46 protein-coding genes (2 of these 46 cut by a window edge) are annotated in these 57,671 nt (G+C 40.7%); 24 read left to right on the top strand and 22 right to left on the bottom strand.

Features of this window, described 5'->3' with window-relative positions:
- The 3 genes from HPE63_RS04520 to HPE63_RS04510 form a co-directional block, all read left to right on the top strand.
- Positions 1 to 23, top strand: the 3' portion of a protein-coding gene (locus HPE63_RS04520; protein WP_188313022.1) for a rhomboid family intramembrane serine protease. It extends 721 nt beyond the left edge of the window; 23 of the gene's 744 nt are visible here — the last part of the coding sequence; its start codon lies beyond the left edge, outside the window; its stop codon occupies positions 21 to 23.
- Position 24: 1 nt separating this feature from the next.
- On the top strand, positions 25 to 900 hold the full coding sequence (locus HPE63_RS04515) for a rhomboid family protein (protein WP_188313021.1): 876 nt from the start codon (positions 25 to 27) through the stop codon (positions 898 to 900).
- 259 nt (positions 901 to 1,159) lie between these two features.
- Positions 1,160 to 1,921, top strand: a complete 762-nt coding sequence (locus HPE63_RS04510; RefSeq protein ID WP_188313020.1) for an endonuclease/exonuclease/phosphatase family protein — start codon at positions 1,160 to 1,162, stop codon at positions 1,919 to 1,921.
- Here HPE63_RS04510 and HPE63_RS04505 read toward each other — a convergent pair.
- From HPE63_RS04505 to udk, 10 genes are all read right to left on the bottom strand, one after another.
- On the bottom strand, positions 1,901 to 2,224 hold the full coding sequence (locus tag HPE63_RS04505; RefSeq protein ID WP_188313019.1) for a DUF6122 family protein: 324 nt from the start codon (positions 2,222 to 2,224) through the stop codon (positions 1,901 to 1,903). The two genes, HPE63_RS04510 and HPE63_RS04505, sit on opposite strands and share 21 nt — an antisense overlap.
- The gene (locus HPE63_RS04500) at positions 2,217 to 2,852 is read right to left on the bottom strand and encodes a WbqC family protein (RefSeq protein ID WP_188313018.1); all 636 of its coding nucleotides are present in this window, start codon (positions 2,850 to 2,852) and stop codon (positions 2,217 to 2,219) included. Before HPE63_RS04500 ends, HPE63_RS04505 begins: the two co-directional genes overlap by 8 nt.
- Before the next feature lie 26 nt (positions 2,853 to 2,878).
- Positions 2,879 to 3,241: a four helix bundle protein gene (locus tag HPE63_RS04495; protein ID WP_188313017.1), complete on the bottom strand. Its 363-nt coding sequence runs from the start codon at positions 3,239 to 3,241 to the stop codon at positions 2,879 to 2,881.
- A 96-nt stretch (positions 3,242 to 3,337) separates the two neighbouring features.
- Positions 3,338 to 5,080, bottom strand: coding sequence for a signal peptidase I (gene lepB, locus HPE63_RS04490; protein ID WP_188313016.1), 1,743 nt, complete (start codon positions 5,078 to 5,080; stop codon positions 3,338 to 3,340).
- A 27-nt stretch (positions 5,081 to 5,107) separates the two neighbouring features.
- Positions 5,108 to 5,809 carry a 4-hydroxy-tetrahydrodipicolinate reductase gene (dapB, locus tag HPE63_RS04485; RefSeq protein WP_188313015.1) on the bottom strand — a complete coding sequence of 234 codons (702 nt, stop codon included), beginning with the start codon at positions 5,807 to 5,809 and terminating at the stop codon, positions 5,108 to 5,110.
- Between the two features lie 4 nt (positions 5,810 to 5,813).
- Positions 5,814 to 6,452, bottom strand: a complete 639-nt coding sequence (locus HPE63_RS04480; protein ID WP_317172898.1) for a DUF5683 domain-containing protein — start codon at positions 6,450 to 6,452, stop codon at positions 5,814 to 5,816.
- Positions 6,445 to 7,347, bottom strand: coding sequence for a ParB/RepB/Spo0J family partition protein (locus HPE63_RS04475; protein ID WP_188313014.1), 903 nt, complete (start codon positions 7,345 to 7,347; stop codon positions 6,445 to 6,447). Before HPE63_RS04475 ends, HPE63_RS04480 begins: the two co-directional genes overlap by 8 nt.
- Positions 7,348 to 8,121 carry a ParA family protein gene (locus HPE63_RS04470; RefSeq protein ID WP_188313013.1) on the bottom strand — a complete coding sequence of 258 codons (774 nt, stop codon included), beginning with the start codon at positions 8,119 to 8,121 and terminating at the stop codon, positions 7,348 to 7,350. It lies immediately after the preceding gene.
- 381 nt (positions 8,122 to 8,502) lie between these two features.
- Positions 8,503 to 8,844, bottom strand: a complete 342-nt coding sequence (locus tag HPE63_RS04465) for an FtsB family cell division protein (RefSeq protein ID WP_188313012.1) — start codon at positions 8,842 to 8,844, stop codon at positions 8,503 to 8,505.
- A gap of 6 nt (positions 8,845 to 8,850) precedes the next feature.
- Positions 8,851 to 9,459 carry a uridine kinase gene (udk, locus tag HPE63_RS04460; RefSeq protein ID WP_188313011.1) on the bottom strand — a complete coding sequence of 203 codons (609 nt, stop codon included), beginning with the start codon at positions 9,457 to 9,459 and terminating at the stop codon, positions 8,851 to 8,853.
- A 372-nt stretch (positions 9,460 to 9,831) separates the two neighbouring features.
- Between udk and mce the strand changes: the two genes are divergently transcribed.
- The 8 genes from mce (at position 9,832) to scpA (ending at position 19,424) form a co-directional block, all read left to right on the top strand.
- A complete protein-coding gene (gene mce / locus HPE63_RS04455; protein WP_188313010.1) occupies positions 9,832 to 10,236 on the top strand; it encodes a methylmalonyl-CoA epimerase in 405 nt (134 codons plus the stop codon).
- A 51-nt stretch (positions 10,237 to 10,287) separates the two neighbouring features.
- Complete coding sequence (locus tag HPE63_RS04450) at positions 10,288 to 11,847, top strand: acyl-CoA carboxylase subunit beta (RefSeq protein WP_188313009.1); 1,560 nt, start codon at positions 10,288 to 10,290, stop codon at positions 11,845 to 11,847.
- Complete coding sequence (locus tag HPE63_RS04445) at positions 11,844 to 12,212, top strand: OadG family protein (RefSeq protein WP_188313008.1); 369 nt, start codon at positions 11,844 to 11,846, stop codon at positions 12,210 to 12,212. The genes HPE63_RS04450 and HPE63_RS04445 overlap by 4 nt, the downstream gene beginning before the upstream one ends.
- 62 nt (positions 12,213 to 12,274) lie before the next feature.
- On the top strand, positions 12,275 to 12,694 hold the full coding sequence (locus HPE63_RS04440; protein ID WP_188313007.1) for a biotin/lipoyl-containing protein: 420 nt from the start codon (positions 12,275 to 12,277) through the stop codon (positions 12,692 to 12,694).
- Between the two features lie 75 nt (positions 12,695 to 12,769).
- On the top strand, positions 12,770 to 14,092 hold the full coding sequence (locus HPE63_RS04435) for a sodium ion-translocating decarboxylase subunit beta (protein WP_223198041.1): 1,323 nt from the start codon (positions 12,770 to 12,772) through the stop codon (positions 14,090 to 14,092).
- 43 nt (positions 14,093 to 14,135) lie between these two features.
- Complete coding sequence (locus tag HPE63_RS04430; protein ID WP_188313006.1) at positions 14,136 to 15,425, top strand: acetyl-CoA hydrolase/transferase family protein; 1,290 nt, start codon at positions 14,136 to 14,138, stop codon at positions 15,423 to 15,425.
- Between the two features lie 52 nt (positions 15,426 to 15,477).
- Entirely contained in the window at positions 15,478 to 17,295 is a 1,818-nt protein-coding gene (locus tag HPE63_RS04425) for a methylmalonyl-CoA mutase family protein (RefSeq protein WP_188313005.1), read from the top strand.
- Positions 17,292 to 19,424 carry a methylmalonyl-CoA mutase gene (gene scpA, locus HPE63_RS04420; RefSeq protein ID WP_188313004.1) on the top strand — a complete coding sequence of 711 codons (2,133 nt, stop codon included), beginning with the start codon at positions 17,292 to 17,294 and terminating at the stop codon, positions 19,422 to 19,424. Before HPE63_RS04425 ends, scpA begins: the two co-directional genes overlap by 4 nt.
- A 67-nt stretch (positions 19,425 to 19,491) precedes the next feature.
- Here the strand turns inward: scpA and HPE63_RS04415 are convergent, their stop codons facing one another.
- Positions 19,492 to 20,622 (bottom strand): glycoside hydrolase family 76 protein, encoded by a 1,131-nt coding sequence (locus HPE63_RS04415; protein ID WP_188313003.1) that lies wholly within the window; start codon positions 20,620 to 20,622, stop codon positions 19,492 to 19,494.
- Entirely contained in the window at positions 20,623 to 21,627 is a 1,005-nt protein-coding gene (gene meaB, locus HPE63_RS04410) for a methylmalonyl Co-A mutase-associated GTPase MeaB (protein WP_188313002.1), read from the bottom strand.
- A 350-nt stretch (positions 21,628 to 21,977) separates the two neighbouring features.
- On the opposite strand from meaB, the gene HPE63_RS04405 reads away from it, so the two are divergent.
- From HPE63_RS04405 to HPE63_RS04390, 4 genes are all read left to right on the top strand, one after another.
- Positions 21,978 to 22,463 carry an acetyl-CoA carboxylase biotin carboxyl carrier protein subunit gene (locus tag HPE63_RS04405; protein WP_188313001.1) on the top strand — a complete coding sequence of 162 codons (486 nt, stop codon included), beginning with the start codon at positions 21,978 to 21,980 and terminating at the stop codon, positions 22,461 to 22,463.
- Between the two features lie 35 nt (positions 22,464 to 22,498).
- Complete coding sequence (accC, locus tag HPE63_RS04400; RefSeq protein WP_188313000.1) at positions 22,499 to 23,941, top strand: acetyl-CoA carboxylase biotin carboxylase subunit; 1,443 nt, start codon at positions 22,499 to 22,501, stop codon at positions 23,939 to 23,941.
- Between the two features lie 3 nt (positions 23,942 to 23,944).
- Positions 23,945 to 25,486: an acyl-CoA carboxylase subunit beta gene (locus tag HPE63_RS04395; RefSeq protein WP_188312999.1), complete on the top strand. Its 1,542-nt coding sequence runs from the start codon at positions 23,945 to 23,947 to the stop codon at positions 25,484 to 25,486.
- A 116-nt stretch (positions 25,487 to 25,602) separates the two neighbouring features.
- A complete protein-coding gene (locus HPE63_RS04390; RefSeq protein WP_188312998.1) occupies positions 25,603 to 26,820 on the top strand; it encodes a multidrug effflux MFS transporter in 1,218 nt (405 codons plus the stop codon).
- Between the two features lie 66 nt (positions 26,821 to 26,886).
- On the opposite strand, the gene acs is transcribed toward HPE63_RS04390, so the two are convergent.
- From acs to HPE63_RS04375, 3 genes are all read right to left on the bottom strand, one after another.
- On the bottom strand, positions 26,887 to 28,794 hold the full coding sequence (gene acs / locus HPE63_RS04385) for an acetate--CoA ligase (protein ID WP_188312997.1): 1,908 nt from the start codon (positions 28,792 to 28,794) through the stop codon (positions 26,887 to 26,889).
- Positions 28,795 to 28,868: 74 nt separating this feature from the next.
- Positions 28,869 to 30,581 (bottom strand): sodium:solute symporter family protein, encoded by a 1,713-nt coding sequence (locus HPE63_RS04380; RefSeq protein ID WP_188312996.1) that lies wholly within the window; start codon positions 30,579 to 30,581, stop codon positions 28,869 to 28,871.
- A 23-nt stretch (positions 30,582 to 30,604) separates the two neighbouring features.
- Positions 30,605 to 30,865, bottom strand: coding sequence for a DUF4212 domain-containing protein (locus HPE63_RS04375; protein ID WP_188312995.1), 261 nt, complete (start codon positions 30,863 to 30,865; stop codon positions 30,605 to 30,607).
- Positions 30,866 to 31,072: 207 nt separating this feature from the next.
- Between HPE63_RS04375 and HPE63_RS04370 the strand changes: the two genes are divergently transcribed.
- Both HPE63_RS04370 and HPE63_RS04365 read left to right on the top strand, forming a co-directional pair.
- Positions 31,073 to 32,983, top strand: a complete 1,911-nt coding sequence (locus HPE63_RS04370) for a DUF294 nucleotidyltransferase-like domain-containing protein (protein ID WP_188312994.1) — start codon at positions 31,073 to 31,075, stop codon at positions 32,981 to 32,983.
- Position 32,984: 1 nt separating this feature from the next.
- Positions 32,985 to 33,653: a 3'-5' exonuclease gene (locus HPE63_RS04365; RefSeq protein WP_188312993.1), complete on the top strand. Its 669-nt coding sequence runs from the start codon at positions 32,985 to 32,987 to the stop codon at positions 33,651 to 33,653.
- Positions 33,654 to 33,664: 11 nt separating this feature from the next.
- Here the strand turns inward: HPE63_RS04365 and HPE63_RS04360 are convergent, their stop codons facing one another.
- Entirely contained in the window at positions 33,665 to 34,741 is a 1,077-nt protein-coding gene (locus tag HPE63_RS04360; protein ID WP_188312992.1) for an anhydro-N-acetylmuramic acid kinase, read from the bottom strand.
- Between the two features lie 381 nt (positions 34,742 to 35,122).
- Between HPE63_RS04360 and HPE63_RS04355 the strand changes: the two genes are divergently transcribed.
- Both HPE63_RS04355 and HPE63_RS04350 read left to right on the top strand, forming a co-directional pair.
- Positions 35,123 to 36,634 carry a Gfo/Idh/MocA family protein gene (locus HPE63_RS04355; protein ID WP_188312991.1) on the top strand — a complete coding sequence of 504 codons (1,512 nt, stop codon included), beginning with the start codon at positions 35,123 to 35,125 and terminating at the stop codon, positions 36,632 to 36,634.
- Positions 36,635 to 36,727: 93 nt separating this feature from the next.
- Entirely contained in the window at positions 36,728 to 37,534 is an 807-nt protein-coding gene (locus tag HPE63_RS04350) for a 3-keto-disaccharide hydrolase (RefSeq protein WP_188312990.1), read from the top strand.
- A gap of 67 nt (positions 37,535 to 37,601) precedes the next feature.
- Here HPE63_RS04350 and HPE63_RS04345 read toward each other — a convergent pair whose 3' ends face one another.
- From HPE63_RS04345 to nagB, 4 genes are all read right to left on the bottom strand, one after another.
- Entirely contained in the window at positions 37,602 to 39,194 is a 1,593-nt protein-coding gene (locus HPE63_RS04345; RefSeq protein WP_188312989.1) for a glycoside hydrolase family 3 protein, read from the bottom strand.
- Positions 39,187 to 40,461: an MFS transporter gene (locus HPE63_RS04340; RefSeq protein ID WP_188312988.1), complete on the bottom strand. Its 1,275-nt coding sequence runs from the start codon at positions 40,459 to 40,461 to the stop codon at positions 39,187 to 39,189. The genes HPE63_RS04345 and HPE63_RS04340 overlap by 8 nt, the downstream gene beginning before the upstream one ends.
- A gap of 9 nt (positions 40,462 to 40,470) precedes the next feature.
- Positions 40,471 to 41,979, bottom strand: coding sequence for a glycoside hydrolase family 10 protein (locus HPE63_RS04335; RefSeq protein ID WP_188312987.1), 1,509 nt, complete (start codon positions 41,977 to 41,979; stop codon positions 40,471 to 40,473).
- Positions 41,980 to 42,044: 65 nt separating this feature from the next.
- The gene (nagB, locus tag HPE63_RS04330) at positions 42,045 to 43,973 is read right to left on the bottom strand and encodes a glucosamine-6-phosphate deaminase (RefSeq protein ID WP_188312986.1); all 1,929 of its coding nucleotides are present in this window, start codon (positions 43,971 to 43,973) and stop codon (positions 42,045 to 42,047) included.
- A 183-nt stretch (positions 43,974 to 44,156) separates the two neighbouring features.
- Between nagB and HPE63_RS04325 the strand changes: the two genes are divergently transcribed.
- The gene (locus tag HPE63_RS04325) at positions 44,157 to 44,906 is read left to right on the top strand and encodes a DeoR/GlpR family DNA-binding transcription regulator (protein WP_188312985.1); all 750 of its coding nucleotides are present in this window, start codon (positions 44,157 to 44,159) and stop codon (positions 44,904 to 44,906) included.
- An 11-nt stretch (positions 44,907 to 44,917) separates the two neighbouring features.
- Positions 44,918 to 45,730 carry an N-acetylmuramic acid 6-phosphate etherase gene (murQ, locus tag HPE63_RS04320; protein WP_188312984.1) on the top strand — a complete coding sequence of 271 codons (813 nt, stop codon included), beginning with the start codon at positions 44,918 to 44,920 and terminating at the stop codon, positions 45,728 to 45,730.
- A gap of 4 nt (positions 45,731 to 45,734) precedes the next feature.
- Here the strand turns inward: murQ and HPE63_RS04315 are convergent, their stop codons facing one another.
- The gene (locus HPE63_RS04315) at positions 45,735 to 46,136 is read right to left on the bottom strand and encodes a c-type cytochrome (RefSeq protein WP_188312983.1); all 402 of its coding nucleotides are present in this window, start codon (positions 46,134 to 46,136) and stop codon (positions 45,735 to 45,737) included.
- A 7-nt stretch (positions 46,137 to 46,143) separates the two neighbouring features.
- Entirely contained in the window at positions 46,144 to 47,265 is a 1,122-nt protein-coding gene (locus HPE63_RS04310; RefSeq protein WP_188312982.1) for a PQQ-dependent sugar dehydrogenase, read from the bottom strand.
- 138 nt (positions 47,266 to 47,403) lie between these two features.
- Between HPE63_RS04310 and HPE63_RS04305 the strand changes: the two genes are divergently transcribed.
- The 3 genes from HPE63_RS04305 to HPE63_RS04295 form a co-directional block, all read left to right on the top strand.
- Positions 47,404 to 55,938 (top strand): T9SS type B sorting domain-containing protein, encoded by an 8,535-nt coding sequence (locus HPE63_RS04305; RefSeq protein ID WP_188312981.1) that lies wholly within the window; start codon positions 47,404 to 47,406, stop codon positions 55,936 to 55,938.
- Positions 55,939 to 56,061: 123 nt separating this feature from the next.
- Positions 56,062 to 56,781 carry a carboxylesterase family protein gene (locus HPE63_RS04300; protein ID WP_188312980.1) on the top strand — a complete coding sequence of 240 codons (720 nt, stop codon included), beginning with the start codon at positions 56,062 to 56,064 and terminating at the stop codon, positions 56,779 to 56,781.
- A 32-nt stretch (positions 56,782 to 56,813) separates the two neighbouring features.
- Positions 56,814 to 57,671, top strand: partial view of a sulfatase family protein gene (locus tag HPE63_RS04295; RefSeq protein ID WP_188312979.1) — the 5' portion only. The gene runs 651 nt beyond the window's last position; the window shows 858 of its 1,509 coding nt (coding positions 1-858); it begins with the start codon at positions 56,814 to 56,816; its stop codon lies beyond the right edge, outside the window.

The raw sequence follows: 57,671 nt of genomic DNA, 5'->3' as shown, positions 1-57,671 counted from the left end.
TCAATAAAAACCGTTGGAATTAAAATGGACAAAGGAAACTTAAAATATCAAATTGCACGGTTGTCGATAGCTGACAAGCTTATCGCCATTAATGTCCTGGTTTTCATAGTTAACGGAATGATTACACTTTTGTTCCGTATGGATCCCGACATCCTGGTTCGATGGTTTCAGTTGCCAAAAGACTTTTTTGATTTCTTGATGCAACCATGGTCTCTTGTCACCTATTCGTTTTTTCACGGAGGCCTGGGCCATATCTTTTGGAACATGTTGGTGCTTTACTATGTCGGTCGTATTTTTCTGAATCTGTTCAATGGAAGGCGTTTTTTGAATGTCTATTTTCTTGGGGTCATTCTGGGAGGACTGTTCTTTATGGTGAGTTATAATGTCTTTCCGGCATTCTTCGAGGTCAATGCCGCCTTGATCGGGGCATCGGCCGGGGTAAGGGCCGTATTGATCTTTATCTGTGCCTATATCCCCAACCAAGAGGTTAGATTGATTTTTTTCAATATTAAATTGTGGTATTTGGGTGCGTTTATCGTTGTTTTGGATTTAGTACAACTTTCGATGGGTGTCAACCCTGGTGGAAATTTTGCCCATTTGGGAGGTGCTTTGTTGGGGTACATTTATGCGCGACAATTGTTGAACGGAAAGGATATCGGTGAAGGTTTTTCAAGAATGGTGGACAGTATAGCAAATCTCTTTAAAAAAACGGAGAAAAAAGCGCCTATGAAAACGGTCTATCGTAAAAAGAAGCGTACGACAACAACCAATATGGATTACAAGAAGGAAAGCCGACAACGAAAAATAGATACCATTCTGGACAAAATCAGTAAATCGGGTTATGAAAGCCTTTCCAAAGAAGAAAAGGATTTTTTGTTCAATGCCGGTAAAGAAGATTGATTTGGGGAAACGGCCGGGTACATTCAATAAATTGGTATTTCTACTTAATGTGCTTTTTGCATTTTTGCTTCTACTTACTTGTATTAGCCCTTATATTAAGTGGCCCATAATTTCGTTTTGGTCACCTATAAGTTTAATAGGGCCATATTTGGTGTTGGCGAATTCAGTGTTCGTTTTGTTTTGGATATTCAAAAGGAAGAAACACGTGTTGTTGTCCCTTTCAGTTCTAATACTAGCATATTTCACACAGGGTAAATTATTGAAATTCAACTATTCTGATAATCCAATTGCCGATGGGGAAATTAGTATAATGACCTATAATTCACATAGTGCTAGGGGAGTTAGATGGTCGAGAAATCCTACTTATAGCGATGAAATAACGGGTTTTATAGCTTTGGAAAACCCTGATATTGTTTGTATTCAAGAATATAGTATAACCATGGATGATGAACTGGGACATTATCCGTATAAATACCAAACTCCATTTTATAGCGGTAAAAGCAGGCAAGCCATATTTTCCAATTATAAAATAGTCGAAACAGGATCTTTGAATTTTCCAAATAGTGGCAACAATGCATTATATGCAGATATTATAATAAAAAGAGATACGATTAGAATTTATAATCTTCATTTACAATCACTAGTAGTCAGGGCAGGTTCTTTTAAAAGAGAACAACCGCAAAATTTGTTTAGACGATTAGGTAAAACGATTCAAAAACAACAGCAGCAGGCGAATTTGGTGAAAGACCATGCCAACAAGGTATCCTATAGTAAAATTATCTGTGGGGATTTTAACAACACCCAATTTTCCAGTGTATACCATACCATAAAAGGTGATATGAAGGACTCTTTCCAAGAAAAGGGTTTTGGTTTAGGGAGTACGTACGATTTTAAGTTTTTACCTTTTCGTATCGATTATATTTTGGCAGATCCGGAGTTAGAAATAATGTCCCATAAAAATTTCAATGTGCGTATGTCCGACCACAGGCCCGTGATGGCTTCATTCCGATTGAAGGAGTAGCATTAGGCAATCTACCGTATCGGCGAATATATGAATCATCAGCGCTAGGCCTAAGATCCGGGTTTTACTAAAGAACAGGAATAGGGTGTATAACAGAATTGCCCAGTAGCTATGTAAAGGATGAAACCCTATACTACATCTGTTGGGATCAAAAATAGGATTGGCCCAAATGTGGTCAATATCGATCAAGATACCCAATAAGAGTAACACAGCTATTTTAAACCCTTGTCCTTTGAAGAAGTAGAAGGCAATAAAAATGGGCACCAAAAAATGAATGCCATAGTGTAGTAAAAACCTAAGCATTCAGAAAGTTGAGGTTAAAATTGTTTAAATACGATAACGCATTGGTTCCTTCGTTGAACAAGAGATCCAAAATACTTGTGTTATTTATGAATCCATGCCTATCGCCAAACACTTGCACATATTCTTCCTGAACAAATTCCTGTTCGTTTTTGCACCGGACTAAAAATCGAGCATCCAACATGGCTTTGGGCACCTCCTTCCGATAAAGGGTGGTCCTTGTTTTTGGTAGTTCTATTTGTAGACATTCACTGATCACCCGTAAAGTCTCAAAATTAAAATCCATTAATAAATCATATGGTTGCTTATATAAAATGGCAATATCATCTTCGTAGTACTCGAAAAATGGCGATGTACGATAGGCCGTTTGCAAAGTTCTCCAATGTTGTCGTTGCCATGGGTAATCGTTATCCAGCTTTACCTCCTTATATTTCTGCCTTCCCTGATCGCCCCCTACATGTTTGATGGGGATACTTAGAAAATGTCGACCGGTATCCGTACATATAACACAGCGATTTCTATAGGTCTGTTTCTGGTAATTATCCTCGACTTCCCATATCACATCTTTTTGTACCATTAGGGCAGTTGTTACTATATTTGGGAAGTATGTTGGATGCAGAAGGGTTTTCACTATGTATTGAGAATTCGTTGAATCGGTTATTTGTTGATTTGGTAGTTTCGTAACGCATTTAGTTTATTGGTGATACTTTCAATTTGGAGTCTACATTTGTCATAGTCTTCACCATTTAAAAATTGTAAGTCTTTGCATATGATGAGTTGATTTAATACTTCTACTGCTGAACTAAAAGCAATTGTTGTAAAGAATGCCTTGTCCTTATCTGTTTTTCTAGCTGATCCTTCAGCAATATTCGAACATATGGAAACAGATGCCCTTCTAATTTGAGAAGTCAGCCCAAACTTTTCGTTATCGGGGAATTTGGAAGTTAATAGGTATACTGTTTTTGTAAATTCTTTGGCTTCGTTCCAAACCTCCAATTTTTCAAAAGAATAAGTGTACATATATATCTGTTCCTTTACTTGTTGCTTGGGTAATTTGTTAATTTGTTTTCAATATATAAATTCCAAATGTTTATCAACAAATCCACAAAACACGAATCAACCTTTAGCCTTCTTTCTACGTTTTCTGATAAAATCAAAAATAAACCAACCCGCAAGGGTCATCAAAAAATATTTGAAATAGGAAACCGGTTCGCCTGAGCCATTGACCGTGGTAAAAAAACGTTCCCAGCGAAAGCTCCAGTTGCGCCAACCATTTGTGAAATTTTCGATGCTCATCCATATAAATATTGGTGTGCCCACGACATGATCTTCGGGTACATAACCCCATGTTCTGCTATCTTCGGAATGATCACGGTTATCACCCATCATCCAATAATAGTCTTGCTTGAATGTATAGGTGTCGGTGACTTGGTCATTGATTCGTATTTGGCTACCGTTCACAGATAGGGAATTACCTTCATAATCCTTTATAATCTTTTTATAAAGGGGTAACACATCAATATCCAACGCTACGGTCTTACCTTTTTCAGGAAGATAAATAGGACCGAAATTATCGTTGTTCCATGCATATCTATTATCCTGGGGAAAGATATTATAACCCGGTTTGCCCTTGGGTTCCAAAATTTTAATGATGGAATCGATTCCGGTGCGGTTTTTTAATTTGGCAGCTAAATTCTCTGTAATGGTCAATAAACGCTGACGATCTGTTTGTTCCTTCAGCGATAATCCCGCACTTCGAATTACTTTGGTAGGTATTCCCAAATGATTGGTAATAAGCTCAATATTGCCAGATTCTCCCCGTCTGCTCCCTAATAAATAGGGCATTATCATGTTCAACTGGCTTTGGTTGAGCTGGGAAGTGATAAAAATACGGTTGAAATCGGTGACCCCTAGCTCTTTCAATAGTTTAGACGAAACTCCTTGTTGTGAATAAGCCATATAATCATATTGGGGTTTTGCCCTATCCGGTAAAACCGTCTGCTTCCCATTTATATAAACATAACCATCGATTACGGCCAATGAATCACCAGGAATTCCAACACAGCGCTTCACATAATTCGATTTTTTATCAATAGGTTTTTTTACCCCTCTTTCTTTTTTGAAAAACCGGTATACGGTATCTGCAGGCCAACTAAAGACCACAATGTCGTTTCGATCTATCTTGGTGACTCCGGGCAATCTCATATACGGCAGGTGCGTTTTATTCAGCAGTGAAGTCTTATAGGTACTGGGATCTACATCGGCTACATAGGAACGTGTTCCCAATCCAGGTAAGGTATCATGCACCATAGGGGCAGCAATGGTCGTTATCGGGACCCGTGCCCCATAATGAAATTTGCTTACAAACAAAAAATCACCGACCCGAAGGGTTTTTTCCAGAGATCCGGTTGGAATGACATAGGGTTGAATAAAATACGTATGCACCAAGGTGGCCGCAACCACAGCAAATACAATGGAACTTACCCATTCCCCTAAAGCCGTAGTAGGGTGTAAACTTCGATCTTCGATATATTCGACATCCAAGGAATAGTTAACATAATAGATATAAAAACCAAGGGTGAGTACGACCAACCAAGATTCCATAAGACTCTTCCTTCCAAAACTTCGAATGGTCTCTACCCAAACAACCGGGAACATCATTAGGTTGATAATAGGAATAAAAAGCAGTATAACCCACCATTTGGGTCGTTTTATGATCTGCATCAAAACGATGCCATTATAAATTGGAATAGCAGCCTCCCAAGCTTTTCTACCTGCTTTTACATATAATTTCCAAGTTCCTAGGAAATGTATGACCTGAATGATCAAGATGAAAATAATCCACTGGGTACCGTTCATATTCGTTGTTTACTTTTATTTTTTTAATTAACCAAGGTTTAACACGTCGCGCATCGTGAATACCCCCGTTTTGCCAATGATCCACTCAGCGGCAATTACAGCACCTAGTGCAAATCCCTCACGATTGTGTGCGGTATGTTTAATCTCAATACTGTCTACTGCACAATTATATTCAACAATATGTGTTCCTGGCACATCATCGATCCTTTTGGAAGTAATGACAATTTCATCTTTTTCTCCTGTATCAAGACTCCAATTCTTATACTTCGAGTTTGCCAGTATTCCTTCCGCCAGGGTAATGGCAGTACCACTGGGTGCATCGAGTTTTTGCGTATGGTGTATTTCTTCCAATCGGATTTTATATTGATCTAAATGTTGCATCATTTTGGCCAAATAGGCATTCATTTCAAAAAAGATATTCACCCCCAAACTATAATTGGAGGCATAGATGAAAGCTCCTTTTTTTTCGTTACACAGCGTTACGGCATTGTCATAATCCTTTAACCAGCCCGTGGTGCCCGAAATAATCGGAACATTATGGGTTATACATTGTTTAATATTGCCGTAAGCAGCACTGGGCATACTGAAATCTATGGCAACATCCATTTCGGTAAAATCTATTTCAGTAGTACCCACATCGATTTTTGCTATAATCTGGTGCCCTCTTTGTACGGCAATTTGTTCGATCATCTTGCCCATTTTCCCATATCCGAATAAAGCTACCTTCATGATTTTAGAATTTTATGATAAATGCGAACCCATAATTGGGATTATTGGTAATAGGATCTAAATCTAAATAAGGGCGTGCATCCAAACTTAAATCCTCATTGATATTAAACTGTTTCAAATGTGAATCGACATTGGCATCAATAATATTAAGTACATACATAGCTATTGTAAGGACCAATGCGAGATCCCGATCTCGTTGAAATCGCTCCTGTTGATTCTCTAATTTGTCAAGCTCAAAATGGGGTGTGGGTAAATTATTATCAGGGTCATAAAACTCGTCATTGGTGAACCCCGCCTTTCTGCTTTTGAAAGCCGTCCTAAAACGATCATAAAGGTCATCATTATAGGTGTATGTGTAGACTCCTGTCCCGATGACGGCATATACAATAGGCACTTTCCAATAGCGTTTGTTATAGACTTGACCCAATCCAGGTAAAACAGCTGAATAAAATGCGGCCTTGCTCGGTGCCAGCGGATTAATGGACTTTTCATTCTTTGCCACGACCTCTTGTACCACAATACCATTCTCCTTTAAATCCATGGCTAAAGAATCCTTTGGCATTGGTATGGAATCATTTTCCTGGGCTGAGGATGGCAGGATCGTAAATATTAAGAATAATAAAGTGATGAGGAAGTTATTCACCTACGATTAATTTTTTAATACGTTGGAATTCTTCTTCTGAATGAAATGGAATCGTAATCTTTCCTTTACCACTTTCCGCAGCACTTATAGTCACTTTTGCACCCAAGTGGTCACCAAGCTCACCTGAAGCTTTTTTTGTGAACACCGTTGGGGATTCACTTTTTACAATTCCTTTAGTGGAGTCACGTTCTTTATGATAGTTCCTTACGGCTAGCTCTGTGTCGCGAACTGATAAATTTTTCCCGATTACTCTTTCATAGAGTGCAATTTGATCGGCCTTTTTTTCGATATTGACCAATGCCCTACCGTGACCCATAGTCATAAATCCATCACGAATACCGGTTTGAATAATGGGGTCTAGTCGCAAAAGACGCATATAATTGGTAATTGTTGACCTTTTTTTACCCACACGTTCACTTAATTTTTCTTGAGTCAATTGAATTTCGTCTATCAATCGTTGATACGACAAGGCAATCTCAATGGGATCTAAATCCTGTCTTTGAATATTTTCGACCAAGGCCATTTCTAGGGATTCCTGATCATTGGCAATACGTATGTATGAGGGTATGGTCTCGAGTCCGATCAACTTAGATGCCCTATACCGCCTTTCTCCGGAGACCAATTGATACTTGTTGAAATCAAGTTTTCGAACAGTGATGGGTTGTATAACACCTAGTTCACGAATAGAGGAAGCCAGCTCCTCTAGGGCTTCGTTGTTAAAACTGGATCTCGGTTGAAACGGATTGACCTCAATAGCGGTAATATCGAGTTCCACTATATTGCCAACTACCTTATCGGCATTCTTATCCGAGGCGGATCTTATATCATTTTCCGGGTCTTTCAATAGGGCGGAAAGTCCTCGGCCCAATGCCTGTTTTTTTGTTGCCTTCGCCATTTAAACAGTTTCCTTGTTTTTTTTCAATAATTCATTCGCCATATTCAAGTAATTGATGGCTCCCTTACTACTTGCGTCGTATTTAATAATGCTTTCGCCATAACTGGGCGCTTCGCTCAACCGCACATTACGTTGGATAATGGTGTCAAAGACCATCTCTGAAAAATGTTTGCGTACCTCTTCTACAACTTGATTCGAAAGTCGAAGCCTGGAATCGAACATCGTCAATAAAAGTCCCTCGATATCCAAATCGGGGTTATGTATTTTCTGTACACTCTTAATGGTATTCAACAGTTTGCCTAATCCCTCCAAAGCAAAATATTCGCATTGGATCGGAATTATTACCGAATCGGCAGCGGTCAATGCATTTAATGTCAATAGGCCCAACGATGGGGCACAATCGATAAGAATATAATCATAATCGTTTTTGAGTTCGGAAATGGCCTTTTTCATCATATATTCCCGTTCATCCTTGTCTACCAATTCTATTTCAATGGCTACAAGGTCGATGTGTGAAGGGATCAAATCCAAATTTGGGGAATCTGTGGGTATTATAGTTTCCTTCGCAGTTTTGGTATGTTCTAATAATTGATAGGTTCCTATTTCCACTGCTTCAACATCGATTCCCAATCCTGAGGTCGCATTGGCCTGGGGATCAGCATCAATGAGTAATACTTTTTTCTCCAGAACACCCAGTGAGGCAGCTAGGTTTACGGTAGTGGTAGTTTTACCTACACCACCTTTCTGATTTGCTATAGCAATTATCTTGCCCATAATCATCGTAAGTTAGGGGTTAAAAATACGATTATTTATGGCGTTAGAAAATGTAATTTGTTAACACCAAGTGAATAACCGGGGTAGGAGTCGTTAAATAGAGTTAAAGTTTTATGTATGGGGTGTTCATCTATCTTAATACGGCGATTTAACACTTTTGGCTTATGGGCATATCAAATCATTCCTATGAACTTGAAAATCCTTCTGGCCTTACCGAGCTTTTAAGGGTATCATGATCAAGAATATCTGGATTGGGACTATTCTTCCAATACGTTAAAACCTCTATTTGAGTAAGGTAATTGGGTGTTCGTGAAAATTAAAAAAAGGGGAATTGATTTATTTCGCCCATGATGGTTGCGAAGGCTATGCACTCAGCCTTATTCATTCTTCATCCTCCTGTTCTTTGAGCTTAAGGCTATCCTCGTATTCGATGAGATAAATTTCCTCTTCTTTCTTTTTCAGGTAATATTGCTCTCTTGCAAATTTTTCCAGTTCATTGGTATCCGAAAGTTTTTCAATGATCTTCTTGTCTTTTTCAATTTCATTACGGAGGAATTGTTGGGTTTTTTCGAGATTTTTAATTTCCTTTCTCAATTCCCTATGGATCAACAAGGAGTTGGTATCAAAAAATAGCATCCACACCACAAAGATGGTCAGCACCATTACATATAGATTTGTAAGTACATGAAACCATCTTTTATTCTTAAGATCTTTGAACCCCATAGTCTATTATACCAATTTTTCTGTGATGATAGTACGTACAATGTCAACGGCTACCGTATTATATTTGTTGTTTGGGATAATGATATCGGCATATTCCTTGGTCGGTTCAATAAATTGGTCATGCATGGGTTTTAAGGTTGATTGGTATTTATCCAATGTTTCGTCCAAATTCCACCCACGTTCATTTACATCCCTTTTTAGCCTTCTTATCAATCGTTCGTCAGAATCTGCATGGACAAATATCTTAATATCGAGCATTTCACGAATCTTTGGATTCGTCATAATTAAAATACCTTCAACGATCATCACCTTTCTAGCATGGGTTTCAACGGTATTCTGGGTTCTATTGCAATCGACAAACGAATAGACAGGTTGTTGAACCGATTGCCCCGATTTCAAGGCTGTCAAATGTTCCTCCATTAAGGTAAAATCAATGGATTTAGGATGATCGAAATTTGTTTTTTTCCTTTCGATAAGGGGCAAATGTGTAAGGTCGTTGTAATAAGAATCTTGGGAAATGACCCCAACTTCATCGGTTGGTAATTCATTGATTATTTGATTGACCACCGTGGTTTTTCCACAGCCCGTTCCCCCTGCAATCCCAATTATCAACATGATGTGTAATTTTTCTTCAAAAATAGCGATTTGGACCGAAAATCGGGCCGTGAAAAATACTTCTTACCAGAACTTGGGTTATTTTTGTATCCCGTAAGGCGAACTTTAACTAGGATGCCGTTTTCAATGTTGGCGAGAAGCGACATTGTTTAAATGTTATGACTAATATTTAATAATTCCTTTAAATGTTGAAATAGGTACAATCGGGGTTAATATAGTTACTTTATTCACTTTTATAATATTTTATGACATCTGTCATGTAATTCTGCCGAACTTGGCGGTAATTTTGTCGCTTATTTTAAAAAAAAGAGGAATTGCGTTGAAATTAGTTCAGTCAAATTAAATAATAAACAATAGAAAAATTCAACAACCATGAACATTTCGCATATTGAACATTTAGGAATAGCAGTAGAAAATCTAGAAGAATCGATCAAATATTATGAAGGGGTATTGGGCCTTAAATGCTACGCCGTGGAAGAGGTGGTAGATCAAAAAGTAAAAACCGCATTTTTTATGGTGGGGTCCACAAAGATAGAATTATTGGAAAGTACCTCTCCCGATGGTCCTATCGGTAAATTTATTGAAAAAAAGGGCCCGGGGATGCATCATTTGGCATTTGCGGTAAAGGATACCGATGAAGCCCTAAAGACAGCTGAAGAACGAGGCGTGCAACTTATCGATAAAGTATCCCGAAAAGGTGCTGAAGGATTGAGTATAGGGTTCCTACATCCTAAGTCTACCCATGGGGTACTTACAGAACTTTGTTCAAAGAAGTAGGAGTATAGGGTACAATAAAAATTGACAATCAAGTAAAGAAATAAAAAAACAATGGCAAATCAAGATAAAATCAATGAACTCATTGAGAAAAGGGTCGAAGCCAGATTAGGTGGTGGTGAAAAACGGATCGATTCACAACACGCGAAAGGCAAATTAACGGCAAGGGAAAGAATAGACCTCTTATTGGATGATGATAGTTTTGAAGAGTTCGATATGTTCGTAACCCATAGGACAAAGTCCTTTGGATTGGATAAGGAACACTATCTTTCAGACGGGGTTGTTACCGGTCATGGTACGATCGATGGTAGAATAGTTTATGTATTCTCCCAAGATTTTACCGTTTTCGGTGGGTCACTATCCGAAACATACGCCTTGAAGATTTGTAAAATCATGGATATGGCCATGAAAATCGGGGTGCCAGTAATTGGGCTCAACGATAGTGGTGGGGCGCGTATTCAAGAAGGGGTAAGGTCTTTGGCCGGATATGCCGAAATTTTCCAAAGAAACATAATGGCTTCTGGGGTGATTCCGCAGATTTCATCCATTTTAGGACCCTGTGCCGGTGGGGCCGTATATTCTCCAGCCTTGACCGATTTTACGATTATGACCGATAAGACCAGTTATATGTTCGTAACAGGACCAAAGGTGGTACAAACGGTAACAGGGGAGGTTGTGACTGCAGAGGAATTGGGAGGCGCCAATATTCACTCAACGAAGTCGGGTGTATCCCATTTCTTGGCCGAAACCGACGAAGAGAACTTATTGTTGATCCGTAAATTAATGAGTTACCTTCCTTCAAATAATCTGGAAGAACCTCCTGCAATTGTATGTAAAGACCCGATCGACCGATTAGAAGATGCCTTGAACGAGATTATCCCCGAAAACCCAAATCAACCTTATGATATCGTTGATGTAATTTCAATACTAGTTGATAATGGGGAGTTCACAGAGGTGCATAGAAATTATGCTCGGAATATTTGCGTCGGATTTGCTAGATTTAATGGACGTTCGGTAGGTATTGTTGCGAATCAACCTAAATATTATGCAGGAGTTCTGGATATCGAAGCCTCTAGAAAGGCAGCGAGATTTGTTCGTTTCTGCGATGCTTTCAATATCCCTATCGTTACTTTGGTAGATGTCCCTGGTTTCTTACCGGGTACTGGCCAGGAATATGGGGGTATTATTCTTCATGGGGCAAAGTTGTTATTCGCCTATGGCGAAGCTACAGTTCCCAAAGTGACCATTACCTTGCGTAAGTCGTATGGTGGGGCCCATGATGTAATGAGCTGTAAACAATTGCGAGGTGATTTGAACTATGCATGGCCAACCGCTGAAATTGCAGTAATGGGTGCCAAGGGAGCCGTTGAAGTCCTGGAAGGCAGTAATATTCGAAAAATCGAGGATGCCGATGAGAAAAGCAAGTACATTGAACAAAAAGAAGATGAATACACAGCAAAATTTGCCAATCCCTATGTAGCGGCCAAATACGGTTTTATCGATGATGTCATCGAACCACGTAACACGCGTTTCCGAATTGTTAGGGCTCTTGAATTACTTGCAAACAAAAAAGAGGTGAATCCTCCTAAAAAACACTCAAATCTACCCTTATGATGTATTTGATAATAAGTTTAGTTGCGGATCAAATTGGTGAGGGCTATGTCATATTATTGACGGGACTTCTGATAGTTTTCTGTGCCTTATTGATCCTATCAGTGTTCTTTAAGTATGGCCTTCCGGTAATGTTATTTGTATACAAGATCATAACCAAAGGAAAGGATAAGAAAATAACCGATATCAAGATAAGTGCGGATAAGGAATTTACTGGTGAGATAGCAGCAGTGATATCTACTGCAATTTATTTACATCTTCAAGAGAAACATGATGAGGAAAGTGCCATATTGACTATAAAACAGGCGATAAAACAATATTCCCCATGGAGTTCTAAAATTTATGGAACACATCATCGAAGATTATAACCAATCAGTATCTGTTAGCGCAATGTAGAACGGATCAAGTCAAAGAAAAACAAAAAATAAGAATGAAAAATTTTGAATTTAAAATACGGGGTAACGGCTACCATGTTAGAATTCTTTCACATGAAGGAAATAATATTCAATTGGAAGTAAACGGAACCTCCTATTCCGTTGATATGAAGCAGGAAGTTAAGCAAACCAAAACACCCACTTTGGTGCGTGCTGCCTCAAAAAGACCTTCTGAGCCACTTAAAGTGAATCCTAGCTCTTCAAAAACAAAGATTGTAGCTCCTATTCCTGGTGTGATTCTATCGCTCAATGTTAAAGTCGGGGATGAAATCAAGGTAGGGGATAAGCTTTTAGTGCTCGAAGCAATGAAAATGGAAAACAATATCACCTCTGAAAAAGCAGGAACCGTGACCGCGGTTCATGTAGGTGTTGGACAGCAAGTATTGCAAAACGAAATAATGATAGAACTAGAGTAGAAATTTCGTGGATGTGGGTAATGTTGGTGCCTTAGCTACAGCAATATCCTGCAAATACTCGCAAAAAAAAATAAAATGAAGAAAATAATTATAATATTCGGAGTACTATCGCTATTGATTTTTATAAGACCCTTATTGGGTTTCAATAGTGATGCCAAGCCTGATAAGGATATTACTCTGGTAACCACACAGGAAGAAACCAACCAAGAAGAAGGCGTTATGACAAATGCTTTCCACGGCATACAAGAATTTTACAATTATACCGGTTTCGCAAATGCCACTTTGGGACATATACTCATGATCCTTATTGGAATCATATTCATTTATCTAGGTATCAAATTTGATTATGAACCACTTTTATTGATTCCTATTGGTGCTGGTGTGATTATTGGTAACATTCCCTTTGTCGCCGGTAATCAAACAGGGATTTATGAAACAGGTTCCGTTTTGAATTATTTATATTTTGGGGTAGTCAAAGGGGTGTATCCACCCTTGATATTTTTAGGCATAGGGGCAATGACCGATTTTTCATCCTTGATAGCCAATCCTAAATTAATGTTATTGGGAGCTGCAGCCCAAATCGGGGTTTTTGCCACATTCCTTGGTGCCCTATATTTAGGATTTGCATTGCCGGAAGCAGGAGCGATAGGCATAATTGGTGGTGCTGATGGTCCTACGGCGATATTCCTATCTTCAAAGTTGGCGAACGGGATAAATATACTCCCCGATGGAACAACGGTGAAAAATCTTATAGGCCCCATAGCGATAGCTGCATATTCTTATATGGCCTTGGTCCCAGTAATTCAGCCACCCATCATGCGCTTATTGATATCAAAGGAAGATAGGAAAATACGCATGAAACCGCCAAGGGCTGTTACCCAAAAGGAAAAAATGATATTCCCGGTGGTTGCCTTGTTATTGACTACCTTCATTTCACCAAGTGCCCTACCTTTATTGGGAATGTTGTTCTTTGGGAACTTATTGAAGGAATCAGGTAGAACGGAACGCCTTGCAGATACCGCACGTACCAAACTTATCGATATTGTCACTATTTTGTTGGGAGTAACCGTGGGGGCGTCAACACAAGCGGATATCTTTATTACCAAGGATTCAATGATGATTTTCGGCCTTGGGGCCATATCATTCGTCATAGCCACGATGGGAGGGTTGCTCTTTGCCAAATTAATGAACCTGTTCCTAAAAGGGGATAATAGGATCAATCCGCTGATCGGTGCATCAGGGGTTTCCGCAGTACCTGATAGTGCGCGGGTGGTACATGCAGAAGGGCTAAAAGCGGATCCCAACAACTATTTATTAATGCACGCTATGGCTCCCAATGTTTCGGGGGTCATAGGTTCTGCCATTGCGGCGGGTATTTTATTGAGTTTTTTAGCATAAATCATATTTTCATCGGTAAACGAGAGATATTAAAATTAAACATATGAAAATTCCAAATTTAATGACAGCGCAGGAAGCCGTCAAATTAATAGAATCAGGAAATAGGGTATTGATACAAGGAGGGTCTGCAACCCCCCAAACTTTGGTCAGGGCTATGGTAGAGCGTGCCCCTGAATTGAGAAATGTTGAAATCGTTCATTTGCATACCGAAGGGGAATGTGGTTATACGGCCCCAGAAGTAAGGGAAAGCTTTAAGACCAATGCTTTCTTTATTGGTGGCAATATCCGAAAAAGAATAGGGGATACAGCCGATTATATTCCGATTTTCTTAAGTGATATTCCGAGTTTGTTCCGTGAAGGTTACATGGATCTTGATGTTGTCATGGTCAATGTGTCCCCTCCGGACAAGCATGGGTTCTGCTCGTTGGGGGTTTCTGTTGATATCGTAATTTCAGGGATAGAGCAGGGAAAAAAAGTCATAGCACAGATCAATCCCCGTATGCCCAGAACCTTTGGGGATGCCTTGGTTCATTTGAACAATTTCGCAGCCTGTGTTGCAGTGGAAGAGGAATTACACGAAATGATATTGACTGCGCCGACCGAGGAGGAGGTATTGATCGGTAAGAACATTGCAGAAATCATCGAGGATGGGGCCACGTTGCAGATGGGTATCGGTGGTATTCCAAATGCCGTGTTAAGCTTTTTAAAAAATCATAAGGATTTAGGGGTTCATACTGAAATGTTCTCAGAAGGTATCGTTGATTTGGTAGAGAAAGGTATCGTGAACGGATCGCAGAAAAAAACAAATCCTTATAAGATCGTGTCCGGTTTTGCGATGGGCTCTAGACGGCTTTATGATTTTATGGATGACAATCCTGAGATAGAAATGAAAGATATCGCTTATGTGAATGACACGGCAGTAATACGCCAAAACCCTAAAGTAACAGCGATTAATTCGGCTATCGAGATAGATTTTACCGGCCAAGTCTGCGCTGATTCAATAGGCACTAGAATGTTCTCAGGGGTAGGAGGGCAGATGGATTTTATGCGAGGTGCGGCCTTGTCAAAAGGTGGTAAACCGATTATTGCCATTACTTCCACTACAGCTAAAGGGGTTTCCAAAATCGTACCTATGTTAAAGCAAGGCGCTGGGGTAGTAACGACAAGGGCACATGCCAGATATGTGGCTACGGAATATGGTGTAGCCTTATTATTTGGAAAAAACTTGAAGGAAAGGGCGCAATTATTACGAGATATTGCCCATCCCGACCATAGGGAAGAATTGGATAAAGCTATTTTCGAAAGATTCGGTAGTAGTATATCGGTTCACTAACTTTGTTTTAAATTACAAGGAGTAAAAAATATTATTATTAATAGTACATATTATGAACGATAAGCATAAGTCACTTTTTTCAGAATTCAATGCTGTAAGCAAAAAAGAATGGCTGGAAAAAGTTGAAATTGATCTTAAAGGCGCAGATTTTGAAAAGAAACTGGTTTGGAAGAACTTGAGCAATATCAAAATCGATCCATTTTATACTGCAGAGGATAAAAAGGACTATGTAAAGAATACCGGTGAGAATTCGCAAAATCTTATCAATTATCGAAATATTACGGTGACTGCTGCCAAGCAAGGTAATGAACAGGCTATAAAAGCAGTAGAAGAAGGTATCAATGGATTACTTTTTACACTTAACACAAACGTTTCCGCCGAACAGCTTTTAAAGGGATTGGATCTAAACAATATTGCTGTTTCTTTTATTTTAAATAAAGATACAGTCCCGTTTGCCACTGATTTTGCTGAGTTTGTCGAGAAAAGCAAAATAGCTGTTGAAAATTTAAAGGGGTATTTTGATACTGGGTTGATTTCCAAATACCTTACTAGTGGTAAATTGGAGATGTCCCTTTTCGATCAAGGGGCAGAACTAGTCAAATTAGTAGCGAAGTATCCAAATTATAAGGCAGTAACTATTTCTGGTAATGAATACTTGGATTCTGGTGCCAACCAGGTACAAGAAGTTGCCTATACATTAAGTTCATTGGTTTTTGTAATTGAAAAACTTAAGGAAAGAAGTATTTCCGAGAAAGATGTGCTAAACAATCTCAACGTTAAATTGGCCATTGGCTCTGAATATTTCGTAGAGATTGGCAAGTTCAGGGCTTTTACTAGCTTACTAAAGGAAATCGCCTCAAAATATGGAATAACGGCGTTTACGCATACCATGATCGCAAAAACCTCAGTTTGGAGTAAATCGGTCACAGACCCACATACCAATTTATTACGGGCAACAACAGAAGCCATGTCGGCAATTTTAGGGAATGTTGATGGAGTACTGATCGATGCCTTTGATAAGGAATTCAGCAAACCATCGGACTTTTCAAGCCGTATTGCTGGCAATATCACGACTATATTAAGGGAGGAATCCTATTTAGGAAAGGTGGCAAACCCTGTAGACGGTTCCTATTATATTGAGGAGGTTACGGCCAAAATCGCCAACAGGGCTTTAGAGCTTTTCAAGGAAATAGAGAATAAAGGTGGATTTTTTACCTCATTCGAAAATGAGGACATTCAGCAACAAATTGCTGAAATTAGGCAGGAAAAAATCAAATTGATCAGTCAAAGAAGACTCCCAATGGTAGGGGTGAACAAGTATCCCAATCTAATGGAAACTGTGGATGCCTCTATATTATCGGCAGGTAGCGAAGTGGGCACCAAGGTGTTAAGCCCAAGAAGGGCATCTTTGGAAATTGAGGCGCTTAGAAAAAGAACGGAGGACTTGGTCAACAAAACCCAAAAACGACCTATAGTTGAATTGACCAGTTTTGGAAATCTTACGATGAGAAAAGCAAGGGCCGCCTTTGCGTATGATTTCATCGGTGTAAGTGGTTTTGATATGCATCAGGAAAAGGCATATGCATCGGCACAGGAGGCTGCCGAACAGAGTGCTAAGTCTGATTCCCATGTCGTGGTCATTTGTAGTTCGGACCAGGATTATGATGATAATGGATTGGCCTTTGTCAAAACATTTAGGGCACTGAATAATGAAAAGGTGCTGCTCTTAGCCGGTAACCCTACAAATATTATCGATGAATTGACGAAAGCTGGATTGGACGGCTGTGTTCATATGAAATCCGATGTTATAGGCACGATTTCAAAGATTCAGGATAAAATTCAGAAAACATTAAAATCCTTAGAAGTATGAGACCTGATTTTTCAGATTTGACATTAAATAAAACGGCTGCACAAAAAACCGGCACTTCGGGGAAAGACGAAGTTTGGAATACGCCAGAAGGAATTCCGGTAAAAAAGCATTTTAGCAAAGAAGATATCAAGGATGCTGAACATTTACACTTTGCTGCTGGTGTTCCTCCTTTTTTACGAGGGCCCTACAGCACAATGTATGTCACCAGACCATGGACGATTCGTCAGTATGCCGGATTCTCCACGGCGGAGGAATCGAATGCCTTTTATAGAAGAAATTTGGCCGCTGGCCAAAAAGGACTTTCTGTAGCCTTCGATTTGGCCACGCACCGTGGTTATGATTCCGATCACCCAAGGGTAACAGGGGATGTTGGTAAGGCTGGGGTAGCCATTGATTCCATTTTGGATATGGAAATACTGTTTGATCAAATTCCGTTGGATAAGATGTCCGTTTCTATGACCATGAATGGTGCCGTACTGCCCATCATGGCCTTTTACATTGCCGCGGCAAAGAAACAAGGCGTTTCTCTTGATCATTTGAGTGGTACGATCCAAAATGATATTTTAAAAGAATTCATGGTTCGTAATACATATATCTACCCACCATTGCCTTCTATGAAGATCATTGGTGATATTTTTGAGTATACCACCCAGAATATGCCTAAATTCAACTCCATTTCCATTAGTGGATATCATATGCAAGAGGCCGGGGCTACCGCCGATATTGAGTTGGCCTATACCCTTGCGGACGGTATGGAGTATATCAGGACCGGTTTGAAATCGGGATTGAAAATCGATGAATTCGCGCCGCGATTATCGTTCTTCTGGGCCGTGGGGATGAACCATTTTATGGAAATCGCAAAAATGCGTGCTGCCCGAATGCTATGGGCAAAAATCATTAAACAGTTTAATCCTAAAAACCCAAAATCGATGGCCTTGCGTACGCATAGCCAAACTTCGGGTTGGAGTTTAAGTGAGCAGGATCCTTTCAATAATGTTGCACGTACATGTATAGAGGCCATGGCAGCTGGTTTGGGAGGTACCCAATCCTTGCATACAAATGCGTTGGATGAGGCGATTGCCTTACCCACCGATTTCTCGGCACGTATTGCACGTAACACCCAGATTTATATCCAGGATGAAACGCAAATGACAAAAGCGGTAGATCCTTGGGCTGGTTCATATTACGTTGAATATTTGACGAAGGAAATTGCCAAAAAAGCATGGGCGCTCATTGAGGAGGTCGAGGAACTTGGTGGCATGGCAAAAGCGATAGAAACCGGAGTGCCAAAAATGCGGATTGAAGAAGCCTCTGCCAGAAAACAGGCACGATTGGATTCGGGTCAGGATATCTTGGTCGGTGTGAATAAATTCAGAACAAAAGAGAAATCGAAAATTGAAATCCTAGAGGTCGATAATACGGTTGTCCGTGAATCCCAGATTGCCCGTCTAAAAAAATTACGGGCCAATAGAGATCAATCCATCGTTGATACCAATCTCGCTGCATTATCAAAATGTGCGGAGACGGGTAAAGGCAATTTACTTGCACTAGCGGTTGAAGCAGCCGAAAATTTTGCTACTTTAGGTGAGATTTCAGATGCTTTGGAAGTCCATTTCGGACGTCATAAAGCTGATACTAAACTAATAAGTGGCGTGTACAGTAAGGAAGTGGATAACGATAGCACTTTTGCAAAAGCCCAAAAACTGGCCGATAAATTCGCTGAGATAGAAGGGCGTCGCCCAAGGGTGATGATCGCTAAAATGGGTCAGGACGGACACGATAGGGGAGCCAAGGTGGTAGCCTCCAGTTTTGCCGACTTAGGTTTTGATGTGGATATGGGTTCACTTTTCCAAACACCTGAGGAAGTAGCGAAGCAGGCCATTGAGAATGATGTTCATTTTGTTGGTGCATCGAGTTTGGCTGCGGGTCATAAGACGTTAATACCTCAATTGATCAACGAGCTTGAAAAACTAGGTAGACCCGATATTATGGTGTTCGCCGGTGGGGTTATTCCAGAACAGGATTATGACTATTTATTAGAAAGAAAAGTTGCTGCTATTTTTGGTCCTGGTACGGTGATTTCAGAATCTGCTATAACCATCATGCAGAAATATTTAGAACAAGCATAAACAAGTTGAAATTTTTCAAAAAAAGGGTGTGTGAAAACTTCATACACCCTTTTTTATGTCAAATACGCTATTCTTGTAGTGATAAGGCTGCATTAAATGCATCAAGAGCGGAGGAAACAGTTGCCGCATTAGCTTCAGACGGTTTATCCCAGACTACCCCTGGGGCCTTTGTACCGTTCTCCATGGCCTTTTCCCAAAGGGCCTTTACGTTTTTTAAAATGAAAGCCTTATAGGTCTCTCTAGGACTATGATCATTGAGGTACATGAGATGGCGCATAAAAATACCTTTGAACTGTTTGGCATCGGGGTTGCACTGATCAGGTTCACATATTTTTTCAACCAAGACAAGTCCATTATTGGTCAAGTTTTCCAAAGTGGCCTTAACCAGGCTATGGGCACTTTCGAGATAATGGACGTTACCCGTTATTTTATATAGATTAACGAGACCGGTAAGTACCACTCCTTGGTTATATGTATAAATATTTTCCTTGATAGATTCCTGTCCATTTTCAAATCGAATACCATCTTGAATATTTCCATTTGCATCCAGGAGTTGGGAATCGATCATCCAATCCCAAATCGTTGTGGCCCAAAGCAATGCGGATTTTCCATTCACGGTTTCAGTGCCTGCCAGATGGAGTCGTGTGGCCAGAGTCATTGTTAGTCCATTACTTATCGACCCCCTAAAGTCCAATCCTTTTTTCCAATAGAGTCCACCCTGGTCGCTCCAACCTGTGGTGATATCATCGAAAATAATATTGGCCATATCCAAATACTTTTGTTCTCCTGTAAACTCCCACGCATCTAGCCAAGCAAGTGCCCACCATCCTTCATCATCATAAAAGTCATTGATATAATCTTTACAAACCCAAGCCGATTTTTCGTCAGTGGCCGCGACTTCGAACTCTTTTGTTTTATGAAACACATCCGCTATGGTAAATTTGAAGGTAGGGTCATTGGTTAACCTTGCATTGTTGGTCAGTGCGGTTAATATATTGGCCGCGTTCCACCAGGATGTCGTTTCCCATAAACCTGTTTCTTTATTATACCAAGTATCCAAATAATGGGTCAATTCCTCCGCTTGTTTTTCAAGAGTAATTTGCCCATAGGATTGAAAATGAATCCCAATGATCAAGCAGAGCGAAAGACATAGTTTATAATAGGTAAAGCCCTGTAAATTAGGGATCGGAAAGCCCATTTATAATGATTTTTTAAATTCGTCAATGATTAACTCAGCAGCTTTTACCGGTGAGATTTTTGAAGACACAATGTCTTTTTCCAGGATGGCCAAATGATCGGCTATATTTTTTGATCCATAGAACAATCGCTTGAGTTCTTCATTGATATTATTGTACATCCATTGTATTTGCTGTTGATTTCTATTAGCTAGGAAATAGCCATTTTCATCCACCAATTTTTTGTATTTGGTTATTTCATCCCAAACCGTATCAATACCAATATTCTTAATTGCCGATGCCGTCGATACGACAGGGCTCCACCCCGAATCGGATAATGGAAATATATGTAGGGCATTTTGGTATTGGCGCTTTGCCATTTCGCTCCTTTTCACATTGTCCCCGTCAGCTTTGTTGATGACTACCATATCGGCCATTTCCATAATCCCCTTTTTAATTCCCTGCAATTCGTCACCCGCCCCAGATAGCATGAGCAGTAAAAAGAAATCGGTCATTCCATGTACGGCGGTTTCAGATTGTCCCACACCAACAGTCTCTATCAAAATAACATCGTATCCGGCAGCTTCACAAAGCAGCATGGATTCCCCTGTCTTGTTGGCTACACCTCCGAGGGTGTCCCCTGTAGCAGAAGGTCGAATATAGGCATCTTCCATATTGGCCAATTCCTCCATCCTGGTTTTATCCCCTAGGATGCTTCCTTTTGAGCGCTGACTACTGGGGTCAATGGACAATATACCGACTTTATGGCCTTTGCTGATCAAATATTTTCCAAAAGCCTCTATAAATGTACTTTTACCTACCCCAGGAACCCCCGTTATACCTATTCGTATGGAGTTTCCCGAATGTGGTAAAATGGCTTGGATTATTTCCTTGGCCAATTTTTTGTCACTCTCTAGACTGCTTTCCACAATGGTAATGCCCCGCGATAGGATGACCCTATCTCCCCTAAGTATGCCATCAATATATTCTTGTGCGGTTAATCTTCCCTTTGGTTTGTAGTTTGTCATAGAGTGCTGAATAAAATCAGATTTACGCTGTTTTTATCGAAAAAATACTTCGATCATTTATAAGATAAAAATATATTTCTTGAACAGATTTTAGCTTAAAAATTCAAAGTAGCAAAGGTAGTCATAAAGCCAAAAGCACCATAATTCCGAATCATTTTTATAAGTCAGGAAAACGGGAAATTTTAGATATCAAAATATTTTCCAAATTAAATGGTCATTACAAAAAAAAAGAGGGTATATTTTATCGATAAATGATAAAATTCATGTTTTACAACTTTTTTAGTATGTATTCTTGTTAGGTGTATGCCTATGGGATAAGTGTGATTTTTAAATTCTAAATAGCACCATCTATGAATAAAAAATTTAAGGTAAACGTCAACGAAAACCTATCCTTCAACATCACAGAGCAGGAGATCTTAAACTTGGATGCCTTGCCAACCTCCAAGAATACCTATCATATCTTGAAGGAAAATAAACCATTTAATGCCGAGATCGTTGATTCGGATTTTTATTCAAAAAAATATACGGTAAAGGTTAATAACAGTACCTATGAGGCCGTCATTTCTGATGATTTGGACTTATTGATCAAAGAAATGGGTTTTTCCAGGGGTTCTGTGAAAAATATCGGTGCAATCCATGCGCCAATGCCCGGGCTAATTTTGGAAATCAACGTCGAATTAGGTCAGACCATTAAAAAGGATGACCCATTATTAATATTGGAGGCCATGAAGATGGAGAATGTAATCTCCTCTCCCAGGGCGGGAACCATTAAATCAATTGCCGTGAATCGAGGGGAAGCCGTAGAGAAAAAACAATTGTTGATAGAATTCGAGTAAATCACATCTGAAAGTTATCATAATAAAGGGAACTGATGAAAAAAATATTGATTGCCAATAGGGGTGAAATTGCCATTCGTGTAATGAAAACCGCCCAGAAAATGGGTATCAAAACCGTTGCGGTTTATTCTACGGCAGATAGGAATGCACCCCATGTTAAATTTGCCGATGAGGCGGCTTGTATTGGGGAACCACCTTCGAACCAATCTTATCTATTAGGTTCGAAAATCATAGAAGTTGCCAAGAAACTGCATGTGGATGCCATACATCCCGGATACGGCTTTCTAAGTGAAAATGCGGATTTCGCTGAAGCTGTGGAGAAAAACGAAATTATCTTTATTGGACCAAAGTCCGATGCCATTCGGGTCATGGGAAGTAAGCTCGCGGCCAAAGAAGCGGTAAAGAAGTATAACATACCTATGGTTCCGGGAATTGAGGAGGCCATTACCGATGTGAAGAAAGCCAAGCTAATCGCCAAGGAAATTGGGTTTCCTATTTTAATAAAGGCTTCTGCCGGTGGTGGCGGAAAAGGAATGCGCATCGTAGAGCGGGATAAAGACCTAGAATCACAAATGAACCGCGCCATCAGTGAAGCAACATCGGCATTTGGCGATGGATCTGTTTTTATTGAAAAATATGTGACTTCACCAAGGCATATCGAGATTCAGGTCTTGGCCGACAGCCACGGAAACATACTTCATTTCTTTGAACGTGAATGTAGTGTGCAACGAAGACACCAAAAAGTAATTGAAGAAGCACCATCTTCTATTTTAACCCCCAAACTTAGGGAAGAAATGGGAATAGCGGCTACCAAGGTAGCACAGGCCTGTAATTATTTAGGGGCGGGTACGGTTGAGTTTTTAATGGATGCTGATCACAATTACTACTTCTTGGAAATGAATACAAGATTGCAGGTAGAACATCCGGTAAGTGAACTTATTACGGGTGTTGATTTGGTAGAATTACAGATTCGTGTGGCTCGTGGGGAGGAATTGCAGATAAAACAAGAAGATCTTAAAATAAAGGGACATGCCCTGGAACTTCGTGTGTATGCCGAAGACCCGTTAAACGATTTCCTTCCCAGTATTGGTACGTTGGAAACGTACAAACTGCCCACAGGTGAGGGGGTACGTGTTGATAATGGTTTTGAAGAGAGGATGGACGTCCCCATCTATTACGACCCCATGTTAGCGAAATTGATTACTTATGGGGCAAATAGGGATGAAGCCATCCAACGGATGTTGAAAGCCATAGAGGAATATACTATTACGGGCGTTCAAACCACACTACCCTTTGGGAAATTCGTTTTTGAGCATGACGCGTTCCGTTCGGGAAACTTTGATACCCATTTCGTTAAGAATTATTATTCCCCCGAAGTACTAAAGGCAAAAACAAATGAGGAAGCCAAAATAGCGGCGATAATTGCCTTGAAAAAATATCAGGAAGACCAAAAAAGGCTAAGAACTCCAAGAATTTAGAATATGGACCCAAGATTGAAAAAGTTAGAAGAAAGGGTAGCTTTAGCCCATAAGGGTGGAGGCAAAAGACGAATTGATAAGCAGCATGCCAAGAAAAAATTAACCGCAAGGGAACGTATCGATTATTTGTTAGACGAAGGTTCTTTTGAAGAAATGGGAATTTTGGTCACACACCGTTCCACTGATTTTGGAATGGAAAAACAACTGTATTTTGGTGATGGTGTCGTAACTGGATATGGCACCATTGCCGGACGATTGGTTTATGTGTATGCTCAGGATTTTACCGTCTTTGGTGGGGCCTTATCGGAGACACATGCAGAGAAAATTTGTAAAGTAATGGATCTAGCCGTGAAAGTTGGTGCTCCCATAATCGGTCTAAATGATTCCGGTGGCGCCCGCATACAGGAAGGAGTGCGATCATTGGGAGGGTATGCCGATATTTTCTATAGAAACGTTCAGGCATCGGGCGTGGTTCCACAATTATCGGCCATAATGGGACCATGTGCCGGGGGCGCGGTTTATTCTCCTGCTATGACCGATTTTACGTTAATGGTCGAGCAAACGAGCTATATGTTCGTAACAGGTCCAAATGTGGTAAAAACCGTAACCAATGAAGAGGTGACTTCCGAAGAATTAGGGGGTGCGTATGCCCATGCATCAAAATCAGGGGTGGCACATTGTACCTCCCCGAATGATATCGAGTGCTTGGAGGACTTAAAAAAACTGCTGGGTTACCTTCCTCAGAATAACAAGGAATTCACTAAAAAAGTACCTTATGAATTAGGCGATGAGATTAGGGATGTCTTAAAGGATATTGTTCCGGAGAATCCGAACAAACCGTATGATATGCATAATGTTATCAAAGGCATAATCGATACGGATTCCTTCTTTGAAATCCATAAGGATTATGCAGAGAATATGATTGTGGGCTTCGCGCGTTTAGGAGGTCGCAGTATAGGGATCATTGCAAATAACCCAATGTTCTTAGCTGGGGTACTCGGGGTTAAAAGCTCTATAAAGGCTGCACGGTTCACACGTTTCTGTGATGCTTTCAATATTCCCTTATTGGTATTGGTCGATGTCCCGGGTTTCTTGCCAGGAACGGATCAGGAATGGAATGGCATCATTATTCATGGTGCAAAACTATTATATGCGTTAAGCGAGGCAACGGTACCCCGGGTTACTGTAATTACGCGTAAGGCCTATGGAGGGGCTTATGACGTTATGAATTCAAAACATATAGGTGCTGATTTCAATTATGCTTGGCCATCAGCGGAAATTGCTGTAATGGGAGCCAAAGGGGCTAGTGAGATTATCTTTAGAAGGGAAATTATGGAAGCGGAAGACCCTACGGCAAAATTGGCGGAAAAGGAGGCTGAATATGCCGAGAAGTTCGCCCATCCCTATAGAGCGGCACGACGAGGATTCATCGATGAAGTTATACGACCAGAGCATACCAGGCGTAAATTGATAAAAACATTTAGCATGCTAGAAGGCAAGGAAGTGAATCGTCCTGACCGGAAACATGGTAACATTCCTTTATAAATATATCTTAGACTATTGTGAGGCCCTATGATGGTAAAAATCATGGGGCCTATTTTATATAATAATTTGAAATTATCCTATTAATATTTTAAAGGGGATATTGCTACCTTTGGCCGATGCAAAAAGAGAATATAAAACCCAATTTTGAATTTATCGCCTTAATGGCCGCCTTAATGTCGATTGTGGCCTTATCGATTGATGCGTTGTTGCCTGCTATTTCGGAGATAGGTAGCGCAATAGATAGTTTTGATGCTACGGACAATCAATTATTGATCACCATGATTTTCTTGGGTTTGGGTATTGGTCAGTTGTTTTTCGGGCCATTGTCCGATACTTTCGGTAGAAAACCGATGATCTATTTTGGGTTTGCTCTTTTTGGATTGGCCAGTATCATCTGTCTAATGGCAACTTCCTTGGAGTGGATGATAGTTGGTAGAATCATCCAGGGTATAGGATTATCATCGGCACGTACCATAAGTATTTCCATAATTAGGGATACATATAGTGGGGATTATATGGCGAAAGTGATGTCATTTGTCACTGCCTTTTTTATTTTAGTTCCTGTGGTAGCCCCGGCTATTGGGAAAGGTGTTATGGATGTCTTTGGATGGAAAGCCATATTCTACATGCAATTGATCATGGCCTTGGTGGTGTTGATTTGGTTTTGGCGTCGTCAGCCTGAAACCCTACATCCCGAATATAAAGTTCCGTTCTCAAGGCATATTTTTGTTGATGGGGTAAAGGAATTGCTCAAGTACAAGGAAACGCTGGCATTTACGTTAATATCTGGATTGATAACCGGGTCATTTTTGGTATATCTGAGTGCCTCACAACACATTTTTGAAGATATTTATGGTCTTAAGAACGCATTTCCATATATTTTCGCAGGGCTATCGATCGCTATCGGTTTGTCGACTTTTTTAAATGGTACCTTGGTGATGCGGTTTGGTATGCGAAATCTCTCTTTGGCGGCCTTGGTCATGTTTTGCGGAGTTGCATTGATCTATGTTATATTGTTTTGGAATTCAGGAAATCCGGATATCCTTGTTTTGATAGGGTTTCTTTCGCTACAGTTTTTTTGTCTTGGTTTTATGTGGGGAAATTTTCGTTCCATCGCTATGGAACCTATAGGCCATATTGCGGGTATCGGCGCCGCCATAACCGGTTTTATCTCTACCTTATTCTCAATACCAATAGCTGCTTTTGTTGGTAGTTTTATACAGGAATCCGTTTGGCCCATGTTTGTAGGCTTGGCTATTTGCGGCTTTATCTCTTTAGGTATTTTTCTGGCAATGAGAGCAATAGTTTTTAGGATGTCCAAACGTTTGGCATGAGCAATAAAAAAAACCGCTCTGGAACAATATTCCATAAAGCGGTTTCTAACTGTTTATATCCTATTATTACAAGACGTTATCCATAATTTCCTTGACTACTTCTGGGTTCAATAGCGTACTGGTATCTCCTAGGTTTGAGGTATCCTTACTGGCAATTTTACGTAATATTCGCCGCATGATCTTTCCACTTCTTGTTTTAGGTAATCCGGGAACAAATTGAATCTTATCCAACTTGGCTATGGGCCCAATAAGCTCGGTGATTTGCTGATTGATTTCCTTTCGAACGTTGTCTTTGTCACGGCCCTCACCGGTTTCTTTAAGGATAACAAAACCGTATAGTGCATTGCCTTTAACGTCATGGGGGAATCCCACGATAGCCGATTCCGCTACTGCCTGATGTTCATTTATAGCATCTTCTATTGGGGCAGTACCCAAGTTGTGGCCTGATACGATGATCACATCATCAACACGCCCAGTAATCCTATAGTACCCAACGGCATCCCTATTTGCGCCATCACCCGTAAAGTACATGTTTTTATAGGCTGAAAAATAAGTGTCCCGATAACGTTCATGATTGCCCCAAATAGTTCTGGCAATCGATGGCCAGGGGAATTTAATACACAGTCGCCCTTCTACTTGGTTACCTTCGATTTCCTTGCCTTCCTCATCCATTAATGCAGGTTGTACTCCGATAAAGGGTAACGTAGCAAAAGTAGGTGTCGTCGGGGTTACATAGGGTATGGGAGAAATCATAATCCCCCCTGTTTCGGTTTGCCACCATGTGTCGACGATGGGGCTATGCTTTTTACCCACATTGTTATTGTACCAATGCCAAGCTTCCTCGTTGATGGGTTCGCCTACAGAACCTAAGACCTTTAAGGAGGATAAGTCATATTTCTCTAAGTACTCCAAATTTTCTTTGGCCAGTGCCCTAATAGCGGTGGGTGCCGTATAAAATTGATTTACCTTATGTTTTTCGACCACTTCCCAGAAACGACCAAAATCAGGATAGGAGGGAACCCCTTCGAACATAATCGATGTTGCACCATTGGCCAAAGGTCCATAAACAATATATGAGTGCCCTGTTATCCACCCAATATCCGCGGTACACCAATACACATCCTCTTCGCGGTATTGAAAGATGTTTTTAAACGTATAGGCGGTATAGACCATGTACCCTCCGCAGGTATGTACCATTCCCTTGGGTTTGCCAGTTGATCCTGACGTGTAGAGAATAAACAATGGATCCTCGGCATCCATGATTTCGGCATCACAATCGGCATAAGCCTCATACATCAATGGTGCAAGCCATTTGTCCCGCCCTTCTTTCATCTGGATATCGCTTTTTATCCGTTTTGCAACCAATACGGTATTAATCCCAGGACAATCTTCCAAAGCCTTATCAACAATACCCTTTAAATCAATCGATTTACTACCTCTGTAAGAACCATCCGATGTTATGACCATTTTACAATCCGAATCATTAATTCTAGTAGAAAGTGCATTTGATGAAAAACCAGCAAACACTACGGAATGTATGGCACCTATACGGGCGCAAGCCAGTACGGCGTAGGTCAGTTCAGGTATCATCGGCAGATAAATGCATACGCGATCGCCTTTTTTAATACCGTTATTTTTTAGCACATTGGCCATTTTACATACCTTTTCATACAATTGCCCATAGGTAATGTGCTCTGCCCGTTCTTTTGGGTCATTCGGTTCAAAAAGGATAGCGGTTTTGTTCCTTCGCGTTGCTAAATGTCTATCGATGCAGTTTTCTGTAATATTCAATTTTGCCCCTTGGAACCATTTGACCTCGGGTTTGGTAAAATCCCACTCCAAGACTCGGTCCCATTTCTTTCGCCACAGGAAGTGTTCTTCTGCGATTTCCTCCCAAAAACTTTCGGGGTTCCGGACAGATTTTCTATATACCTGATAGTATTCTTCTAAGTGTTTAATGTGATAGTTGCTCATTTGATTAATCTTGTATTAATATAAAATAAAAACCGAAACTGATGTATAATGGCAATAACCTTAATGACATTAATTCAATGAATAGAGGGCTCCTCTGCACCGCTAGGTATTCTTATATGTTCAACAATTTCCTGAACCTCCTCGGGAGGTTCTGGAGTAAGCTTGTTGACGGCGATAGCTACAATAAAGTTAACAATCATGGCCATGGTACCAAACCCTTCTGGGGATATTCCAAACCACCACGATGCCTTTAGGCCTTCTACGGCTTCCTTTCCTCCATCGAAAACACCAAATTTGAATTTTAGTATATAAAATAGCATTAATGAGATGCCTACGACCATTCCTGTAATTGCTCCTTCCTTATTCATTTTTTTATAAAAAATACCTAAAAGGATCGCTGGAAAAAAAGAGGCCGCTGCCATGCCAAAAGCCAAGGCGACTACTGCTGCCACAAAACCAGGTGGATTGACCCCAAAATAACCTGCGATTACCACGGCAAAAGTCGCCGATATTCTAGCTGCCCAAAGCTCCCCTTTTTCAGAGATCTTGGGCCTGAACACTTTTTTGATCAAATCGTGGGAAACCGATGAGGATATTACCAGCAATAAACCAGCTGCGGTTGAAAGCGCTGCTGCCAAACCTCCTGCCGCCACCAAAGCTATTACCCATGCCGGTAAATTCGCAATTTCAGGATTTGCTAAAACCATGATGTCGTTATCCACTATTAACTCATTCTTACCTTTATCCGCTAGAAATTGGATTTTTCCATCGTTGTTTATATCAGTAAAGGTTAGTAATCCGGTATTTTCCCAATTTTTGAACCATTTAGGCATATGGGCATATGGCTGATTGCTTACCGTGTTTATTAGATTTGTTTTGGAAAAAACCGCAACTGCTGGTGCTGTGGTATAAAGGATCGCAATTAATAACAAGGCCAAACCTGCAGATTTTCTTGCATCTTTTACTCTTTTAACCGTGAAAAACCTAACAATTACATGTGGGAGCCCAGCGGTACCAACCATTAGGGCTAAAGTAATTGCAAATACATCTATCATTTTTTTTGAACCATCTGTATATTCCGAAAATCCCAATTCCGTAGAAAGACCATTTAATTTATCAAGTAAATATGTGCCAGAGCCATCATTCAAGGTCGAACCCATCCCTAATTGGGGTATGGGATTACCCGTCATTTGAATTGAAATGAAGATTGCAGGTACCATAAAAGCAAAGATCAACACACAGTATTGGGCTACTTGTGTATAGGTAATCCCTTTCATTCCTCCAAGCACAGCATAAAACAGTACAATGATCATTCCAATGATTACCCCTGTATTGATATCAACTTCCAAAAATCTTGAAAACACCACACCTACACCACGCATCTGGCCTGCAACATAGGTAAAAGACACAATCAAAGCACAGAAAACCGCAACGATTCTAGCGGTTTTAGAGTAGTATCGGTCGCCTATAAAATCAGGGACCGTGAATTTACCGAACTTTCTAAGATAGGGTGCTAGCAATAATGCCAAAAGCACATAACCGCCAGTCCAACCCATAAGATAAACTGACCCGTCGTATCCGGCAAAAGCAATAATTCCGGACATTGAAATAAATGATGCTGCTGACATCCAATCGGCCGCCGTTGCCATTCCATTGGCGAGGGGGGAGACCCCACCTCCAGCTACATAAAAATCTTTGGTAGACGAAGCCCGTGACCATATGGCAATTCCTATGTAAAGGGAAAAGGTAATACCTACTAATATATACGTCCAAGTTTGAACATTCATATGTACAGAGTTATGGTTGGTGACTATTCGTGGTACCCGTATTTTTCATCTAGTTTATTCATCAATCTTACATAGATGAAAATCAGAATCACGAATACATAGATTGAACCTTGCTGGGCGAACCAAAAGCCAACTTTGAAACCTCCAATTTTAAAAGCATTTAAAGCGTCTTTAAAAAGAATGCCCGCCCCAAAGGAAACCAAAAACCAGATTGCGAGGAGGATAAAAAGATATCTAACGTTTTCTTTCCAATAGGCGGTGGCCTTTTTTTGATGATCGGACATAGGATGTATTATTTCAAAGGTTTTGAAATGGAATCGGGATATTATAATCTTATTGTACTAATATAGTTATTTGAAACTATAATATAAAAGCATTTCCAATTTGTACAATATTCCATTGGGGTGATGTAGATTACGAACAAGTAATACAATACTCAGATTATGGCACACTTCATATTTTGAGTAGGTTTCATTGATTATCTTTAGTTTATGAAAAATACGATTGCACAACGCATCTATGACTTTCTAAAGGACTTTCCACCTTTCAACAGCTTGGAAGAAGGGCAGTTGATGACAATTTGTGAACAGGTCAAAATTGGTTATTATGAAGTTGATGATTATGTATTTGAGAAAGATGAAGGACTACACGATGCATTTTATGTTGTTAAGGATGGTGCCATAGGTATTTTTAGGGATGGGAATATTCTTGTGGATAAGTGTGATGAAGGGGATATTTTTGGATTAAGGGCACTTATTCGTCAAAGTGATTATCGGTTAAGCGCAAAAGCCATTGAAGAGAGTATTGTCTACGCTATATCTTCAAGTTTACTGGAAAAATATATTACTAGTAATGTAGATGCGAGTAAATTTATTATAGCCAGTTTCGCATCCAATAATTTAAATCCTCATTTAAAAAGGGAAAAAGGCCGACTGTATTCCTTGGAGGGAGAATTTAGTCAGGATACGGATCACTTGGCATACATACAGACTGTGACGCATAGAAAATCCCCGGTAATCTGTCAAGAGGATACCCAAATAGGGACGGCAGCAGTGACTATGACCGAAAAAAAGGTAGGCTCGATAATCATCACCAAGGATAACCGACCCAAAGGAATAATTACCGACAAGGACTTACGCACCAAGATCGCTACGGGAAAGTTCTCTATTTCCGATAAGGTATCACAGATTATGAGTTCGCCAGTGATTACGGTCTCTGAAAATATTTCCATTGCCGAGGCGCAAATAACAATGCTCAGAAATAAAATAACCCACCTGTGTATTACTAAGGACGGGACAGTGGAATCAAAACTTGTTGGGGTTTTGTCCGAACATGACCTTGTGGTGGCCCAAAGCAATAATCCCTCTTTTTTAATCAAGGAGGTAAAAAGGGCGCTTACTGCTGAAAACCTCAGGAATGTAAGCCAAAAAGCCCAAGATTTAATGCACCGCTATCTCGTTCAGCATATTCCGGTCAGTTTTGTTTCAAAAATAATTTCGGCTATCAATGAGGCCATTACGGAGAAGGTGATAGAACTTTCCTTGGACGAAATGAGCGTCCAACCGCCCACAACCTTTACATGGCTTTCCTTAGGCAGTCAAGGCAGGGAGGAACAGTTGCTTTTGACCGATCAGGACAATGCACTCGTTTTTGCCGATGTACCTGCTGAACAATTTGATGAAACAAAATCATACTTTCTTAAACTGGCCCATTTGATTACGGAAAAATTGAATGTTGTGGGATTTGAATATTGCCCGGCCGAAATGATGGCCAACAACCCTAAATGGTGTTTATCGCTCTCCGAATGGAAAAACCAGTTCAAGGATTGGATCACCCGCCCTGATGAAGATAAAATAATGCTCTCAACCATTTTTTTTGATTATAATCGCGTGTATGGCGATGTGCACTTAGTTGATCAAATGACGGAAAGTATTTTTCAATCGATTGATAGGTACAGTATATTTTTAAATTTCTTGGCTATGAATGCTATTAAAAACCCACCTCCTTTGAGCTTCTTTAGGCAATTTTTGGTGGAACATAGCGGGGAACATAAAGACTTGTTCGATATTAAAGCCAGGGCTATGATGCCTTTGGTCGATGCAGCTAGGGTATTAGTGTTATCTCAAAACATAAAGGATCATAATAATACCTTAAAAAGGTTTGAAAAACTTTCGGAATTGGAACCTCAAAATAAAGAGCTTTATAATGCTTGTATGGATGCTTTTAAAATTCTATTGCGTTTTAGGACCGTTGAAGGATTAAAGCATAAGGATTCGGGTAGATTTATAGACCTAAAATCGCTCAGTAAGTCAAACCGTTTAAAATTAAAAGGATGCTTTGGTTCTATAAAGGATATTCAGGAATTAATCAAAGTACGATTTAACCTAGCCCAAATGATGTAGCATGTTCAGTAGGATTTTAAAAAGAGGTAAACCAGAATTTTGGAAGGCCTATACAGGTCATTTCAAGGAGAAGCTTCCACAGGATTTACACGCCGTTCGTTTCGTGGTATTCGACACGGAAACGACTGGACTGGATGTTAGAAAAGACCGCTTATTGTCAATTGGGGCCTTGTCGGTTTTTCATCTGAAAATCGATGTTGGGGATTCCTTGGAGCTTTATGTAAAACAAGAAGTATTCAATGCTGGTACCGTTGGCATTCATGGAATTTTAAAAGAGGGTGGCCTGCTTAAATTGGCAGAAGAAGAGGCGATCATCACCTTCTTGGGATACATAAAAAATTCTGTTTTAGTGGCCCATCATGCCGCTTTTGATATTGCGATGATCAACGAAAGTTTGGCCAGAATGGGACTTCCCAAACTTAAGAACAAGGTATTGGATACTGGTGTGCTGTTCAAGAAAACCACGCTGTGTGAAAATAAGGAAAATCGGCATTCCCTTGATCAGCTGTGTGCTATCTTCAAGTTAAGGCAACATGACCGGCATACCGCTGCTGGGGACGCTTTTTTAACCGGGCTGGTCTTTTTGAAGATAGTTTCGAATTTATCGCGGAGCGGAAAATTAAAGGTAAGTGACCTGTTTTTTAATTCAGAGCGCCGAGGATTATTATAAGGAACCTAAATTTAATTTGGTAAAAAAACCACACCACTCGAAGAGTCCCTACTAGCTCCCGTTACAGAGCTTAGCACATTTATTTCCTGTTCTATTCGCAGAACGCCCATTAAGGCGAATATCAAAGCTTCCTTATTTTCTATTAACTTTTTGGATGGTACAATTACTTCAATGGCTTCCCCTAATTTTGTTTTTAGGGTCGCAATTAGAAAATCGTTAAGTGCACCACCACCAGTGATCAATAAGCTTGCCTTTGATTTGTTATTATTGCGAATTACTTGAATGGCAATCTGTTCACACAAATGGTGAACGGAAGTATGTAAGAGGTTTTCGATACGGTCATCGGTGGCTTCGATGATGGGTACTACTTTGTCCATGAACCATTCATACCCGGTTGATTTTGGGAATGGTAAGGCATAATAATCCAATGCGTTCAATGCTTTAAGCATTTTCAGATTAAGTTTTCCACTTTGGGCCAGTTTCCCTCCTTTATCGTATTGCATATCGATTTTTTGGGTAATATGGTTCAGGATCATATTGGCCAATCCAATATCATACGCAATACGCTGTCCGTTTTTTTCGAACGAAATATTACTTATTCCACCGAGATTAAGGCAAAAATCATATTCACCGAATAATAAGCGGTCACCTATGGGCACAAGAGGTGCCCCTTGTCCACCCATCGCAACATCATTTGTTCGAAAGTCGCAGACAACCTTGTATCCGCTTACATTCGCCAAATGTTGACCAGAACCTATTTGATATGTTAGGCCTTTTTCAGGTTGATGGTGTGTAGTATGGCCATGACTTGCAATAAAATCCAGATCTAAGCGATTATGCTCAATGAATGACCTTACTTGTTTGCCAAGCCATTCGCCATAGGTATTGTTAAATATCAAAAGCTCATCAGCAGAAAGATAGATTGAATTTTTCAACTTTTCTTTCATCCCAGCAGCGTAAGATATGCTCTTGGTTTGATCTATTTGGTATTCCCATCGATCTGAGGTTTTCTTGAATTGGCAAAAAGCTAAATCAAGTCCATCCAAAGAGGTGCCTGACATTAAGCCTATAACCTTGTATGTTTTCATTTACAGTATCGGTTTAAATGATTTTCTAAGGATCTGGTGTGAAAGATAAATAGATTCAATTTCAATGTTGTATAAAATATCATTCTTTTACAATTATCAGCTTTTTTATAAGGGCTCAATATCGGGTATTCTAGTTGTATTTCTAATCGACGGGATTATATCTCAAGGTTAAATTCTGTTGTTTTTTGATAAATTCATATTATTGATTTTTAAATAATTTGTGTATTTTTAATAATTGTTATTTCAAGTCGTTAATTCGACTTATCTTAAATGCCAAATTCAAAAGTTTTATTTAGGACGAAATGTAATTATTATAACTAGTCCTTAATCAATTAATATAGTGAATAACTGTTTTATTAACCGATTATAAAGTAATACAATATGAGTAAGAAAAAAAATGAGAATACTTTAACCCGGCGTGATTTTGTGGGCAGAACTTTGGCCGCTTCTGCAGCGTTTACCATTGTCCCGTCGTATGCCGTTAGTGGACTGGGACATGTTGCCCCAAGTGACAAATTGAATATTGCCGGAATAGGCGTTGGGGGCATGGGTCTTGCCAACTTAAAGAATTTGGAATCACAAAATATTGTAGGACTCTGTGATGTGGATTGGAAGTATGCGAAAGGCGCATTTGACAGATATCCAAATGCTAAAAAGTATTGGGATTGGCGTAAGATGTTCGATGAAATGGGTGATGAAATTGATGGAATCGTAGTGGCCACAGCGGATCATACACATGCCATTGTTTCAGCACATGCGATGACGATGGGCAAACATGTTTATCTGCAAAAACCATTGACGCATTCTGTATACGAATCCAGGTTATTGACAAAATTAGCGAAGAAACACAAAGTGGCTACCCAAATGGGGAACCAAGGTGCTTCTGGTGCCGGTGTTGCTGAAACATGTGAAATACTTTGGAGCGGAGCAATCGGCGATGTGACCAAAGTAGAATCCTTTACCGATAGACCTATTTGGCCTCAAGGATTGAATACACCTGAAAGAGGCGATTGGGTGCCAGATACTTTAAATTGGGATTTGTTTACCGGACCGGCTAAAATGAAACCTTTTAATGAGGTATATCATCCTTGGAATTGGAGAGGTTGGTGGGACTATGGAACCGGTGCCCTTGGAGATATGGCCTGCCATATTTTGCATCCTGTTTTTGAAGGTCTTAAATTGGGATATCCAACCAAAGTACAGGCAAGTTCCTCATTGTTATTGAATGATTCTGCTCCTGTATCACAAGCAGCTAAATTGACTTTCCCAGATAGGGGAAGGCACGGAAAGATGAAGTTGCCAGAAGTTGATGTCCATTGGTACGATGGTGGTATAAAACCAGAATTACCAGATAATTGGCCAGCAGGCAAAGAACCTAATAAAAGTGGTGGTGGTACGTTCTTCTACGGCACCAAAGACATTCTTCATGTAGGTTGCTATGGCGTAGAACCGGAATTATTGTCAGGCAGGAAAATTTCCGCACCAAAAACAGAACGACGTGTTGAGGATGAATTAGGCATTGCATGGAATCAAGGAGCACATGAAATGGATTGGGTAAGGGCGTGTAAAGAAAGCGCAGAAAACAGAAAGCCATGTACTTCCGATTTTGCCGAAGCAGGGCCATTTAATGAGATGGTTGTAATGGGCGTACTTGCAGTTCGCTTACAGGCCTTGAATAAGATTCTTGAGTGGGATGGTGTAAATATGAAGTTCACCAATATTGGAGCCAACGAGGAGATTAGAACCGTTATTAAAGATGGTTTCAAAATTCATGATGGCCACCCAACTTTCAACAAAGATTGGACGGAGCCTATGAACGCATTGGCCTATTCTGAGGAATTGGTTAAGCATACCTATAGGGAAGGATGGTCATTGCCCGATATGCCAGCCTAATAGCATTAAATAGATTTATCAAATAACAAATTATGGATAGCACTTGTCAATTACGACAAGTGCTACCCATAAAATTCATAAAAGAGTTAACAAATGAAAAAAATAAGTTTAATTGTAATTTTTAGTTTGATTTTACTACCTGTCTTGTCAAGTTGCAAGGATAAAAAGGCGGAGCAAAAAGAGGAAGAGGCTGTTGAAACCGAAATGGTAGCCGAATCACAAGAAGAATCTCCAATGAATGGACTTACGGAAGCCGAAAAAGCCGACGGTTGGGTCATGCTTTTTGATGGCACAACGTCTGAAGGTTGGAGAGGGTATAAAAAAGATCATTTTCCTGCGGCATGGGAAATCGTCGATGGTACTTTACACATGTTAGGCTCTGGACGGGGTGAAGCAGGTGCGAAAGATGGAGGGGATATCATTTATGATAAGCAATTTCAAAATTTCACGTTGAGTTTGGAATGGAAAATTTCAGAAGGGGGTAACTCTGGAATTTTCTACTTAGGGGAAGAAAAGTTGGACTATATCTGGAAAACCGCTCCTGAAATGCAAATATTGGACAATGAAAGACACCCTGATGCCAAATTGGGCAAAGATGGCAATCGCATGGCAGGATCGTTGTATGACTTAATTCCGGCCAAACCACAGAATGCCAAACCTGCGGGTGAATGGAATAAAATAGAACTTACCGTATTTAAGGGCACTGTTGTTCATAAGCAAAATGGTGAGAATGTTGTGGAATACCACCTTTGGACACCGGAATGGAACGAAATGGTAGCCGGGAGCAAGTTCCCAGCTTTAAATCCTGACTGGGCCGATGTACCTGCTAAAGGATATATTGGGTTACAAGACCATGGGGATGATGTTTGGTTCCGAAATATCAAGATAAAGGAACTATAAGGAGTTAAACGATAATTGATTTAGGCCCCACACTTTTCATTGAATTGTGTGGGGCTTTTTTTGTAAATTATATTTTCACGGGGAGTTTCCCTTTCGCAGGGAGTTGACCAAGAAAATGGGCACTTGCCACTTTTTGGAACATTTCGAAATTTTGGTAGGCCAAAACTACCGCATGGGCCTCATGGTAATCAAAAACCCCCAATGCATAAGGGTTTCCAAAAAGATATAGTATTACGTTGTTAGTTCGTAAAAGGTGATTGACCATATTGACCTCATTTTGGGTAAATCCAAAATCATCGGTTGGTTTTACTTGGGGTGGGACTAAAGACAAAAGAATATTTTCTTCTTCCCCAATTTTTTCATCGATAGTAGCCGTAGAAACATTGATTAAAGAATACCTACAGAAATCTTGACCTTCTTTGATCATTTTGAAAAACAGACTCTCGGTTTCTAACGCATTGCTAATACCGATAAAGCCACTATCTCTAAATCTGGTAATATCCTCTTTGGTCCCTTTTAGCAATGTGATACATGATTTGGCGATTTCCTCATTTAGCGTGTCCGGATTAATTAGGGTTGTAGGTAATTTCACTTCAGCCTTCACCGCTTTTTCTTTTAATGACCATACGCGTTTAAAAGCTTCCTCGATCTGAACATTGCTGGCTTTTTCCAAAATCATTTCAATTCCCGCAGTAACCTGTTCTGCAAAACAGAGAATATCATTACCGGCGTCAAAGGCCAACCATTCCAACTCTCCCTTTATCGTATAGTTTTTAGCTACGGCGTGCATATTAAGGGCATCGGAAATAACGACTCCTTCAAAACCAAATTCTTTACGTATCAATCCTTTTATCATGTCTTTCGATAGGCTTGAAGGAATATGCTTTCCACTTGAAAGTGCCGGAACCGCCAGATGACCTACCATAACCGAATCTACCCCGTTTTCAATTAGTATCCTGAACGGATAAAGTTCGTTGTTCAATAATTCTTCCTTGGTTTTTTCTATGATCGGTAGGCCTAAATGGGAATCAACCGCTGTATCCCCATGACCTGGAAAATGTTTAACGCTACCCAACATACCAACACTTTGCATGCCTTTAAGATAAGCCAAGGACTTCTCGGTCACATTACATTTGTCTTCACCAAATGAACGATATCCAATTACCGGATTTTTAGGGTTGCTATTAATGTCTGAAACTGGAGCTAGATTATAGTGTATGCCTGCTTGTTTGCAATCATGGGCAATATTTTTACCCACTTGGAATACCAAATCCATATTATCCTCGATGGCACCCAATGTTAAGGCGTAAGGATATTGGGGTGTATTTTCGATACGCATGGCCAAACCCCATTCGGCATCAATGGCGATTAGTAATCTATATTTTGCTTTTTCTTGGTAGCGTTTTATTAAGTTTTGAAGTGTTCGAAAACTCTGCGCATTGTACGTTACCTTTTTTTTGCCTTCATAGTTGGTAGCGGCACTGGCCCTACTATGAAAAAAACAGAGTCCTCCTACATGATTTTCAGCAATGAGATTTTCAAGGGCTTGTATTTCTTCTTCTGAATCATTAATAAATGCTGCGGGCATAAACAACTGTCCGATTTTTTCATTAGGGGTCAATTGATGGGTTGCGCGCTTGTATGGTAATAATCTAGGCATCGGTGTTTTTTGTTTTTTTACCAAAATCTGCAGGATAGGTTATGAATTTTAATAGAAATAAGGCCGGCAGCGAAGCTATGACCACCCAGATAAAAAAACCACCATAGCCCAACCATTGTTGTATATATCCACTGATCATACCGGGCAACATCATTCCTAGGGCCATAAACCCAGTGGCGATAGCATAGTGCGATGTTTTTGATTTTCCTTCTGCGATGTAGATCAAATACATTAAAAAGGCTGCAAATCCAAATCCATAACCAAATTTTTCGAACACCACCGTAGCGGTCACAGCTATCATATTCGTGGTTTTTGTGAAGGCAAGAAGTGCATAAAGTATGTTTGGAACATTAAGCGAAAGTACCATGGGCAGCATCCATTTTTTTAGACCATCGCGGGATATCAAAATACCTCCCAAAATACCTCCTAATGATAAAAAGATTACCCCGACAGTGCCAAAAATGGTTCCCAATTGCTCCGTTGTATAGCCTAAGCCCCCCTTTTCGGTCGAATCCAATAAAAATGGCGCTACCATTTTAACCAGTTGTGATTCCCCTAGCCTATATGTTAATATAAAGGTCAAAGCGATGGCTATATTGGGTTTGTTGAAGAATGAGCTAAAAACTTCCAAGAACCCTTTGGGTTTGTCCTTGGCCATGGTTAATGCCGATTCATACTTAGGCGTCACGAAAAAGTTGGATAAAGTCAATGCCAGCATCAAGAAAGCGGTCGCGATCATGGTCATACTCCAAGCTTTGGTGTTGTCGCCGTATTTCTGTTCTAAAAATCCGGCCATAATGACAATCAAACCTTCGCCGGTCACCATGGCCAAACGATAGAACGTACTTCGTATACCAACAAAAAAGGATTGTTTCTTTTCGGTCAACCCCAACATATAATACCCATCGGAGGCAATGTCATTGGTAGCCGAGGCGAATGCAGCCATCCAGAAACAGGCCAATGTAGTCAAGAAGAACATTTGGGTTGGCAAACTTAAGCCTACCCCTAAAAGTGCAACAGAAATCAATAGTTGCATTGCTAAAAACCAATTTCGCTTGGTGCTTTTGAGGTCAACAAATGGGCTCCATAAGGGTTTAAGTACCCATGGCAGGTACAATAAACTGGTGTAGAGTCCAATATCCTCATTACTTACACCCAGTTTTTTATACATAATGACAGATACGGTTACGACCAGTACATAGGGTAATCCTTGGGTAAAATAGAGTAGGGGAACCCAGGCCCAGGCCCATTTATCTTTTTGTATCATATATCGTACTTAAATAGAATTCAAATGTAGGCTGATCGGATTGCTTTCATATCCAAATTTGTCAATAAACGTAATTGCAATTCTTTTTTTACCCTTAAGGACCTTTTTAGGAAGGGTAATGCTGTTTCCGTTTTCTACCACTGTTTTGAGGAGCAATTTTTTTATGGGGTAGGAGTCTTTTGCATTTTTCCCTGTTGGGTAGACCATGGCATAGCGATAATCCCCAGAAACTAAAAAACGAAGTAGATAGTTTTCATTCGTTATGTTCAAGGATTCAAATTCTATGTTATCAGCCTTTTTATTCGGGGCTAAAGGGGAAATAGGGTTTAGCGCCGGGGAACCATAGAATTTTCGTTTTAGGATTTTCACAACGTCTGGATGTTTGTTGATCAAACTTTTGGCACTAAAAAATACGTTGCCTTGAACGCTTTTATTACTTCTTGACAATTTTAATTGCTTAGGAAGCTCTTTTTTATTCTCCCATGCCTTATCGCTATTATTTCGAATTTTATAAGGGCCATTCCCGATATAGAGATTGGTGTTATTGGTATTGTTAGCCCACCAATCGACTATTTTACGATGCGAGGCCACCGGTAGTTCCATACTCCAATACACTTGTGGTACAATATAATCAATCCAGCCCATCTCCATCCAAGTAAGGGGATCGGCATATAAGTCCTCATAGGTTGTTTGTCCCGCCCTTGTGTCAGAACCCTTTGGATCTGTGCTGTTATTTTTCCAAACCCCAAACGGACTGATGCCAAATTGTACCCAAGGCTTTTTGCTTTTTATTGTTTTGTGGATGTTCATTACCAAGGAATCTATATTGCTTCGTCGCCAATCTTCCAAGGATTGATTTTGTAAGGCGTGGTAAGCGTAGGTCAGTGAATCCTGGAATATTTCATCCTTGATTTTATAGGGATAGAAGTAATCATCAAAATGAAGGGCATCAATATCATAATTGCTCGTGACCTCCAGCATAATATCTACCAATCGCTTTCTTACTTCAGGTAGGCCGGGGTTGTAGTAGTGTTTCTTGCCATACTTTATCATCCATTCCGGGTGCAGGTTAAAATCATGCGTAGGGCTAAGGATATCTGTTTTTAGATCAAAGGTTGCACGATACGGGTTTAGCCATGCATGAAATTCCATGCCTCGAAGGTGGGCCTGATCGATCATCCATTTTAAGAGATTATTTTCGGTATTGGGTCCCTTTCCTTCTTTCCCTGTCAAAAAACGGGACCATGGGGCATATGTAGAATCATAGAACGCATCCCCTGCAGTCCTTATTTGAACTATAGCCGCATTGAAGTTGAGATCTTTGTAGAAATCCAGGATTTTAAGATAATCTGCCTTTTGTTTATCAACGGCATCGTTCCCATTCTTTGGCCAGTCGATGTTAACCACAGTGGCCACCCAGACGCCTCTAAATTCGGTCTTTGGTTGTTGAATTGGCTTGAAGATGCTACAAGAAGCGAAAAACAAGAAGAAGGGAAGGAAGCTGTATTTTCTGATCATTGCGGTAATAAAAAGGCCTATTTACACTAAAATAGGCCTTAATTAGCTAATTATTGATAGTAATTTTAATCAAATTTATATCGAACAAAGGCTTCCATGGCAGCATAGTGGGCTAGGCCCAGTGCTTTGTAACGTTCTGCGGTACCTCTATTTCGCTCCTCGACACGCATCCAGAATTCCCGTGAATCGTCCCCTTGGAACATTACCCCATCTTTCTGGGATTGGTGACAGAAAATGGCATATCGCTTTTTCAATACTTGGCTTGGACTCATAGGTACGGCCATTTCGATATCGTTGATATCCCATTCATGCCAGGCCCCTCTGTAAAGCCATAGCCAACAGTCTTTCATGAACGGTTCCTCCTTAAGTCTTTTCATAGCTTCAAAAACGGCATCCAAACAAACCTTATGGGTACCATGCGGGTCGGCTAAATCTCCTGCTGCATAGATTTGATGCGGTTTTACCTTATTGATCAAGTCTACCATGATAGCAATATCTGCTTCCCCCAGGTTATTTTTCTTAATTGTTCCCGTTTCATAAAAAGGCAGGTCCAAGAAATGTACATTCGAATCTTGTAGACCTAAATAACGAGTTGCCGCATACGACTCACCTCTACGAATAGCACCTTTGAGAAGCCTTACATTCAAGGAATCGAAGGTGTTTTCCTTTTTACTCAATATTCCGTCGATTATTTTTTGAGCCTCTTTTGATGGGGTAATTGTATTTGAAATTTCAGCAAATTTCAAAGCCTCTTTATCCGAAACGGCTATATTTCCTGAAGTTTGATAGGCAACATGTACCTCGTGCCCCTGTTCAACCAATCGGTCGAAGGTTCCTCCCATTGAAATAACGTCATCATCGGGGTGTGGACTGAATATAATTACACGTTTTTTGGCAGGTACGGCGCGTTCTGGCCTACTGGTATCATCAGCATTGGGTTTACCACCAGGCCAACCCGTAATCGTATGCTGAAGTTTATTGAACATCTTTATATTCAAATCGTAAGAATCTTCTATTGACAATAAATCCGACATCCCATTGTCATTATAGTCCTTATCGGTTATGCTTAAAATCGATTTACCCGTTTTTCCGCACAACCATACAATGGCCTTTGAGGTAAGGTCATCTGTCCATTCACAAGAGCCTACCAACCATGGGGTCTTATTTCGGGTTAATTCACTGCCCGCACCAACATCAAGTACGAACGTTACATTATTATGTTCCTGGAGATAGGTGGCCGGTACTTGCGATGATATATTGCCTTCGACGGTATCTTTAATGATTTCCGCCTTATTATGTCCCCAGCCGAGAAGCACAATTCTTTTTGCATTTCGTACCGTTGCGATTCCCATGGTAATCGCTTTTCTAGGAACATTGTCAATACCTAAAAATGCTGGAGCTGCATCAACCCTGGTAATGTGGTCAAGCGTTATTACCCTAGTCCCTGAATTACGGTGCGAACCCGGTTCGTTAAAGCCAATATGACCAGTTCTCCCGATACCCAATAATTGAAAATCGAGTCCACCATTATCCTTTATTTTTTTTTCGTAAGCCAAGCAATAATCCACTACTTCCCCTTGGGTTATTTTCCCGTCTGGGATGTTTACGTTTTCAGAAGGAATGTCAACATGATTGAACAAATGCTCATGCATGAAATAATAATAACTTTGCATATTGCCCTTGTCCATAGGTAAGTATTCATCGAGGTTGAAAGTGACCACATTGGAAAAACTGAGCCCTTCTTCCTTGTGCATACGTACCAATTCCTCATACACCCTAATCGGCGAAGAACCAGTCGCAAGGCCTAGGACGCAATTTTTGCCAACAGCTTGTTTTTTTCGTATAAGATCTGCAATTTCTTCTGCAACCCGAATCGACGCCTCATTCGAATCCTCGAAGATTACATTGTGTATTTTTTCGAAACGTGTTTCTTCAAATTGACCAACGGGTTTGTAACTAATATCTATTCCTTTTTTATCCAAAGTTGTTTTCATAGAATCGCTCTTGATTTTTAGTACTGCAAATGTAAATAAATAAACTGAATATATGCAGTATTTTGCAATTTTATTTGCAGTAAATTGCCTGAAATAAGCCAAATAATTCAAAAATATTTTAAAAACGGAATAAAATTGCAATTAAATACTTTTGTTATCTTTGTGCTATCAAGAATGAGATTTATGTTAAAAGAAGAGCGCCATCAGGCCATATTGTCCCAGGTTGAATTGCACAATAGGATCTTGCTTACCGATATCGCGGAGATATTGGATGTTTCGATCGATACGGCACGTAGGGATGTCAAAGAATTGGACAAGGAGAATAAATTAAGAAAAGTACACGGGGGAGCCATTTCTTTGGGATTCACCAGTAGTAGTACCAGAAATACCAATATCTATGCCCTTTCCCAAAAAATAACCATTGCGGAGAAAGCAGCATCTTTGCTTAAGAATGAAGGTGTCATTTTTATTGATGGGGGTACCACGTGCATGGAATTGGCGCGAATTATCCCTGCGAATTTAAAATTAACCTGTTTTACATTAAGTCTGCCAGTGGCCATGGAATTGAACAGTAAGCCCAATGTGGATGTTATATTCATTGGAGGTACGATATCCAAAGAACCACAAATGGCAATAGGGTCCACCCCCACCCATACACTTTCTGAAATCAAAGTAGATTATAGTTTTATAGGTACGGGTTACGTCGATGCTTCGTATGGACTCACGGAGTTCGATTGGGATATCGTACAAGTTAAAAAAGCTGTTGTGCAGGCCTCGAAAAAAACGGTACTTTTGTGCATATCCGAAAAATTGAATTCAAGACATAGGTACAAAACGTGTGATATGAACGCCATTAATACCATGATCACGGAGTTGTCGCCAGATGATGACCAACTGAAACTTTTTAGGAATAACAATGTCCATCTTATTTGATATTTATGACTATGAAGTATGAAAAGATTACCGAAACCCCTTCTAATTATGACCATTTAGAGGCCATGGAGACATCTTCAATTCTTGAAAATATGAATAATGAAGATCAAAAGGTTGCAGCAGCTGTCGCTCTCGTCATTCCGCAGATTACCAAACTAGTCAATGCGTTGGTTGAACGTTTTGAGAAAGGAGGACGATTATTTTATATAGGAGCGGGGACCAGTGGAAGACTTGGTATTTTGGATGCTTCCGAAATCCCTCCCACTTTCGGTATGCCCTATGATCGCGTGATAGGATTGATTGCTGGTGGGGATGCCGCTATCAGAAAGGCTGTCGAAAATGCAGAGGATGACAAGAACCAAGCTTGGCTTGATTTAAAAAAGTATGAAGTAACCAAAAATGATGTAATTGTTGGTATTGCCGCCTCAGGCACAACCCCTTATGTCATCGGTGGACTGGAAGAGGCAAAGAAACATGGATTGCTCACTGCAGGTATTACCAATAATCCAGGATCCCCTTTAGCCGTTGTTGCAGACATCCCGATTGAAGTAAGTGTAGGCCCAGAGTTTGTTACGGGAAGTACACGCATGAAAAGTGGTACTTCCCAAAAACTTGTTTTAAACATGATTACCACGGCTTTGATGATAAAAATAGGACGTGTAAAGGGCAATAAAATGGTGAATATGCAATTGACGAATACAAAACTTGTAGACCGAGGTACCCGATATTTGGTTGAAGGATTGGGTGTAGATTACAACGAGGCAGAACTATTGCTCAAAAAACATGGCTCGGTAAAGAAGGCCTTAGATGCGGAAGGTCATTGAACGGCTATTTTGTCACCGCTTCCACTTCCTTGATTGTGACCCGTTCGTTAGAAGAATTGCCCCAAGAATTCAAAATGTAGTTCATAACATCGGCAATTTCCTCGTCATCCAATCCCATTTGGTCCATTGTATTGTTATAGGTAACCCCATTTACGACCATTTCCCCATCATTACCGTATTTAATTCCTCTAATACTCGCCTCTCGATTTTGCAGTAGATAATCCGATTGGGCCAAAGGCGGAAATGTATATTTTACACCTTTCCCATCGCCCTTATGGCAAGTAATACAGAAATCGATATATATCTCACTGCCGCGTTGTATGCTTTCTTCAAGTTCTAAATCCTGACCAAGTGTTATTCCAACACATAAAATACCTACCAAATAGGTAAGAACCAATTGCTTCATAAATCGATCAGGATTTTGGTGTCAATCTATAAATTCCTTTCCCTTCTATAGCCACGTAAATAAATCCATCAGGTCCTTGGCGTACATCGCGGACCCTTCCCATATCTTCCAACAATTTCTCACGATTGACAACTTTGGTACCCTCCAAGGTCAATCGTTCCAAATATTGAAATGCCAGGGAACCAACAAGTAAACTTCCCTTCCAATCAGGGTATTTGTCAGAAGTTACAAAGGCCATCCCACTCGGGGCGATGGAAGGTACCCAATAATAAATAGGCTGTTCCATTCCCTCCATTTCGGTTTTATCGGTAATCGGGGTTCCACTATAGTTAATCCCATAAGTTATTACAGGCCATCCATAATTGGCCCCTTTCTCGATGATATTGATTTCGTCGCCACCCTTAGGGCCATGTTCATGGTCCCAGATTTCACCGGTTTCCGGATGTTTTACCAAACCTTGTGGATTCCGATGTCCATAACTATAAATGGCCGTTTTTGTACCTTCTTCACCTACAAAAGGGTTGTCTTCAGGAATACTTCCATCATCATTCAATCTATAGATTTTACCACCATCCCTAGTGATGTCCTGAGGATTTTCATCGCGCGCTCCACGTTCACCGATGGAGAAATAAAGGTATCCATCATTATCGAAGGCAATGCGTGAGCCAAAATGTTGGCCTTTGGTTGTATTTGGACCCGCCTTATAAAGTAATTCATTGTCTACCAGAGCATTATCTTTTAGCTTTGCACGCATCAAAGCTGTGTGCCCTCCTTTTTCATCCCCTTCCTCGGAAGCGTATGTAAAATAAATCCAACCATTGTTCTTGTAATCAGGATGTAAAAATATATCCAGCAAACCGCCTTGTCCCCTAACATATACTGGAGGAACATTGGCCACAGATGTTTTTTGTCCATCTTTAAAATGAATGATACTACCGGATTTTTCGGTAATCAGCATACTACCATCTGGGAGAAAAGCCATTGCCCATGGAATTTGGAGTCCATCGACGAAAAGCTCAGCGGAAAAAGGAACCTCATTAGGCGTATTTACTTTATTTTCAGCATCCTGGGCGCATGATAAATTAAGCGTTACAACGAATAAATAGAAGTATATAATACTATTTTTCATAATTTGACGTTAAAATTAAATATTATATGAAAGGCTTTCGGCCTAAAGATAAATAGAAAATATAAGTTTAAACAATTACGCTAAAGAATATACTTAATCCCCAATTCTAGGATATTCTTGCCAAAACTGACTTAACCTATGCTCCCAAAAAGCCCACGGCATATTTTGTATGCCTTATTGCTGGTACTACTTTCAGCAGTTTGTACTTCGGCTATTGCCAATCACGACTACAATGTGTTGGCCGGGATTTCTGAAGCTATTAAGGAAGCTGTTTCCCCGGAAATTTCAAAGTCGTCATCCGAAAGTGCAGTTTTAGATGTTACCCCAATTATTGTTGAGGATTATAAAACGGCAACGGCGATGGCTCCGTTACCCATGTTCATGACCATCATTCAGGGAGCTGATGAAGAGGTAGGGTGTCCCAACGACGGAAGTACGGTCGCAAGATTCAATCTTTGCGGTGATTCCGATGATAGGGTAGTCTCCTTGGCAGGTGGACCTTTTGGTTCGGTATCCTGGGAAGTTTTAGGAGGATCTTGTTCTGCGGATATCAACGAGGATTGTCCAGATACCAATAATTCGTGCTATACCCAAATCAGTACCTCACAAAATTTCACTATTGATGCAAGCACTATTCCCTCTACCACTGGTGCTGAATTCAGGGTTCGGGCAAACGGATCAGGCCCATATTATTACTTCAAAGTAAAGAAAAGTACGATTACCCAGACGTTTGTAAAGCAGGATTACATCTGTGGGGTACCGGGAAGGATTCAAATTACGAATCTTTCAAGCGCATATGAATTCAGTATTGACAATGGTAGTGGTTTTGGCCCATGGCAAGGCCCTATATTTAATAATTTAACTCCGGGCACCTATAACGTTTTAGCACGTTTACAGAATACACCTGACGCTTGCGAATATCCTTATGCACCCATAACCATTAATCAATTGGACATTGATATAGGGGTCACCTTTGTTGATGCCCAGTGTTTTGGACAAACAGGGTCGATAACGGTAACTGCGAACAATGTTCCTGGTCCTTATAAGTACACTTTATTGGATGAGAATGGTGTTGCCCAAGAGTTTACGGCCTTTGTTTCTACAAATCCTTATACCTTTTCAGCGGTAGGTTTTGGTACGTATACCGTACAGGTCGAGACACAACAATGTACTGGAGATCCTTTGAATGGTATAGACCCTCCAAGGGAAAGTTTGGATGATTCTGGCAACCCTATTGTAATAGGGAATGGATTGTCGCCCCTTGATGCCTCAACAGAGGTCAATAGTAGCTTTGGGTGTTCTATTGCCCCCAATATTATTTCGGATGTTGATATTACCGTTGATACTTCCGGTGGGTCCGCACCTTATACATTTACCGTAAATGGCGGCCCTTCACAACCTTCTTATACGGGTACTACCACATATACGGTAACAAGTGCCGGTACCTATAATTTTTTAATTACCGACAGTAATAATTGTACGATTACCGCATCGGCTAGTGTCGAAACATTACTACCGCCAGTGGTATCAGCTAGTGGAACGGATGGTACTTGCTCCAATGGAGGTGCGAAAATCAATTTCAATGTTTCCGATGCGCGTGGTTACAACCTCTCATTTAGGGTGAATAGTTCTGACCCTTGGGAGACTACTTCTGAGATTTCAGTCCCAGCTACCCCCGCTGGTACACTCTATAACCAATTGGAAGTACGATACCAACAAGGAGGATTTGAATGTACAATGCCCTTGCCTGATGTAACGGTTTCCAGTGTTGGTGTAATTTCAGGTTCTGCAACCAAGATTTCCGACCGCACATGTGATGGAAGCGGAGGGGTCAATGGAGGTCAGATAGATTTTGTCGGTCCTTTTACAGGAGGATCTGGTAGTGGATATGTGTTTAGTATTGACGGATTGAATTTTACAGGAATCACTTCGTATCCTAATCTGTCAACGGGTACCTATACCCCTATGATCGAAGATGGAGGAGGATGCCGATTGGAATTGACGCCCATTACCATATTGGATGTTGATCCACCGACGGATCTTACCTTTGTGCAAAGCAACATTAATTGTTCATTAGGGACTTCGGATGTACAATTGACACCCACCAGTAATGCCCCAATTACCAATTATTCGGTAATAAGCCCCCTTATCATCGATAACGGGGCTAGCGATACTTTTATAGGGTTGAGTACCAATACCTCCTATATTTTCCAAATAACAGATGCCAATAATTGCACCTATACCGAGGCGTTTATTCCAGCCCAAATCAGCTCCATTAGGGCTAGGGTTAAATCAGGTGGTGATCTAAAAGTTTGTGATGGAGCTACCGATGGTTCGGGAACCTTTTTGATCGATGGTTTCGCCAATAACTATACTTGGGATATCAATGGTGGACTTTTCTCTGGAGGTCCGCAAAATGATTTGGAAGTTGTATTGCCTCCTTCAGGCGCGGGCACCTATACTATTATCGTTACCGATGCCGATACGGGATGTACCGATACCGCTTCATTCGATATCCAACAAGCGGCACCAATAGACTTGAGCACCAGTGTTGTTACACCCATGAGTTGTGCCAACAACAATCGAGGCAGGGTAGTGGCCAATGCTACAGGGGGTTGGGGAACCTATAGTTATACCTTAACACCTCCTTCAGGCCCACCAATCGGTCCCCGATCTGGAAGAACTTTTAGTAATCTATCAGTGGCGGGCACCTATACCTTATCTGTTGAGGATTCTGAAGGTTGTACCACGACTTTCAATTTTGATCTAACACCCCTTAATGCCCCGACGATATCCTTGGATGCAGCTGCTTCTGATTTCTGCTATGTTCCTGGAACTGGGGCAACTATAGCCGTCACCTCAACTGCAGGTACAGCTCCATTGGCAAGTCATGAATACCGTGTTAATGGAGGCTCTTGGCAAGCGGCTCCAAATTTCACCGGTCTAAACCCGGGCAGCTACTCGGTGGAAGTTAGGGACAGTAACAATTGTAGGGACAACATCAATGTTACCATTAATCCACAACTAAGGGTATATACCAATATAGTTTCTGAAATACCATGTGGTGGTGCTCCAGGGCAAATTCGGGTAATTGTAGCCGGCGGATATACGGCTGGTGCAGGAACAAAACAATATGAGGTTAGTTCTGATAATGGGGTAACATTTTCTGGGCCAGTACCCTTGACCTCGACAAATTTTATTTATGATACGACTACTCCTGGGGACTATGTTTTTAGAGTAGTGGATAATGAAGGATGTACTGCGGATTCCAGTCCCGTTAATTTGGCTCCACCAATTTCACTATTACCTCCAACACTGGAAATATTTCCAGTTAGCTGTGGTAATGTAGCTAATGGTAGGGTAGTAATTACACCGGATGCCACCGACGGTATACCCCCTTATGAAATCAATTTTAACAACCTAGGATTCAGTGACCAGCGCTCGTTCTCCAATTTGGCCGTAGGCACTTATCCTGTGGTTATTCGAGATGCCAGGGGATGTGAATATAATGGTACGGTTGATATTCTATTGGATAGCACCCCACCACCTGATTCAAATGTCTCGGAAATACAGGCGGTTTGTTCAACGACGGTCGTAAGTGGTGGAATTCGGATTAATAGTGTGACCGATGGTACGCCGGACTTCAGTTTTGTCATTGAGGATCTTTTGGGCAATCAAATTACGAGACAGGATAACGTTGGACTTGGTGCGCTACCCTTAGATATAACGGATCCAGCCTTGATACCTGGCGACTATAGGGTAATCACAGTGGATGCCTATGGATGTATTGATGAAGATTTTGTGACCATAACGACCAATGAGGTGGTTATAACCCCTATTCCTCCGCCAGTTCCTATAATTTGTGATGATACCGGGTTTACTTATGCGGTAAGTGTTAGTGGTGGATCGGGTTCTTACGAGATAAAATTGGAACATCAGCCTGCATTTTATCCTTTAAATAATACACCTGGTGCAAACGACCATACCTTTAGCAATGCTACCGATGGTATTCAATACGGAGTAGCTTATACCGTTGATGTAAGGGATCTGGTTACAGGATGTATTTACCAACAAGAAATTCCTCCGATTGAAGGTCCTTCCCTTTTGGATGTAACCGCCAGTTCTAATCCAGCGGCATGTTTCCCCAATCCTGATGGCGAAATCCTATATTCGATAACGGGATTCATAATAGGCGATCAATTGCGGATTGAACTCTTGGATGAACAAACAGGGTTAAGAATAGATTTGGAACCTTCGGTTACAACCACTACCGATCCACATACGGGTAGTTATTTTACCCCTGCAGGGGATTATCAGATCATAGTAACCAATTTAACCGACACCTGTACCGATGCCAGTGCGGTGACCATCGATCAGAATCTGCCGGCTATTGATATCCTTGATCTAACACCTGCCAATTGTAATGCTGATGGATCAATTACAGTTCAAGGTCGTGGAGGCGATGGTGGACCATACACTTATGCCTTTATGCCCCAGGGTAATATCCCAGCAGGCACAGATTATGGTACTGAGACTACTTTCTTTGGTCCGGCAGGTGATTATGATGTGTATGTAATGGACAGCAGCGGTTGTAGCTCGTTTGCTATAGCAAGTATAATACCTATCGATGCAGCACCTTTGATTACTACAAATGTTGACAATCAGTGTATTGTAACATCGACCTCTTTTGATATTACGGTTAGTGTACCCAATACGGTTGATACGCCCCTTTTCACTCTGGGTGGTGATTCGCAATATGGTGTGCTGAACGGTTTGGTTTATGAATATACCTTCAATGTAAGTTCCCCTGGTGATTATATCGTCGACGTGGTCGATGCCAATGGTTGTACGGGACAAAATACCGCAAGGGTTTATGAATTCTTATCGGTTTCGGTTTCATTTACCTCAGCACCAACCTGTTTGGCCGCCGACGGAATTTTGACGGCCACGGTCAATGGAGGTAGTGGTACCACATACAATTATGAGTTACAAGATGGCGTAGGAACTTATATCGATGATAATACGACCGGTGTTTTTTCCGGGTATGGATCAGGACAGTACCAAGTGGTAGTTACAGATACTGAAACCTTATGTACCGCTACGGATACCATTGATTTGATTGCTGCTGTACCTCCTTTAATTACAGCGGAAATCCCAAGGGATATCAGTTGTTACAATGTAAATGATGGAGGTTTGGATATTATTCTAGATCCGACCAGTATAGTTGATACGCCTATTGAGTTCATTTTGACCAATACAGATACCAGTACAGAAGTAACAAGAAACAATACAGGTTCGTTTTCAAATCTACCAGAGGCCAATTATCAAGTGGAGGTATTGACTCCACGGGGTTGTTCTGCATTGTCAGCAATTCACTTTATTGATAATCCTGAGGATTTTGCGATTACCGCTAGCGCGCCACCATTCACATGTGAAAATGGCGCAAACCGTTATAGCTCTACCATAATTACGGTAGCTGTAGATCCTTCCAATCCTGGAACCGTAGGAAGTGGTTACCAGTATAGCATAACAGGATTTACAAATTACCAATCATCGGATACTTTCGAAATTGTTGATAATGGGTCAACCCAAACAATAACCGTTTATGCGATCGATGGTAATGGCTGTCAAACCACTTTCGACCTACCACCTATTGATCCACCAGGGGATATAACTTCTACCATCACAGAAGTAGACCCATTGAATTGTAGGGATGATGAGCGCGTTAGGATACAAGTAATAGGAACGACCGATTTCACCGTGTCTACCATATCCGTGGCACCCGTAACACCGGTTACAAATACAGCCGGCAATGATTATGTTGATATTTATTTGCCTGCAGTTGGAGATTATATTTTCGAGGTTACCGACAACATAGGTGGGTGTACCTATCCAATGCCAGTACATACGGTAATTGAGCCAATTAGCCCTACCGTAGTCATTAGTGAGGCGAAAGCAGTAAGTTGTTTTGTCCCAGGTAATGATGGGGAGCTATTTATTGAAGTTTCGGACTATGTAGGAATGTATACCTACAATGTCTATAGCAGCAGTGACCCGGGAAAAACAACGGTTCTGGCCACAGGTAGTTTCGACACGAATAATTTTCCTGATATTAACGGAGATCCAGCCCGTATTACAGGGTTAACAGGGGGTAATTTCTTTGTTGAGGTGGTTTCGGATGAACTTCCTTTCTGTTCAGGGGATAGTAATTCTGCAACGATTAGAACACCTAACGGTCCGCTTCAGGTAGATGCTATAGAAGTAGGGAATACGGGATGTAATGATGATACGGGTCAGATTGAAGCCATAGGTCAAGGAGGATGGGATGGTTCGCCTTATGACTACAGACTATTGGTCAGCTCAGATGGTGGTGCGACCTATCCTACCGAATTGGTGGCATTCTCTAATACTAGAATATTTACCAACCTACCAAGTGGGGATTATCAGGTTGAAATACGCGATGTTGAAGGTTGCACGGATACTTTTGAAATAAATCTGCCGCCTGTACCTCAAATCGATGCAGGAATTAGAGAGCCTTTATCTTTGCAGTGTCCTGGAGGTAACAATGCGGTCCTTGAGGCTTACGATCCTACTTCTGGGGATATAATTACAGCCATTGCCGGAGCAACAGGTGGATATCCTGGCGCTGGTTACAACTATCGCTTGCTTTATTTGAACAGTAATGATAATACGGATATCGCCTCTGCCAGTGGTCTACAGAACACACCAACGTTTATTGGTGCAAGTGGTGGATTTATAAGTGAAGGATGGTATGCCATAGAGGTTTCATCAAGTTTTGATTGTTTGTTCGTGACCGAACCATATTATGTTGACCCGCCACCACCGGTGCGACCTAAATTGGTTCAAACCCGGGTACCTGGATGTGGTGGCCTCGGAGAAATACGATTGACCATAGAAAATCCCGATCCATTATTCACCTATGAATATTTGGCCCTTGAAAATGGCGTCCCTGTAGGCATTTATACCGATATGACAGGAACTTCTGAATTGTTCCCCGGTGTGGCAGGAATTACGTATCAATTCGATGTTAGAAAGAAAAATGCCTTGAATATTTGCCCTGCCGTCACCTCGAATGGTATAACGATGACCGATGCCACGGGGATTACATTATTGCCAAATCAACCGGATGACATTTCATGTGCCTCTGAACTTGATGGAAGGATCGAATCGTTCATCAATGGCGGTGTTGGTGACAATCAATTCTATTTGTACGATGGTGATCCTATCGATGCTTTTAGTCCGTCGGCTTCGGCCAGTTTAATTAGAGGGCCACAGGATTATGGTACCTTTGAAGGACTGGATGCAGGCTCAACATACTATATTGCAGTAACAAGTGGTATAAATTGTAGCGATATTGCAGGTCCTTTTGAAATCGTAAGGCCAGAGCCGATATTATTCAATGCCACCCCAATTCCTGTAAGTTGTTTTGGGGATGAGGATGGAGCGATCCAGATTGAGGTTACTAGTGGAGGCGTTGGACTTATCCAATTTGCCATAGAACCCCATTTCAATGAATTCTTTAGTGACCCATCGAACCCAGGTAGCTATACTTTTGAAGAACTGGCAGCCGGAAGTTACGAAATATTGATACAGGATGAGAACGGGTGTTTTGAAAAACAAACCCTTACCGTTACAGAGCCCGATGAGATAAATATCGATAATGTTTCCACTACTCCAGAAACCTGTATCGGTTATGCCGATGGTACCGCCCAATTATCCATATCAGGGGGTACGCCATTTGTTGATCCGGTAACTATGGTCTCCTATTATGAGACCATGTTGGTAGGTCCAAATTCTGATGGTAGCGAGGTTTTTGCCCGTAATGATAGTCTCTATTTTGATGGTTTAATCGGAGGGGAAACCTATATTGTTTTTGTCCAAGATGCCAACATGTGCGGTACCGACACCCTTATTCCTATTGAAATCGGGGTTGATCTGACTGCTGAAACCATTGTACAATATGGTTGTGAAGGTATATTTCCGAACAGTACGGTATCTGTTGAAATGCAAGATAGTAGCTTATTGCCAAGACTGTTATTCTCTCTTGATGTTGACGATGTAAACCAAGCTGATACCCAAACGACATGGGGAGACCTTCCTGCTGGGGACCATACGGTATATATCTATCATGAGAATGGTTGTACCAGTTTTGAGGAGTTTACCCTTGAAAGTTATGATCCCCTTACGATAAGTGCCGTGAAAACCGGACCTAATGAGTTAACGGCAACTGCCGATGGTGGTTTTGGAGGCTATGAGTATTTCTTCCAAGGCGAATCTTATGGTAGCGAAAATGTATATACGACCAATGAAAGTACAACAGTTACGGTTAGGGTCGTAGATCAAAATGGTTGTGTTGCCATTGTAACGGTTCCGTTCGAGTTTACGGGAATGTTGGAGATCCCAAATTTCTTTACTCCTGACGGTGATAATAATAATGACGTATGGGCTCCAAAGAACCGGGAATTCTTCCCTAACATCGAAGTGAAGATATATGATCGTTATGGTAGGGTGGTGGCTATTTTGGACCAGATTCTAAATTGGGACGGTAATTACGATGGTAGTCCTGTACCGACAGGGGATTATTGGTATGTTGTCAACGCGAACGACAAGAGTAAAATCCGCTATGTAGGCCATTTTACATTGTATAGATAAAATAGTAATAATGATATAGGTTAAGGTCGATTTTATCGATCTTTTCTATTTTAAACAGATAGATTTTCTTTTTTCAATTTTCAGGATATCCAGAATATAGGAATAAAATAGTACCTTACCTTAATGAAGAACTATCTGGTATTATTATCATTCCTTTTGTTATCACAAGGGTGTTCGGCCCAAAAAAAATCACAGCTGCTAGAGGGGGAAATGAAGACGGTAAATGTCCAAAAACTAGGATATTACCTATACTATCCGGAAGACTATGAAACAAAAGCAAAGGAAAAGTTTCCGTTGCTTTTGTTTTTACACGGAGGTGGGGAATCGGGCGATACGCTAGCTACACTAAAGACGAATGGGCCTCCTAAAATGATTGCCGAAGGAAAGCAATTCCCATTTTTAATATTGGCGCCACAAAATCCGGATAAAAAAAAATGGTGGAACACCAGGGCCGTTGTGCAATTATTGGATACCATTGTAGCCCATAATAGGGTAGACCCAAAAAGGATTTATTTGACAGGGTTAAGCAGGGGAGGAGGTGCAGCTTGGGAGATGGCCGTACAATACCCAGAGAAATTTGCTGCCTTAGCCGTGGTTTGTGGCATGACCCCCGTACCGTATGCGTCCTGGATCGATAAAAATATGCCTATTTGGGTATTTCATGGTGAAGAAGACCGATCCATACCCATTTCTGAATCAGAAACGATGGTTGGGCAGTTACAAAAAATGGGTCATGATGTCAAGTTTACAAGGTATCCCGATGTTGGTCATGATTCTTGGGTCAAAGCCTATCAGACCGAGGAATTATACAGGTGGTTGCTACAACAAAAAAGGAATAATTAACTATATTTAATAGCCTAAAAACAATACTAAGAATGCTTAAGAGCGCCATCATTTTTTTAGGGTTTATATTTCTTTTCAGCCATGGTTATTGTAATGAAATAACCGACAATACTTCTCTAAATACCGATCCTGTAATCTCCAAAAAAAAGAAACCCAGAAACGTCATCTTTATATTGACCGATGATCATAGGTATGACTATATGGGCTTTACTGGAAAAGTACCTTGGTTGGAAACCCCGAATATGGACAAACTGGCAATAGAAGGAGCTTATCTGCCCAATGCATTTGTCACAACTTCCCTTTGCTCACCAAGTAGGGCTTCTATTTTGACCGGACAATTCTCGCACTCCCACACGATAGTTGATAATCAGGCACCTGATCCCGGAAATCTCACCTATTTTCCACAATACTTGGAAAAAGCTGGGTATCAGACCGGTTTTTTTGGCAAATGGCATATGGGAGACCATGGAGACGAACCCCAGCCAGGATTTACCCATTGGGAGAGTTTTCCAGGACAAGGCGTATACTACAATCCCACATTGAATATCAATGGTACCCGTGTGGCTTACAAAGACTCTACTTATATCACGGACCTGTTAACCGAACATGCAGTGGATTGGTTAGATAAACGGGATAATGACAAACCATTCTTTTTGTATTTATCCCATAAGGCGGTACATGCGGCTTTTAAACCCGCAAGACGGCATAAAGGGAAATATAAGGGGAAGAAAATAGCGTTACCACCGACATATGATCAAACCAAAACAGGAAAATACCGTGATCTGAAATGGCCGCAATGGGTTGCTGATCAGCGTATCAGCTGGCACGGAGTTGATTATATGTACCATGAAAATAATGGGATTTATGATATGGTGGTCGACTATTGCGAA

This window comes from Maribacter arenosus, from assembly GCF_014610845.1.
Lineage (GTDB): Bacteria > Bacteroidota > Bacteroidia > Flavobacteriales > Flavobacteriaceae > Maribacter_A > Maribacter_A arenosus.
Note: the sequence above shows the minus strand (reverse complement) of the source record. Positions and strands in the feature narration are given on the sequence as shown.

Excerpts from the sequence above, each read along its gene's own strand:
- HPE63_RS04515 (WP_188313021.1), top strand. The coding sequence starts at position 25 with ATGGACAAAGGAAACTTAAAATATCAAATTGCACGGTTGTCGATAGCT.
- HPE63_RS04505 (WP_188313019.1), bottom strand. The coding sequence starts at position 2,224 with ATGCTTAGGTTTTTACTACACTATGGCATTCATTTTTTGGTGCCCATT.
- HPE63_RS04495 (WP_188313017.1), bottom strand. The coding sequence starts at position 3,241 with ATGTACACTTATTCTTTTGAAAAATTGGAGGTTTGGAACGAAGCCAAA.
- lepB (WP_188313016.1), bottom strand. The coding sequence starts at position 5,080 with ATGAACGGTACCCAGTGGATTATTTTCATCTTGATCATTCAGGTCATA.
- dapB (WP_188313015.1), bottom strand. The coding sequence starts at position 5,809 with ATGAAGGTAGCTTTATTCGGATATGGGAAAATGGGCAAGATGATCGAA.
- HPE63_RS04475 (WP_188313014.1), bottom strand. The coding sequence starts at position 7,347 with ATGGCGAAGGCAACAAAAAAACAGGCATTGGGCCGAGGACTTTCCGCC.
- HPE63_RS04470 (WP_188313013.1), bottom strand. The coding sequence starts at position 8,121 with ATGGGCAAGATAATTGCTATAGCAAATCAGAAAGGTGGTGTAGGTAAA.
- HPE63_RS04465 (WP_188313012.1), bottom strand. The coding sequence starts at position 8,844 with ATGGGGTTCAAAGATCTTAAGAATAAAAGATGGTTTCATGTACTTACA.
- udk (WP_188313011.1), bottom strand. The coding sequence starts at position 9,459 with ATGTTGATAATTGGGATTGCAGGGGGAACGGGCTGTGGAAAAACCACG.
- mce (WP_188313010.1), top strand. The coding sequence starts at position 9,832 with ATGAACATTTCGCATATTGAACATTTAGGAATAGCAGTAGAAAATCTA.
- HPE63_RS04450 (WP_188313009.1), top strand. The coding sequence starts at position 10,288 with ATGGCAAATCAAGATAAAATCAATGAACTCATTGAGAAAAGGGTCGAA.
- HPE63_RS04445 (WP_188313008.1), top strand. The coding sequence starts at position 11,844 with ATGATGTATTTGATAATAAGTTTAGTTGCGGATCAAATTGGTGAGGGC.
- HPE63_RS04440 (WP_188313007.1), top strand. The coding sequence starts at position 12,275 with ATGAAAAATTTTGAATTTAAAATACGGGGTAACGGCTACCATGTTAGA.
- HPE63_RS04435 (WP_223198041.1), top strand. The coding sequence starts at position 12,770 with ATGAAGAAAATAATTATAATATTCGGAGTACTATCGCTATTGATTTTT.
- HPE63_RS04430 (WP_188313006.1), top strand. The coding sequence starts at position 14,136 with ATGAAAATTCCAAATTTAATGACAGCGCAGGAAGCCGTCAAATTAATA.
- HPE63_RS04425 (WP_188313005.1), top strand. The coding sequence starts at position 15,478 with ATGAACGATAAGCATAAGTCACTTTTTTCAGAATTCAATGCTGTAAGC.
- scpA (WP_188313004.1), top strand. The coding sequence starts at position 17,292 with ATGAGACCTGATTTTTCAGATTTGACATTAAATAAAACGGCTGCACAA.
- HPE63_RS04415 (WP_188313003.1), bottom strand. The coding sequence starts at position 20,622 with ATGGGCTTTCCGATCCCTAATTTACAGGGCTTTACCTATTATAAACTA.
- meaB (WP_188313002.1), bottom strand. The coding sequence starts at position 21,627 with ATGACAAACTACAAACCAAAGGGAAGATTAACCGCACAAGAATATATT.
- HPE63_RS04405 (WP_188313001.1), top strand. The coding sequence starts at position 21,978 with ATGAATAAAAAATTTAAGGTAAACGTCAACGAAAACCTATCCTTCAAC.
- accC (WP_188313000.1), top strand. The coding sequence starts at position 22,499 with ATGAAAAAAATATTGATTGCCAATAGGGGTGAAATTGCCATTCGTGTA.
- HPE63_RS04395 (WP_188312999.1), top strand. The coding sequence starts at position 23,945 with ATGGACCCAAGATTGAAAAAGTTAGAAGAAAGGGTAGCTTTAGCCCAT.
- HPE63_RS04390 (WP_188312998.1), top strand. The coding sequence starts at position 25,603 with ATGCAAAAAGAGAATATAAAACCCAATTTTGAATTTATCGCCTTAATG.
- acs (WP_188312997.1), bottom strand. The coding sequence starts at position 28,794 with ATGAGCAACTATCACATTAAACACTTAGAAGAATACTATCAGGTATAT.
- HPE63_RS04380 (WP_188312996.1), bottom strand. The coding sequence starts at position 30,581 with ATGAATGTTCAAACTTGGACGTATATATTAGTAGGTATTACCTTTTCC.
- HPE63_RS04375 (WP_188312995.1), bottom strand. The coding sequence starts at position 30,865 with ATGTCCGATCATCAAAAAAAGGCCACCGCCTATTGGAAAGAAAACGTT.
- HPE63_RS04370 (WP_188312994.1), top strand. The coding sequence starts at position 31,073 with ATGAAAAATACGATTGCACAACGCATCTATGACTTTCTAAAGGACTTT.
- HPE63_RS04365 (WP_188312993.1), top strand. The coding sequence starts at position 32,985 with ATGTTCAGTAGGATTTTAAAAAGAGGTAAACCAGAATTTTGGAAGGCC.
- HPE63_RS04360 (WP_188312992.1), bottom strand. The coding sequence starts at position 34,741 with ATGAAAACATACAAGGTTATAGGCTTAATGTCAGGCACCTCTTTGGAT.
- HPE63_RS04355 (WP_188312991.1), top strand. The coding sequence starts at position 35,123 with ATGAGTAAGAAAAAAAATGAGAATACTTTAACCCGGCGTGATTTTGTG.
- HPE63_RS04350 (WP_188312990.1), top strand. The coding sequence starts at position 36,728 with ATGAAAAAAATAAGTTTAATTGTAATTTTTAGTTTGATTTTACTACCT.
- HPE63_RS04345 (WP_188312989.1), bottom strand. The coding sequence starts at position 39,194 with ATGCCTAGATTATTACCATACAAGCGCGCAACCCATCAATTGACCCCT.
- HPE63_RS04340 (WP_188312988.1), bottom strand. The coding sequence starts at position 40,461 with ATGATACAAAAAGATAAATGGGCCTGGGCCTGGGTTCCCCTACTCTAT.
- HPE63_RS04335 (WP_188312987.1), bottom strand. The coding sequence starts at position 41,979 with ATGATCAGAAAATACAGCTTCCTTCCCTTCTTCTTGTTTTTCGCTTCT.
- nagB (WP_188312986.1), bottom strand. The coding sequence starts at position 43,973 with ATGAAAACAACTTTGGATAAAAAAGGAATAGATATTAGTTACAAACCC.
- HPE63_RS04325 (WP_188312985.1), top strand. The coding sequence starts at position 44,157 with ATGTTAAAAGAAGAGCGCCATCAGGCCATATTGTCCCAGGTTGAATTG.
- murQ (WP_188312984.1), top strand. The coding sequence starts at position 44,918 with ATGAAGTATGAAAAGATTACCGAAACCCCTTCTAATTATGACCATTTA.
- HPE63_RS04315 (WP_188312983.1), bottom strand. The coding sequence starts at position 46,136 with ATGAAGCAATTGGTTCTTACCTATTTGGTAGGTATTTTATGTGTTGGA.
- HPE63_RS04310 (WP_188312982.1), bottom strand. The coding sequence starts at position 47,265 with ATGAAAAATAGTATTATATACTTCTATTTATTCGTTGTAACGCTTAAT.
- HPE63_RS04305 (WP_188312981.1), top strand. The coding sequence starts at position 47,404 with ATGCTCCCAAAAAGCCCACGGCATATTTTGTATGCCTTATTGCTGGTA.
- HPE63_RS04300 (WP_188312980.1), top strand. The coding sequence starts at position 56,062 with ATGAAGAACTATCTGGTATTATTATCATTCCTTTTGTTATCACAAGGG.